Below are 56,747 nucleotides of genomic sequence, written 5' to 3'. Positions count from 1 at the left end.
GGCAGCTAGGGCAGTTGCTGCCGCTGGCCGTGCCGCCGGCCGAGTACCTGGCTTCGCACCAGGCTACCGGCTGGTATGATGCCGTAGCGGCGTACACTTTCCCGAGTCGCTTTCTGCACAAGCCAACCGAGCTGGATTTCGCCGGTGGGCGGGAATATTTCGTAAAGGGCCTCGTGAAATCATTCGGAGCGGATTCGATTGTCTCGACCCAGGAGCAGCTAGCCGGCTTTTGGGCGCGCCAGGACCTGCCGGCTGGTACTCCACTTTTTGTGCGCGACTTTGTGGCGTTGAAACCCGCTTCGGAGCGCCGCTTTTTTGTAGTGCGTGGCCACGCATACGGGGCCAATGGCGCCGCGCTACCCTTGTCGCTGCAAGCTGCGGTGGTAGCGTTGCGGCCCCGGCTTTTTTATTCGCTGGACGTAGCCGAAACGCTCGCCGGCCAGCCAGTGCTGGTTGAAGTCGGCGACGGCCAGGTATCAGACCTGAAAGAGTGGTCGGTTGCCGAGTTTGGCCACCGCGTGCTGCGGGCGCTGGCCACCGCTCAGCCGGCCAGCTGAACTTTTAGTAATTCCGGAGCGGAGTATTGCTCCGTTCGACATCTTTACCCCGCGTCGCCTTCGTCAATCTTACCTCAAGCTGTCTGGCGGCCGTCTTACCCAATCCATGAAAAACCCTAAAGACCCCGCTGCCCCCCGCGCCACCCGCGCGAAGGCAGCCCCCGCCGCCCAGGCAACCCCCGTTTCAAAAGTTGCGGCCGTAGCGGCTGGCATCGATAAGGATACAGTCTACCGCCAGTTTGCCGACAACCCCGGTAAGGTGCTGGCTTATCGCCAGCTTTCGCGCCGGCTAGGTATCACTACCAAAGTGCAGCGCGAAGAATTATTTGCGCACCTCAAAGAATTGAAGCAGGCTGGCAAGCTGGAGTTGCTTCAGAACGACGATTATCGGCTGGCTAGCCCTACCGACCTGCAAGTAGCCGCCAGCGCTGCTAAGGGCCGGAAAACAACTAAAAAAGCCGAGTCAATTGCTGCGCCTTCCCCGGCGCTGGAAGAGGAATTTGGCCAGGACCCCATTGTGCACCGGCGCCGCTCGGCGGGCTTCGACCACCCTGGCGATGGCCCCGACCGGCCCCGGCGCGACAGCAATACCGTCATCGGTACGGTGGCCCTGGCTACGCCGCGCTTTGCCTTCGTAGTGCGCGAGGATGGCGAGGGCGACGATATCCGCGTCTTCACCGACCAGCTGCGCTACGCGCTGGATGGCGACCTGGTGCGGGTGCGCCTGCGCGGCATTCGCGACGGCCGCCTGACGGGCGACGTGGTGGAAGTGCTCAAGCGCCAGCGCCCCGAGGTGGTGGGCCGCCTGCAGGTGCAGGGCTCAATTGGCTTCGTGAAGCCGGACAACCGCAAGGCATATTTCGACGTGATGGTGCCGCCGCAGGAGCTGCACGACTCGCGCAACGGCGACAAGGTGCTGGTGCGCATTACTGAGTTCCCGGACCACGAGGGGCAGGGCCGCAACCCGGTCGGCACCATCATCCGCAACTTCGGGGCGGCCGGCCAGAACGAGGCGGAGATAAACGCCATCATGGCCGAGTTCGGCCTGCCGTTTGAGTTTCCGAGCGCGGTAGAGGAGGAGGCCGACGCCATCCCGACCACCATTACGAAGGAGGAAATTGCCAAGCGCCGCGACTTCCGCGATATCCTCACCTTCACCATCGACCCGGCCGACGCCAAAGATTTCGACGATGCGCTGAGCCTGCGCACGCTGGACAACGGTAACTACGAGGTGGGCGTGCACATCGCCGACGTGACCCACTACGTGCGGCTAGGCACCGAGCTGGAGCGCGAGGGCAAGAGCCGCGCTACCTCGGTGTACCTCGTGGACCGCGTGATTCCGATGCTGCCCGAAAACCTCTCCAACGGCCTCTGCTCGCTGCGGCCCAATGAGGACAAGCTGACCTTCTCGGCCGTGTTTGAGCTGGATGAGAAGGGCAAGCTGGTGGATTCCTGGTTTGGTAAAACCGTCATTCACTCCGACCGCCGCTTCAGCTACGAGGAGGCTCAGGAGCGCATCGAAACCGGCGAGGGCGACCTGGCCGAGGAAATCAATCTGCTGAACCGGCTGGCCAAAAAGCTCTCGGCCGAGCGCTTCCGCAAGGGCGCCATCTCGTTCGAAACGCAGGAGGTGAAGTTCAAGCTAGGAGAGGACGGCAAGCCGCTAGGGGTGTACGTGAAGGAGCGCAAGGACGCGCACAAGCTCATCGAGGAGTTTATGCTGCTGGCCAACCGGCGGGTGGCCGAGTACGTGTTTGGCCTCAAAAAAACAAAGCCGCGCTTCACGATGGTGTACCGCACCCACGACGCGCCCGACCCCGACCGCCTCGAAAACTTCGCCCTCTTCGCCCAGAAATTCGGCCACAAGCTGAACCTGGCCAATCCCAAAAAAGTCAGCACCGAGCTTAATAAGCTCAGCGAAGACGTGGTGGGCAAGCCCGAGCAAAACGTGATTCAGGGGCTAGCCATCCGCTCGATGTCGAAGGCCATTTACAGCACCGAGCCGCTCGGGCATTTCGGCCTGGCGTTCGCGCACTACTCGCACTTCACCTCGCCCATCCGCCGCTACCCCGACATGATGGCCCACCGCCTGCTGGAGCACTACCTGGAGGGCGGCAAGAACGTGCCCGTGGAGCCGGTGGAGGAGGAGTGCAAGCACTCCTCGGCCCGCGAGAAGCTAGCGGCCAACGCCGAGCGCGCCAGCATCAAGTACAAGCAGGTCGAGTACATCGGTGCGCACATCGGCGAGCAGTTTACGGGCGTGGTATCGGGCCTTACCGAGCGCGGCATTTACGTCGAGATTGAGGCCAACAAGTGCGAAGGCATGGTGCGCATCTCCGACATTCCGGGCGACACGTTTGAGCTGGATAAGGACAACTACCGCCTGGTAGGGCGGGGCTCGAAGCGCATCATCCAGTTCGGCGACGAGCTGCAAGTCATCGTGACCTCGGCCAACCTGCTCGACCGCACCATCGACATGGAGCTGGTCGATAACCGGCCCGAGCACATCAAGCAGCGCGAGCGCGCCGAGCGCGAAGCCGGCCGCGCCAGCCGCGGTGGTGGCTACCGCGGCGACAAAGGCGGCAAAGGCGGCAGCCCCCGAAGTGGCAACGGCAGCAGCGGCGGCCGAAACGACAAGGGCGGCAAACGCCGCCGCTAGCCTTGAAATTTCGTTTGTTATTGCGAGCGCAACGAAGGGGAGCGCGGCAGTCTTTCCTAGTCGTTGTGGTACCAACCCAGTGTCAAAGAGAGGTTGCCGCGCTCTCCTTCGTTGCGCTCGCAATGACAATTATCCCCCGACCTTTGCCCCTGTGCAAACTGACCTTTCAACCCTCCTGCAGCAAGCCCTAAAAGAGCTTGACTATGGCCAGCAACCGGCCACTCTCTACGACCCTATTCGCTACATCATGAGCCTTGGCGGCAAGCGCCTGCGGCCTTTGCTGACGCTGCTAGGCGGCCAGCTTTTCACCGATGACCTGGCGCCCCTCGTGAAACCGGCGCTGGCCACCGAGGTCTTTCACAACTTTACCCTGGTGCACGATGACCTGATGGACCAGGCGCCGCTGCGGCGCGGGCAGCCCACCGTGCACGAAAAATGGAATGCCAGCACGGCCATCCTCTCGGGCGATGTGATGCTGGTGCGGGCCTACGAGCTGCTCTTCGAAAACGTGCCCCTGGCCGTGCTGCCGCAAGTGCTGCGCCGCTTCTCCCAAACTGCCGCCGAGGTGTGCGAGGGCCAGCAGTGGGACATGAATTTTGAGACTGAAACCACCGTTACCATCCCGCAGTACCTCGACATGATTCGGCTGAAGACGGCCGTGCTGCTCGGCTTTGCCCTGGAACTGGGCGCCGTGCTGGCCGGCGCCGGCGCCGGCGATGCCGAGCACCTGCGGCAGTTCGGCACCGACATCGGGCTGGCCTTCCAGCTGCGCGACGACCTGCTCGACGTGTACGGCGATGCCGCCACTTTCGGCAAGCGGGTGGGGGGCGACATCATTTCCGATAAGAAAACCTTTCTCCTGCTTACTGCCCAGGCCCAGGCCAACGCCGCTCAGCAAGCGGCCCTGGCGCAGCACATCGGTCAGCCCGTGGCCGATGCTGAGGCTAAGGTGCAGGCTGTACGCAGCGTGTATGATGACCTCACTATTCGCCCCCAAACGGAGGTGCTCATCAACCAGTATTTCGAGGATGCTCTGCTGCACCTCAATCGCATTGAGGTGCCAGCGGCCCGCAAGGAGCCGCTACGGCAGCTAGCCTTGCAACTGCTGGAGCGCGAGTCGTAGCACCGTAGCGCAGGCTTTTAGTCCGCGAGTATTACCGGCTCGCCTTGCTCAATCGCGGGCTGAAAGTCCGCGCTATCCCCTTCCTTATGTTCAATCCCGTCCTGATTCTCATCGGCCTCACGGTCGCCATCTCCGCCTACGCCTGGTCCAACCGCGACCTGCTGGAGGCCTGGATTATGGAGCCCTACGTGATGGCCCGCAACGGGCAGTGGTACCGCCTGCTCACCTCCGGCTTCCTGCACGCCGACTGGAGCCACCTGCTCTTTAACATGTTTGCCTTCTACTCCTTCAGCCCCATTGTGCTGAGCACGCTGGCCCAGGCCTACGAGCCGGGCGCGGGGCTAGGGCTGTTTTTGCTGCTGTACCTGGGGGGCATCGTAGTGTCGGATTTGCCAACTTATTTCCAGCACCGCGATGACCGCGGCTACCGCAGCCTCGGGGCATCGGGCGGGGTAGCGTCGGTGCTGTTTGCCAGCATTCTGCTGTTTCCGGTCAATACCAACGGAGGCGGTATCATCATTTTTCCGCTGCCCGTGCCCATTCAGCCCTTCCTGTTTGGCTTCCTGTACCTGGCTTATTCTTACTACATGGGCCGCCGCCGGGCCGATAACGTCAACCACGACGCCCATTTCTACGGAGCGCTCTACGGGGTTTTGCTCATTATCGCGCTGGTGCCGGGGGTGCTGCCCCACTTCGTGCAGCAAGTATCAGCCTACATTCATAAATAAGCAAATTATTGATTTTTAGAAGCGGAATCCTGACTTTTTTCGCTGATTTGCGTAAAGGCCAGCACACACCATTCTTCCAACTCTTCTTCACAATGACGCGCTTTCTCTCTACCATTGCCGCCCGCCTGTCGCCGGCTATGTTGCTAGGTATCATATCTAGCCTATTATTAACTTCATGCGGCCCAACTCGCACCGTTGATGGTCGGCTAACTACCGCTGGAGTTATCCACCTGATTTTAGCCCTCTACTGCATTGTGAACCTACTTGGGCAGAACTGGTCATTAGGGAAAAAACTAATCTGGGGCCTTATAATCTTCTTCTTCCCTTTTGGTGGCTCTATTCTCTACCTTCTATTCTCAGGTAGAAATTAGTTTTTACTTTGGTTCGCCAATCAAAAAACCCTTAGCCAGAATGGCTAAGGGTTTTTTGATTGGGTAAAGATTGCTGAGATGTCGTTACTTCAGCAGGCGAGCTTTTTCGAGCCTAGCCACGCCCTGTAGCAGCTCGCCGGCGTTGGTAATCTGCTTGGCCTGCCAGTGCCCATCGGGCTGCTTGAGTAGCTTCACTTCCACCACCATTGTAGTATCGTAGCGCGGCTGCGTAAACTCCAGCCCTACCAAGGCCTCGTTGCCCTTGTCGGTAGAGTATTTCACGCCCTTAAACTTGCTGTCGGGGCTAACCACGCGCCCGGCCAGGCCCAGGAAGGACAGGTTGACCAAGCGCTTGGGCGCGGCGGCCTGCGCAGCTTCCAGCGAGCCCGTTTCCACGTAGCGCTGCATTTCGTTGTGGGCAGCTTTGGCCAGCTGGGGCTTAAGCAGCCGCAGGCCACCACGCAGGGCTAGCCCGCCCCCCGGCACCAGGGCCGTGAGGGCACCGCCCTGGCTAGCCACCTCATCTACCAAATGGCCCGTAAGCGCGTCTACATCCACGTAGCGCTCAAAGGTGGCTACGTCGTGGGTTTGGGTAGCTGTGGCCGCTTGCAGCAAGGCATATTCCGGGCCTTTTTTAAGGGAGCTATAGTAGTAATACCCCCCGGCCACCAGGGCCAGGAGCACGATAAACAACAGTAAACGTTTCATCAGAGGGGAGACGACGGGTAAAAAATGAACGGGCAGTAAGGCCTAGTGAAATACAAAGAAAAGCGCCCGCTTGCCTCGCCGCCGCCTACCCGCGTACAACCCCGTATATGCTACCTCTTCCTGATTTATTGCCGCCCGTCCGGCCCGAAGTGCACGGCCACCGTGGCTGCCGGGGGCTCTTTCCCGAAAATACCTTGCCTGCCTTTCTCCATGCCCTGGCGCTGGGAGTTGATGTGCTGGAGCTGGACGTAATCATCTCGGCCGACCAGCAGGTGGTTGTCTCTCACGAGCCCTGGCTAAGTGCGCGGCTCGGGCGCGGCCCCACTGGCGAGCTTATAGCGGCGAGCCAGGAGCGCAGCTACAACCTCTATCAGTTGCCCTACGCTGCCATTCAGCGCTGCGTGGTAGGAGAGTGGCCGCACCCCGATTTCCTGCAGCAGCAGGCCAGCCCTGCCCCGCGGCCCCTGTTGCGCGAGGTGCTGCGTGCCATTGAGGCGGCGTGCCGGCGCCTGGGCCGGTCCCCCGTTGGCTACTCCATCGAGGTGAAAAGCACACCGGAAGGCGATGGTATTTTTCATCCTACGCCTAGCCCTTTTACAGAGTTGGTACTCGCCGAAATTCATTCCGCCGGCGTGCAACAGCGCACTACCTTGCTGAGCTTCGACCTGCGCGTTTTACAAGCGGCCCGGCCGCTGGCCCCTGCCCAGCGGCTGTGTTTGCTTAGCGAAACGGAGGAACCCGCCGCCTCCCTCTTCCAGCAGCTCGGGTTTGTGCCCGATGTGTTCGGCCCCGATTACCACCTGTTGTCTCTGGCAATGGTTAAAACTCTGGCTGCTGCCTACCCCCGCCTACGGCTGGTACCCTGGACCGTGAACAGCCTCGATGACCTGCGCCAGGTAATTAGCTGGGGAGTTGCCGGCATCACTACCGATTACCCTGACCGCCTGCTAGGCCTATTGCCTGCAAGCTAGGTTATATGTGTTGCGTTACAAAAAATACGCCGACAGTGTAAAATCAATACTCTGTAAAAAATCGCGTAGCTGTTTTTTTGTAAAAATTGTTCATTATGTAAACTAACTTGTAACACCTGATAATTCTGTAATTTGTTAACAAGTAATTTGGTTTGTGACACTGTCTTAAACGTATTTGCACGCGTAATCTGTAACATCGGTGCTTCATGGCTCATCAAGGCGAAATACTGCAGGAGGCTATCAAAAGCAGTGGTATCTCTATTACGCGCATTGTGGAGGAACTAGGTATTACACGCCCTACCATTTACCGTAAGTTCAAGGAAGATACACTGGACGCAAATTTTGTAAAGAGCGTGGGACAAATTATTGGTCACGATTTTTCGCAGGATTTTACAACAGCTCAACAATCGACTTTGCCATTTGTAACACCTATTGTCCGTCAAAGTGTTACAAATAATGTTACACCACGTGTAACACCACTCATAAAACCCGATTCTGACGCAGCTAGCCAGCTTTTGGCTCTCCAAACCAAGTACATCGCACTGTTGGAGGCATACAATGAGTTGCTCCTGAAAGTGTATGGACCCAGGTAACAAAAATGTTCCACGTGAAACATTTTTGTAGTACACCGATTTAGATAGGCCTTTTAGTAGGCGCTCAATGTGCAATAGCGCAACCCCGAGCATCGCGGTAGCGGGCATTGCTGCTGCAAGGCTAAAGCAGGTTGTAACTGGCTGATACAACCGCCGACAAGGGTGGCTTGACAGGAGGGTACCACCTCATGCTGCCAGCAAAGCACAGCGTAGTTAGGCTGTCTGCCGGGGCAACTCAGTCGGTACGGCTTATAGGAAAATTACTTCCGTCACCACTTGGGTGCCTAACTCGGCGTTGAGCATTTCCAGTACCCTGGTCTTCGCCATTACCAACTCGTGCTTAAGGGGCGCGGATGTAAGGCGCACGAAAAGCTTGCCTTTGCTCACGTAGACTTCCTTGGTTTTGAGAGCTACCGCTTTGCCCATTACCCGCTCCCAGCTTGCTACTACGGTCACCTCATTGAGCTTGCTACCGAGGCGGTAGGCTCTCACCAAAGCCTCAAGGCCTTCCTTCAAGGGCATAATGTCGGCCCGGCGAGCGGTAGGGGAGAGGCTGGGTTTTTTCACGAAGGAGGGCTGGAAAGCGCGCAAGCAGACCCAGCTGAAAAGGGGTGCGTTGCGGCTCCAAAATTACGCCCGCCGAGCTGATAACCGGCCCCAAAATCAGAGGGGAGCTACTCGGCCGGCTTGTACCCCAAACCGCTGAATAGCGCTGCTAACCCCGGCCAACGCCTGGTCGGTGCGCGCCAGATTGGTGTCGGTCAGAAAGACCTGCCCGAAGGTTTGGTCGGCTACCAGTTCCAGCAGCCGGGCAATGCGCTTATCATCAAGCCGGTCAAAAATATCGTCGAGCAGCAAGAGCGGCTTAGCGGCTGGCTGTCCGGCCGGCTGGGGGCGAGCGGCTAGCAACTCGAACTGCGCAAGCTTGAGTGCGATGGCAAATGATTTTTGCTGGCCCTGCGAAGCGTAGCTTTTGACGGGAAGCCCATCCATAAGAAAAACGAAATCGTCGCGGTGGGGGCCGGTGGTGCTACGCTGCAACACTAAGTCGCGTCGCTCGTTGGCAAGCAGCAAGTGGCGAAAGTTTTGGCCCGGCAGCTGGCTTTTATATTCCAGCAGCACCTCCTCGCGGCCGTCGGCTAGCTGCGCATAGTGCTTCTGAAAAACCGGGACGAACTGCGTAAGAAAGCTGGCGCGTAAGGCGGAGAGGCTCTCACCTAGTGGAGCTAGCTGGTCGTCGAGCGCTTGCAGGTAGAGCGTATCGAAACCGTGGCTGCCGCCACCCTGCTTTAGCGTAGCATTACGCTGGCGCAGCAAGCCATTGTACTGAAGAAGCAGTTCCAGAAACTCGTGGTCGAGCTGCGATTGCAGGCTGTCGAAGTAGCGCCGCCGCTCCTCGCTACCCTGCCGGATAAGGTCCGTATCGTAGGGCGAAATGAGTACGGCGGGGTAGCGGCCAATGTGGTCGGCCAGCCGGTCGTAAGGCTGTTTATTGTGCGTAATAGTCTTTTTCTGCCCTACCCGCAGGCTCACTTGGATAGTTTCGGGCTGGTCGGTTTGGGAGCTGGTAAATTTGCCTTTCACCACGAAAAAGTCAGCACCTTGCTTAATGCTCTGAGTGTCGGCACTGGCAAAAGCGCTCTTGGTAAGTGCCAGATAATAAATGGCATCCAGCAGATTAGTCTTCCCGCTACCATTGTCACCAATGAAGCAGTTGATGCCAGGGCAAAAAGCCAGCGCTGCCTCGTCGTAGTTCTTAAAAAACAGTAGGTGGAGTTGGTCAAGCGTCATTCGGGGCGTGGGGGTGAGAGTACGGTTGGTATTACGTAATTTCGCCCTCCCAACGCGAAATTATATACCCCGAATCATGGCGGAGTCGAAAGTAAAGGATGCGCCGAAAGGTGGCGCAAACGGCAGCAAGAACGGCAACGATGCCAACGGCCAGACGCCGAAGGTAGTTGACGCCGCTACGGGTGTCGAAACAGCAAAGCAGCCGTCGGTGGAGGAATTGCCGGATGCCCATGAAGGCGGCAACCCCGCCAACGAGCCGGTGGCTACTTCGCCCGCTCAGCCCGAGTTCCCGAAAGAAACCTACCTCACCTGGTATGAGCAGATGCAGCTCATGCGCAAATTTGAGGAGAAGGCTGGCCAGCTATACGGCCAGCAAAAAATTAAGGGTTTCTGCCACCTCTACATCGGCCAGGAGGCTTGCGTAGCGGGGGCCGTATCGGCCCTGGAAAAAGGCGACAAATACATCACCGCCTACCGCGACCACGCGCACCCCCTAGCCTTGGGCACTTCGCCCAACGCCATTATGGCCGAGCTGTTTGCTAAAGCTACCGGCTGCTCGAAAGGAAAGGGGGGCTCGATGCACATGTTCGATAAGGAAGTTGGCTTCATGGGCGGGCACGGCATTGTGGGCGGTCAGATTCCGATGGGGGCCGGCATTGCCTTTGCTGAGAAGTATAACAAGACCGGCAAACTCTGCATCTGCTACATGGGCGACGGCGCAGTGCGCCAGGGTGCGCTGCACGAAGCCTTTAATATGGCTATGTTGTGGAAATTGCCCGTTATTTTTGTGGTGGAGAACAACGGCTACGCCATGGGCACGGCGGTCGGCCGCTCGTCTAACGTGACGGAGCTGCACATCATCGCCGAGGGCTACCAGATGCCCAATGAGCCGGTGAATGCCATGAACGTGGAAGACGTGCACCACGCCGTGGCCCGCGCCGCCGAGCGCGCCCGAAACGGCGAAGGCCCGACTTTTCTTGAGTTCAAGACCTACCGCTACAAAGGCCACTCGATGAGCGACCCGGCCAAGTACCGCACCAAGGAAGAAGTAGAAGAGTACCGCCACCGCGATACCATCGAAGCCGTGCGCCACACCATTCTCACGCACAACATAGCGACCGAGGATGAGCTGGCGGCCATTGATGAGCGCATCAAGGCGCAGGTGCAGGAGTCGGTAGATTTTGCCGAGAAATCGCCTTACCCCGATGCGGCCGAGCTTTACCACGACGTGTACGTGCAGAACGACTACCCGTATATTCACGATTAGTTTCACTCTTTAACCCGGCCCCTTGCCTTTGCGGCCGGGTGGCCCCAAGCAGCGCCGCCCACCCAAGAACTGCGCCGCTGAGCTACCTATCCTGATGTCTAAGATTCCTTACACCGGCAAAACGCCGGGTGCCCGCCAGCCCGTTCGCCCCGTCTCGACCGACCCGCTAGCCCCGGCCGAAACGTATGCTACCGAGAACCCGCTTCTCGAAGACCCCGATGCGCTGGCCGCCCGCCTGGCCAATTCGGAGGACTTCGTGCGCCGCAACCGCAACCTGCTGCTAGGGGTGCTGGTGGCGGTGGTGGCGGTGGTGGCCGGCGTGTTTGGCTACAACTACTGGCGCACCGAGCAAAATACGCTGGCGCAAAATGCCATGTACAAGGCTGTCGATTATTGGGAAGCCGACTCGCTGAGCAAGGCTACCAAGGGCGATGGCAAGCACCCTGGCCTGGCCAAGGTGGCTAGCGAGTACAGCGGCACGAAGGCCGGCAACCTGGCCAACTTTTACGCCGGCGTGGCCGCCCTGAAGGAAGGTAAATTTCAGGACGCCTACAACTACCTAGATAAGTTCAGCTCGGACGACTACCTGGTGCAGTCGCGCGCCTACGCCCTCATGGGCGATGCCAAGCTGGAGCTGAACCAACCTAAGGATGCCGCCGAGTTGTATGCCAAGGCGGCCGACCACAATGCCAACGATTTCTTTTCGCCCGGCTACGTGCTCAAGCAGGGAATTGCCCTGGAAGCGGCTAAAGACAACGCGGGCGCCATCAAAGCCTACGACCGCATCCTGAACGACTACGCCGCCTCGCAGGAGGCTAGCGAGGCGCGGCAGCGTAAGGCGGCCATTGCGCAGTAAGCAGGTCACGCAAAACCATTCCGGCCAACGGCGCTTTCCTACCACGGAGAGCGCCGTTGCTTTTTAGTAAGGCATCCGGCATCCTATACCCAATTCCTCACCCCCAGAAGCCAAGTAGCTGATTATAGCGGCCATTACTGGCGGCACTCACATCAGCGAAGTCCGTTTCATCCGTTAAATCTGCGATTCATGGCAACTGCCTTGCAAAACCTCAGCTCCTACGACGGGAGCAGCTTTGTCGACATCAGCGAAAAACGCTTTGGCCTGGTAGTGGCCGAGTGGAACCGCGAACTCACCGATACCCTTAGCACGGGGGCCTACGATACCCTGCTCAAACACGGGGCGAAGGCCGAGAACATTTTCCGCAACACCGTGCCTGGCAGCTTCGAGCTAACGCTAGGGGCCCAGTTTCTGGCCCAGCACGAGGAGATAGATGCCGTCATTTGCCTGGGCGTCGTCATCAAGGGCGATACCAAGCACGACGACTATATCTGCCACGCCGTGGCGCAGGGCATTACTACGGTAGGGCTGAAATATAATAAGCCCGTAATATTTGGCCTGGTTACGACCAATACGCTGGAGCAGGCCTGGGACCGCGCCGGCGGCCGCCACGGCAACAAAGGCGTAGAGGCCGCCGTGGCCGCCATTCAGATGCTCGGATTCTGAAGGAATAAGGAAGGCAGCGAAGCAAAGCCGTGAAAACTAATTACCTTTGCCCCGCGAAACCTAGCCCGGCGCAAAAACCACTAGAGCCCAGCCAGCTGTTTTGCCAAACTTTTTAGTTGGGCAGGGCGTTGGGTTGACCTAGCTGCGCTACTAGGTGGCCTATTCATTATCTTTTACTTGCTTTTCGATGACCGAGGAAAACCTCCGCTATTCGCGGGAAGACTTAGCTGAGTTTGACCAGATTATTCAGGATAAGCTTACGGCCGCCCGTAAGGAGCTATCCTTTATCAAGGAAACGCTGACCCGCAACAACGAGTCGGGCACCGACACCACGGCGGCATCGCTGAAGGTATTGGAGGATGGCGCTGAGACCGCCGAGAAGGAAAGCCTGAACCAGCTGGCTTCGCGCCAGATGAAGTTTATTCAGCAGCTTGAAAACGCGCAGCTGCGCATTAAGAATGGCACGTATGGCGTGTGCATCGGCACGGGCAAGCTCATTCCGAAAGAGCGCCTGCGGGCCGTGCCCCACACCCAGCACTCGATTGAGGCCAAGCTGGCCCGGCGCGACTAAGCGCGGCCACGGCACATGGCCCGGACCCGTACCTGGCGCTTCGGCGGCCGGCATGCGGGTCCGGGCTTTTTTTTACCGACTGCCACCCGGGCAGACACTAGCACTCACCAGCGCCGGCGGCGCGGGACTATAAGCCAGCAATTAGATTAAATTACTTACAGAGATGGGCAAGCAACATTCAGACGACAGGCCGGCGCGGCGCGGCAATGATTCGCGGAGCAACGATTCGCGCGGTAATGACTCGCGGAGCGGCTACCAGCCCCGGAGCGGCAACGGCGGCGGCAGCAACTATAAAGGCAGCCGCCCCGATGGGCGCGGCGAAGGCTACTCGCCGGCCCGCCCCACCTTTGGGCAGGGCGGTGGCAATAAGTTTGGTGGCCGCCCTAGCGGCAACGGTGGCAGCTTCGGCAAGCCGGCCTACGGCGAGAAGCGCAGCTTTGGCGGCGACCGCCCTGAGCGCGGCGGCACTGGCGAAAAACGTAGTTTTGGCGGGGAGCGCAATGCGGGAGCTTTTGGCGAGAAGCGTAGCTTCGGTGGCGAGCGTACGCCGGGTGCCTTTGGCGAAAAGCGCACGCCCGGTGCGTTTGGCGAAAAGCGTAGTTTCGGGGGCGACCGTGGCGGCGCTGGCAAGTTTGGCGGCGACCGAGGCAACTCCAGCTATGGGGAGAAGCGCAGCTACGGTGGCGACCGCCCCGAGCGCGGCAGCTTCGGTGGCGACCGCGAGGCGCGCCCCCGTCGCTTCGAGCAGAATGAAGGCGGCGAGCCCCGCAGCCGTGAGGACCGCGGCGACCGCCCGGCGTATCCGCCCAAGCCCATCTGGCAGGGCCAGCCCGTGCGCTACGAAGGCAAGCCGACCGTACCGCGTGGTACCGCCGGCGAGCGCAACCGCAAATTTATAAAGCGTAACCCCGATGGCACGCCCGTGGAAGACACCAATGCGCGCCCGGCCTACACCGGCCGCGACGAGCGCCGCTCGTTTGAGGAGCGAGGCAGCCGCGACGAGCGCCCCCGCTCCGAGGGCAACCGCGAGGACCGTCCGGCCCGTCGTGAGTTCACGCCGCGCCCGGGTGGCGACGACCGCCGCGGTAGCTTCGGCGACCGCCGCCCGGCTAGCGGCGACGGCGGCGAGCGCCGCACCTACGGCAGCCGCGAGGGCAGCGACCGCCCCGCCGGCCGCGAGCGCACTGAGGGCGCCTTTGGCAAGCCGCGCAGCTACGGCGAGCGCCCTACCAATACCGGCAGCGGCACCTTCCGCGAGCGCCGCGAGGCCATGCGTGCCGCTGAGAGCGGGCCTCGCTCGAGCACAGGCTACGGCCGGGCCGACAAGCCGAAATTTGGGGAAAAGCCGGGCGAAGCACCCGATTACAAAAACCTCAAGCACTACGAAAATGACAAGACGCGCGGCAACAAGCGCCGCGCCAGCGAGGAAGATTTTGGCAATGAAGAGCTGCGCCTGAACCGCTACATCGCCAACGCCGGTATTTGCTCGCGCCGCGAGGCCGATTCGCTGATTGCGGCCGGCGAAATCCGCGTGAATGGTGAGGTAATTACCGAAATGGGCTACAAAGTGCAGCCCACCGACACGGTGCAGTACGGCAAAACCAACCTCAACCGCGAGAAGGTGGTGTACGTGCTGCTCAACAAGCCTAAAGACTTCCTCACGACTACCGACGACCCCGAGGGCCGCAAAACGGTGATGGACCTGGTGAGAACGGCGTCGAAGGAACGCATTTTCCCGGTGGGCCGCCTCGACCGCAATACTACGGGCCTGCTGCTTTTCACCAACGATGGGGAAGTGGCGCAGAAGCTGTCGCACCCCTCGCACAAAAACAAGAAAATCTACCAGGCCGAGCTTGATAAGCCCCTCACGGCCGACCACCTGGCCCAGATTGCCGCCGGCCTGGAGCTGGAAGATGGCAAAGCCGAAGTAGACGATGTGGCCGTAGTAGCCGGCAACCCGCACTTTGTGGGCATTGAGCTGCACGTAGGCCGCAACCGCATTGTGCGTCGCATATTCGAGCACCTCGGCTACGACGTGGTGGCCCTCGACCGCGTGCAGTACGCGGGCCTGACCAAGAAGGACCTGCCGCGCGGCAAATGGCGCTTCTTGAGCGAGCAGGAGGTTATCCGGCTGAAGTATTTCATGTAGCTTTTGCTTTCGATAATAGTAATGTCATGCTGAGCTTGTCGAAGCATCTTGGTCGCACTGCTAGGCTTAACACCCCTGGCGATACTACCAAGATGTCTCGGCAAGCTCAGCATAGTTTTTTAGGGTAACAGGCAAATAAAAAATGACCACCCTAGCTCTTGACCTCGGCAATACGGCGCTGAAGTACGGCGTGTTTGGGACCGCGGGCTTGCGCGAAAGCGGCGTGCTGGCGGCACCCGCCCACCTATCCGAGTTGTGGCAGCGCACGCAGCCCGTGCACGCCATCCTAGCGTCGGTGGCCAATGAGGCGGGCACGCAACCCTGGCTGGCCGCCCTGGCGGCAACTGACGGCTTGCGCCGGATTCTGCCGTTTCGGCCCGGTTTCACGCCCGTGCCGGTGCGCAATGCCTACACCACGCCCCACACCCTGGGCGCCGACCGCCTGGCCGCCGTGGTGGGCGCCGCCAGCCTGCGCCCTGCACAGCACACCCTGGTAATCGACGCTGGCACCGCCTTGAAGCTGGACTTGGTAACGGCCGATGGCACCTACCACGGCGGCAGCATTGCGCCGGGGCTGCGCATGCGCTTGCAGGCGCTGCACACGTTTACGGGCCGGCTGCCGTTGCTGGAGCTGCCGGCCGTGGGCGAGGCGGTGCAACTAATCGGCGACTCCACGGCCTCTTGCCTGCTGAGTGGGGTGCTGCGCGGCACGGCCGCCGAGGTGCGCGGGCTGGTGGCTGAGTATCAGCAACTGTACCCCGGCTTGGGGCTGCTGCTCACGGGCGGCGACGCGCCGTACCTGGCGGCAGCGCTAGGGCCGCTAGCCAGCCGTATCTTTGTGGTGCCAGAACTGGTGCTGCTTGGCCTGGATAAGATTTTACGCTATAATGTTGACAACTAAAAAACTATCCGGGGCCCTGCTGACGGCCGCTGCTACCTTGCTCGCCGGCTCGGCTCTGGGGCAGGGGCTGGGCAATTCACCCTACTCGCGCTACGGCCTGGGCGATACCAACGGCAACTACGGCGGCGTGCGCCAGCTGGGCATGGGCGGCACCGGCCTGGCCGCCCCTAACACGGGCAACGTCAACGAATTAAACCCGGCTTTGCTCGTGTACGCGCCCCGCACCACGTGGGAGGCGGCTTTCACGGCGCAGGCCAAAACCATTCGCAACACCACGGCTTCCAACCGCTCGGGCACCGGCACGCTGGGCTACCTGGCCCTGGCCGTGCCCCTGAACAAGCGCTGGGGCGCCGCCATTGGCCTGAAACCCTACAGCACCGTCGATTACCAGGCTTCCAACGTGGGTTCGGTCAATGGCGACCCCACGGGCATTGCGGCCCGGCGCTACCAGGGCACGGGCGGGCTGTCCGAAGCCTACCTGGCCACCGGCATTCACGTGCTGCGCGACCTCAACATCGGGGGCAGCGCCTCGTATTTGTTCGGCACCATCACGCAGAGCATCGGCACGGCCATCTACCCCTTTGGCACCTACGACCTCCAAACGCGCCTGCCGCTGACCACCAACCGCCAGCAGGTAGTAGATAATGAGCAGCTGCGCTACTCCGACTTCCTGTTTCGGGCCTCGGCGCACTACCGCCACCAGTTCAGCAAGGATTTCAACCTGAACCTGGCCGCCGTGCAAACCTTCGAGGGACGCCTCAAGGCCAACCGCCAGCGCACTACCGAGCAGCAGGATGCCAACGGCGCCGTAATTGCGGGCACCAGCACCGTGCAGCTCTCCGACGACAGCGGTACCATCACGGTGCCGGCCCAAACGCAGGTGGGCCTGAGCTTCGACAATGGCCGCAACTGGAGCTTCAGCGTCGATGGCGGCTACCAGCAGTGGTCGCAGTTCCGCACGTTCAGCATCGTGTCGGCAGAAGGCCTCAGCAACACCTGGCGCGTAGCCACCGGCGGCGAGTTTACGCCCGACCCCGGTTCGGTAGAGCACTACTTTGAGCGCGTAACCTACCGTGCGGGCCTCAGCGTGGCCCAGATGCCGTATGCACCGCTCGGCGGCCGCCTCTACGACCGCGCCGTGCACTGGGGCTTCGCATTTCCGCTGCCCACCGCCACGGCCCTCGAATCGACGGTTATCAGCCTGGCCTTCCTCTACGGGGTGCGCGGCAACACCGACTACCTCTACGGCAGCAGCGGCAGCAGCAACGTGCAGGAAAAATACGTGCGCGTGCAGGTGGGCGCCACCCTCAGCAACCGCTGGTTTATCAAGCGCCGCCTGCAGTAGCCATGCGCGGGCTTCAACACTGGCGGGGGGCTAGCCTCGCGGCGGGCGTGCTGCTGGCCGGGCTGGCCGCCGCCTGCCAACCTAAGCAGCAGGAGGCGCCCCGCGTGATTTACAACGGCCCGCTGATTGAAACCAACAACGTGGTAACGCTGCTCAGCGACTCGGCTAGGCTGCACATCCGCCTCACGGCCCCGCTTGAGCAGCGCTTCGAAAACAGCGATATCCTGTACCCGAAAGGCGTTACGGTCACGTTTTATGATAAGATGGGCAAGCTCATTATCAACACCCTGGTGGCCAGATGGGGCAAGTTCGACAGTGCCAAGCAGCTTTACATTATGCGCGGGGCGGTGAAGGTGGCCAACGTGCCGCAGCAGCAGACGCTCAATACGGAAGAGCTGTTTTACAACCGCAGCCAGCAAAAAATCTACACCGACAGCGCCATGTTTGTGCGCGTGCAAACGCCTACCGAAGTGCTCACCGGCTACGGCCTCACGGCCAACCAGGATTTCTCGCGCTACGGCATTCTGCGGCCCGAAGGCACCTTCAGCATCGACCAGGCCCAGACCCTGGGTAAGTAACTCCCGCTATGAAATTTGACAAGTCGTTGCTGCGCACTGTGCTCTTTTCGCTGGGCGTGGTGGCCTTCGTAATTGGGGTGTACCAGACCATTGTGGAGCAGAACCTGGGCCGCAATTACTGGATATTCATGATTTCGCTGGCCTGCTGGCTGCCCCTCAACTACTGGCGCCAGCAGGAGGCCCGCCGCGCCAAAGAAGCCGAGGTGGCCCAGCAGGTAGCCGCCCTCAACAAGCCGGCCAAGAAAAATAAGAAGCGCCGCTAGGCCCGGCCGGGCCGGTTTGGGCCTAGCCAAGAGGCCAGTGGCTTGAAAGTTCGGGCGATTCGTGGTTATTTTGCGCCTCTTTTGTGTGGATAGTTGATTGTTAATTGCTAGCCTTTGCAAAATCAACAACCAGTAGTCAACTATCAGCAATCAACTTTTGAATTAATGGCTTTAATTAACACGATTCGGGAAAAGTCGGGGGTGGCCGTGGGCGCCGTCGCCGTCGGGATGCTGCTCTTCATAGTGGGCGGCGACTTGGTAGGAGGGAAAAACCGCCTGTTTGGCCGCGATGGCAACGTGGTAGGTGAGGTCAACGGCCAGAAAATCGAGCTACCCGAGTTTAACGCTGCCCTGGAGCAGGCCAAGCAAAACTTTGCCAACCAGCAGGGCCGCCAGCCCGATGAGCAGGCCACCGGCTATCTGCGCGACCAGACCTGGAACCAGCTGCTGTACCGCCGCGCCTTCCAGCCCGAGCTGGATAAGCTGGGCCTGAGCGTGGGCGACGAGGAGGCCGTGGACATGGTACAGGGCGACAACCCCAACCCCGCCATCCGCCAGGCTTTCACCGACCCCAAGACGGGGCAGTTCGACCGGGCCCGCCTCATCGAGTACCTCAAAAACCTCGATAAGCTGCCGCCCGATGCCCAAGCGGCCTTCCGCAACTTCGAAACCAGCCTGCGCGACTTCGACCGGCCGGTGAACAAGTACAATGCCCTGCTCAAAAATTCGGTGTACGTGACCTCGGCCGAGGCCAAAGCCTTTGACCTGGCCCAGAACTCGAAGGTGAATTTCCGCTACCTGTTCGTGCCCTACACCAGCGTGTCGGACTCGGCCTTCAAGCCCACCGACGCGCAGCTGCAAGACTACCTCGACCGCCACAAGGCCCGCTACAAAGTAGAAGACGGCCGCAGCATCGAGTACATTGTGGTGCCCGAAACCGCCACCAAGGAAGACAGCGCCGCCCTGCGCCAAAGCGTGGCCGGGCTAGCCCAGCAATTCCGCACCGCGCCCAACGACTCGCTGTTTGTGCGCGCCAACTCCGACCAGCCCTACAACCACGCCTACCTCTCGCCGGCCGACCTGCCCGAGCAGCTCCGCAAGCAGCTGCCGCTAAAAGTAGGGGAGGTATACGGCCCTTATGTGGAAGGCAATACCCTGGCCATCTATAAGATAACGGGTGCCAAGGCCGGCACCAAGCCCGCCGCCCGGGCCAGCCACATCCTCATCAAGGCCGATGCCCAGATGACGCCGGAGGCCAAAGCCGCCGCCAAAAAGCAGGCCCAGGACATTCTAAACAAAATCAAGGCGGGGGCCGATTTCGCGGCGATGGCCCGGCAGTTTGGCACCGATGGTACCAAGGACCAGGGCGGCGACCTCGGCTGGTTTGAGGAGGGCCGCATGGTGCCGGCCTTCAGCAAGGCCGTGTTTGCAGCTACTAGCCCCGGCCTGCTGCCCAACCTCGTGGAAACCAACTTCGGCTACCACATTATTAAGGTAACGGCCCCCAAAACCAACCAGACTTACCAAGTAGCCGCCGTAGTGAAGGCCGTGCAGCCCAGCGACGCTACCCGCGAAGCTGCCTACACCCGCGCCGAGCAGCTGCAAGCTGATGCCGGCAGCCTCGAAGCGTTCCGCGCCCTGCCTACCAAAGACAAGACCCTGCAAAAGCAGGAAGCCAAATTTGTAGCCCGCGATGCGCAAACGGTGGGCAACCTGCCCGGCTCGCGCGAGATTGTGCGCTGGGCCTTCGGCAACAGCGCCGATGGCGGCGATACCAAAGTGGGCGATGTACGCAAGTTTGACATCGGCGATGTGCACGTGATTGCCGCCGTGACCGGCAGCCGCGACAAGGGCACCGCTACCATCGAGAGCATTCGCCCCGAGCTAACGGCCGCCGTGCGCAACGAATTGAAAGCCAAGCAAATTATGGCCAAGCTGGCCGGTAAAACCGGCTCGCTTGATGACCTGGCCAAGGCTGCCGGCAACGGCGCCGTGGTGCAAACCGCCGAGGGCGTGGCCCAGGCGCAGGGCACCATTCCGAACGTGGGCTTCGAGCCCGAGGCCGTGGGCCGCGCCTTTGCGCTGAAGCCGGGCCAGAAATCGGCTCCCATTCAGGGCGAGCAAGGCGTGCTGGTGGTAGAAGCCACCACGCTCTTCCCGGCCACGCCGAGCGACGTGAAAATGGTGCGCCAGCAGCTTACCCAGCAGCGCCAGCAGCGCCAGGATGGCCTCATCTACGAAGCCATCAAGGGCCAGGCCAAGGTGAAGGACAACCGCTCGAAGTTCTTCTAAGCCGCTAGCCGGTTAAAAGCCAAGGGGCTGTACCTTCGGGTGCAGCCCCTTTTTTGTGCGTAAGTTGGGCAAAGGCCCGGGCCGGGGCGTTGAACAAACCCGGCGCCCATCGGCGTTGCCAGGTTGTGAAATTGGTATCTCGTATGCGCTATTCGTTGTTGCTTTTACCCGCCAGCTGGCTAGCCCTGGCTGCCCCGCTGCACGCCCAGATTATGTCGGGCGGCCCGCCCCGGCCGGGCGCGTGGGCGCCCATCGATGCGCCTACGCTGGCCCGCGAATACGCCCGCCGGGGCGAGTATGAGAAAGCTGCCTTTCTTTTCGATAAACTAAAAAGTGACGAGCAGCTAGCCCCCACTGTGCTGCCCGACTACGTGACCACGCTGCAAGCCCTGAAGCGCTATAAAGACGCCGAAAAGCTGCTGAAAAAGGCCACCAAGCAGCACCCTGAAGAGGGCACCTACGGCGTGATGCTGGGCGCGCTTTACGCCACGGCCGGCGACCCAGCGGCGGCCGACAAGCAGTACCAGCGCGTACTCAGCCAGCTTACGCCGGCGCAGGTGGCCCCGGTGGCCGCCGAGTTTGGCCGGCGCGAGCAGCCGGCTTTGGTTGAGCGCACGTATTTGCGCGGCCGCGAGCTAGCCAGGAACAACACCGAGTACGCGCCGCAGCTCATTCAGCTCTACACCCAAAGCCAGGAGCAGGAAAAACTGCTGGCCGAAACGCTGCACCTCGTGGAGCGCGACGAGCAGCAGCTGCCCTTTGTGCGCAACATGCTCCAGAATGCGCTGCACGACGAAAAAGACTTCGACGCACTGGAGAAAATTCTCCTCACCAAAGTGCAGGCCCAGCCCGACCAAAACAGCTACAGCGAGCTGCTGCTGTGGCTGCAGGTGCAGCGCCACGATTTTGTGGGGGCACTGGTGCAGGCGCGGGCCATCGACCGGCGCACCAATGCCCAGGGTATGCGCGTGCTAATGCTGGCCGGCATTGCCCAGCGCAACCGCGACTACGCTACCGCCATTGCGGCCTGCGACTACGTGGTGCGCGAGTACCGCACCGGCCCCAACTACGGGCTAGCCCGCCAGCTTTTGCTGCAAGCGCGCGAGGCCCAGGTGCGCGATACCTATCCCGTAGACCCCGCCCAGGTGCAGGCCCTGGCCGCCGACTACGAGAAGCTCCTCACTGAGCTGGGCCGCACCCCCGACGCCGCCCCCGTGATGCGCCAGCTCGCCAACCTCTATGCCTTTCAGCTCGATAATAAGCCTAAGGCAATGGCGCTGCTGCAAGAGGTAGTGGCCATGCCCCGCGCCTCGGCTGAGGTAATAGACGAAGCCAAAACCACCCTCGGCGACTTATTTCTGTTGAAAGGTGAGCCTTGGGAAGCCACGCTGCTGTATTCGCAGGTTGAGAAGGCCCACCCCGAGGCGCCGCTGGGCTATGAGGCCAAGCTGCGCAACGCCCGCCTGAGCTACTTCGCCGGCGATTTTAAGCTGGCCCAGAGCCACCTCGATATTCTCAAGGAAGCCACCACCCGCGAAATTGCCAACGATGCCTTGCAGCTTTCGCTGCTCATCCAGGAGAGCACTGTGGAAGACACCCTGGGGCTAGCCCTCAAGGACTACGCCGCCGTGGAGCAGCTGGTATTTCAAAACAAGATTCCGCAGGCCGAGGCGGGCCTCGATGCGCTGCTGCGCAAGTACCCCGGCCACGCTTTGCAGGATGATGCCCTGTTTCTGAAAGCCAAGCTGCAGCGCCGCACCGGCGACTACGCCGCCGCCGTAGCCACCTTGGCCCAAATTACGGGTAATCCCAAATACGACGTGCTCAGCGACGACGCGCTGTTTCTGACGGCCGAGATTCAGGACGAAAACCTGAAGGATAAAGCCCAAGCCCAGGCGCTGTATCAGCAGGTGCTCACCAAATACCCCGGCAGCATCTACGTGGCCGAGGCCCGCAAGCGCTTCCGGCGGCTGCGCGGCGACGCCGTACAGTAGCCGGAAGCGCTTGCTTCGAGGTAGTCCTTTTCCCTAGGCGTAGTTACTTTCACGCATGCTTTCTACCCGTCTTATTGCCTGCCTGGTGGCTCTTGCCCAGGTGGTTGTGGCCAGTTCGGCCGCTTCTGGTTTTGTTGGCGCCCAGCGCCCGGCCCAGGGGCCGCCAGCGAATGCCCTCATCAAAATGGGCCGCTGCGACATGGAGGTGGTATATAACCTGCCCGCCCAGCGCTTCGATGAAACGGCTCGCGCCATTGCCCACGCCACGGGCTGCTACATCCGCTACACCGATAAAAAGCTGGTGAATGTGCCGGTGCAGCCGGTGCGCGGCCGGCTCACGCGGCGCCAGGCCCTGCGCGTGGCCCTGCGTGGCACTTCGCTCCGCATTGTGCGCGAAACCCCTAATCTGATGGAAGTGAAGCTCGCCTCAACCCATTAGGCTCTCCCTGCTGCGCCAACCCGCTTTGGGGCCTCACGCCGGCCGGCGAGCGGGCGGCTGCGCATAAGGCTGTGGTAGAATGCGGGTATTCAGTAACCGCCAGCGACGTAGGCTACCCAAAAAACACAAACATCAGGGCCAGGGCCAGAATGAACACCACGTACATCAGCCCATCGGACAAAATATACTGGCGGTAGCGCTGGTAAAACTCGCGGAGACGGCGCATGGCGGAGGGGAAGGAGGCCCGGCGAAGGTACGGCGGCTAATTTTTGTGTACTTTTGGGGCTATCCTTGTCTGAAATATTTATGGCTGTTATACCCCTAAAGCGCTGGAATATCGCGCCCGAACCGGACCCCGCCACGGTGGCCGGGCTAGGGCAGGCGCTGGGCATCAGCCCGGTGTTGGCCCGCCTGCTGGTGCAGCGTGGCATTACGACCGCCGCCGCCGCCCACGATTTTTTTGAGCCCGACCTGGCCAAGCTGGCCTCGCCCTGGCTGATGTGCGACATGGACCGTGCCGTAGCCCGCCTGCACCGCGCCCTCGAAGGCGGCGAAAAGATACTGGTGCTGGGTGACTATGATGTAGACGGTATCACGTCGGTAGCCTTGATAATCAGCTTTTTACGCCCGCTGGTTGAGAGCCTCGACACGCCCGAGGAGCAGAGCCGCTTTCAGCCCTACATCCCCGACCGGCACCGCGAGGGCTATGGCATCTCGATGCAGGCCGTGGACTACGCGCAGCAGCACGGCTTTAGCCTGATAGTGGCCCTCGACTGCGGCGTGAAAGCCGTGGAGCAGGTGTCGTATGCCAACACGCTAGGCCTCGATTTTATCATTTGTGACCACCACCTGCCCGGTGACGAGCTGCCGCCCGCCGTGGCCGTGCTCGACCCCAAGCGACTCGATTGCAGCTACCCGTATCCTGAGCTATCGGGCTGTGGGGTAGGCTTTAAGCTATTGCAAGCCTACACGGAAAAATACAACCTGCCGCTAGCCCCGCTCTATGCGCAGCTCGACCTCGTGACGGTGAGCATCGCGGCCGATGTAGTACCCATTACGGGCGAAAACCGCGTGCTGGCCGCCCACGGCCTGCGCCGCTTCAACGTGACGCAGGCGGCGGCTTTTGCCGCGCCCCAGCCCTCGGCTCTGGCCTCGGCCGATACCCTGGATGGCCCCGCCCCGCTAGCCCCGGCGCCGGCCGACACGGCCGGTGAGGGCCTGCGCCCCGGCCTGGCCGCGCTGCACGAGCTGGCCACCCCGCGCCAGGGGCCGCTGAGCCTCAGCTCGTTGGTGTTTGGCTTTGCGCCGCGCATCAACGCGGCCGGCCGCATGGGCGATGCCCACCGCGCCGTGAACATGCTGCTGGCCTCGACCCAGCAGGAGGCCCGCTACACCGCCGAGGTGGTCGACCACATGAACCAGGAGCGCCGCCTCTCCGACGCGCGCACCACCCAGGAGGCGCTGGCCCTCATTGCCGAAGACCCCGACGGTGCCACGGCGCCCGCCACGGTGCTCTACCAGCCGCACTGGCCGCAGGGCGTGTTGGGCATTGTAGCCTCGCGCTGCCTCGACCAGTACTACCGGCCCACCGTCATCCTCACCGAGCGCGATGGGCTGGCCACGGGCTCGGCTCGCTCGGTGGCGGGTTTCGACGTGCACGAGGTGCTGGAGGCCTGCGCGCCGCTGCTGCGGCAGTTTGGCGGCCACAAGGCGGCGGCCGGGCTAGCCCTGCCCATCGAGAATGTGCCGGCTTTCAAGGAGCAGTTTATGCGCGAAGTGGCGGCCCGCCTGCCCGTGGGCCAGCTGCCGGTGCGCCCGGTCGAGATTGATGCCGAGCTGGATTTTACGCAGCTTACCGAAGAATTTTTGCTGCAGCTCAACCGCCTGGAGCCGTTTGGGCCGGGCAACCCGGCGCCCATTTTTGCTACCCACCGGGTGCGGGCGGTGCCGGGCTCGGTGCGGCCGGTGGGCCATGCGGGCCACCTCAAAATCAGGCTCATGCAGCCCGGCCAGTCGCCGGGTTTGGTACTTGAGGGCATTGGCTTTGGGCTAGGGCATTATTTACCGCGCCTGCTGGAGATGCCCGATGCCGAATTTAGCGTGTGCTATACGCTGGAAATGAACGAGTTTCGGGGACAGCGCAGCTTGCAGCTGCGCCTGCTCGACCTGCGCTGGGAATAACGAGTAAGGGCCAATAAGAGTAAGGGGAGTGCCGCCGGGCTATCAGCCCGGCGGCACTCCCCTTACTCTTACTACGCATCCCGTGCGCTACGTCTCGCTAGACCTTGAAATGAGCGGCTCCGACCCGCTGCGCCACCAGATACTGGAGCTGGCGGCTGTGGTCGAAGATACCCGCCGCACCGCCACCACGCCGCTGGCCGAGCTGCCGGCCTTCCGCCGTGCCCTGCGCTACCGCGAACTGACGGGCACGCCCGGTGCGCTGGCCCTCAATGCCCGCCTGCTAGTGGAATTGGCCGATAAAAGCAAGGCCAACGCGCCCGACATCTGCCGGCCCGAGGAAGTGCTGGCCCAGCTGCGCGAATTCTTGCTCGCCAACGGCTTCAAACCCGATAAGAAAGACTGCGTGTCCATCACGCTGGCCGGCAAAAACGTGGGTACCTTCGACCTGCTTTTTTTGCGCCAGCTGCCCGGCTGGGGCACCCTGGTGCGGGCCGAGCCCGCCGTGCTCGACCCGGCCGCCTTCTACCTCAACTGGCACAAAGACTCGCGGCTGCCGTCCATGCTCATCTGCCAGGCCCGCGCCGGCGATGCCGAGCCCCACGTAGCCCACGAGGCCCTGGCCGATGCGCTGGAGGTAGTGCGGTTGCTGCGGCCCTTTTACGAGCGGCCATTTTATAAAGAGGTTCTTAGTAAGGAGGAGTAGCAGGCACGTAAAACAAACGTTATCTTAGTGACTACTACGCAGCCCATTAAAAACTTGACCAACCAGCCCGAACGCTCTTATCCGCCAGGTTATAGCCGGCCGTTGTGGTTAAATGGAGGGGTATGGTTAATAATTATAGGATTAGTAGTGCTTGCCGCTCAAAAAAACGAGCGAGAGGGAGCAAGGTACATTATGGCAGCCATTGTTTTGCTAGGGGTCGGCGCGTTGCTGAACTTACTACTGGCCAGTACCGCTAAGCATGGACGGGGTATTTATTTAGTTGCTGCCATACTGTTTGGATTACTACTTATTTCGATTCTTATCAATTGATGAGGCGTAGTCAAATTTTAGCGAGTGGGTTATAGTCGAAGGGCTATTACTCTACTGCTACCAGCTGCCGCTGGCCCCGCCGCCGCCGCTGCTGCCGCCGCCGAAGCCCCCAAAGCCTCCGCCTCCGCCACCGCCGAAGCCCCCGCCTCCGCCGCCAAACACGCCGCGGCCACCCGAAAAGTCGCCGAAGATGATAGGCGGCACGAAGCCGCCGCCGCGCCCGCCCCGGCCGCCGCCCCCGCGCGAGCGCAGGATGAAAATCAGCACCAGCGCGGCAATAATTATCCAGAAGCCCGGCCCCGAGCCCGAGCGGTCGCGGCTGCCCTGGCGGCGCTGTGCGTCGGCGGGGTCAGCCTTGTATTCGCCCTTGGCTAGGGCAATGAGTTGGTCGGTGCCCCGGTCGAGGCCCGCATAATAGTTGTTCTCCTTGAAAGCGGGCACCAGCGTGTTGCTGATGATGCGCTTGGCCAAGGCGTCGGGCACGGCGCCTTCGAGGCCGTAGCCGGTCTGGATGCGCGCCAGGTGCTCCTGCTTGGCCACTAGTACCAGAATGCCGTTGTCCTTGCCCTTGCGGCCAATTCCCCAGGCTTCATACAGCTTCTGGGCATAGTCGGCAATGTCGTTACCATCGAGCGAGGGCACGGTAACCACCGCAATCTGCGACGACGTGCTGTCGTCGTAGGCCACCAGCTTTTGCTCAAGCGCGGCCGTTTCCTGGGGCTGCATCAGCCCGGCCAGGTCGTTGACGAGGCGCGGCGGGTCGGGGCGCGGGGGCACGTTCTGGGCCCGGGCGGCCAGGGCCAGGCCTAGCCACAAGGCCAGCAACCAAGCCCAGCCGGCGGGGCTGCGCAGCCGAAAAGTAAGGGCGTTTTTCATCGGCCAGGGGTAGGGGAGGGGGCGTCGTCGCCGTAAGAAATATCGTCGTCCAGCTCGTTTACATCGGTAGCCGCATTGTAGGGAAAAAGCTGCCGCAGCTGCTCGCCCACCAGCCGGATGCCGCGCTCCAGGCCGGTCACGTACTGCTCCTGCCGAAAGTGATTGACCACGGTTTCCTTCACATCTTCCCAAAAATCGTCGGGCACCGAGGCGTTGATGCCCGCATCGCCCACCACGGCAAACTGCCGCGTTTGCCAGGCCAGGTAAAACAGCACCCCGTTGCGCAGCTTGGTGTGGTGCATTTTAAGCTCGGCAAACACCTGGGCGGCGCGGTCGAGCGGCTCGGGCGTGGGGCATTTTTCTTCGAGGTGCAGCCGGATTTCGCCCGACGTGCGCAGCTCGGCCGCCTTAATGGCGGCCACCAGCGTCTCTTCCTGGGCAGGGGTGAGGGGGTGGGTCATGGGGAAAGGAGGGGGAACAAAACGTCTGTCATTGCGAGGAGGAACGATGAAGCAATCTTTCCTTCCGTTGGTGAACGAATCAGGAAGGGTTGCTTCGTCGTTCCTCCTCGCAATGACAGACGAATTAAGTAATCGGCAGCTAAACGGCTACTTGCTGCCCGCCGGCGTGTTGCCACCCGATGCCGGGGCGCCGCCCATGTCGCCAAAGTCCACCTTCGGCGCCTCCTTGGCCGAGGCGTCGGCTTCAAAGTACCCTTTGGGCGGGAAGCCGAACATGCCGGCAAATAGGTTGTTCGGGAACGAGCGGGTGAAGGTATTGTAGTCGTTCACGGTGCTGTTGAACTTGTTGCGCTCCACGTTGATGCGGTTTTCGGTGCCCTCAATCTGGGCTTGCAGCTCTTGGAAATTGGCGTTGGCTTTCAATTCGGGGTAGTTCTCGCTCACGGCCAGCAGGCGGCCTAGCCCGGAAGAAAGCTGGCTTTGCGCGGCCTGAAATTTCTGAATGTTTTCGGGCGTCAGCTGGTCGGCCGAGAGCTGCACGCTGGTGGCTTTGGCGCGCGCTTCGATAACGCCTTCGAGAGTTGACTTTTCGAAATTAGCCGCACCCTTTACCGTGTTCACAAGATTAGGAATGAGGTCGGAGCGGCGCTGGTAGGCGCTTTGTACGTTGGCCCACTGACCTTTAACGGCCTGGTCGCGCTGCACCATGCCGTTGTAGCCGCACGACGATTGCGAGAGCAGCGTCACCATCGCGGCGAAGTAGAGAAGAAGGCGTTTCATAGGGTGAATGGTTTCTAAGTGCTGGTTTCTAGCTTTGAGGCCCAGCGGTGAGAAAGAAATAATCGAACGGCCGTAACTAGCGCCTAGCGGCGGCGGTTATGGAGCCCGACCGGCGCAAAGTACGCAGTCGCCCCGCAACGGTTGTACGGTTCTGTTTTTCCTGCCTTTGCCCCCTAGTCCATGAAAGCTGTTATTCCCGTTGCCGGCATCGGCTCGCGCCTGCGGCCGCACACCCACACCCAGCCCAAAAGCCTGGTGCCGGTGGCCGGCAATACCATCCTGGGCCACATCGTGGACCGCCTGCGCGGGGCCGGCTTCACCGAGTTTGTGTTCATCATCGGCTACCTCGGCGATAAGATTGAGGAGTACGTGCGCCGCCACTACCCCGAGCTGCAGGTCACGTTCGTGGTGCAGGAGCCGCGCGAGGGCCTGGGCCACGCCCTGTGGCTAGCCCGCGAAACCTTCCGCCACGACCCCGACGGCGTGCTCATCCTGCTCGGCGACACCATCGTGGATGTCGACCTGCCCGCCCTGCTGGCCCAGCCCGGCACGGTGCTCGCCATCAAGGAAGTAAAAACGCCGAGCCTCTTTGGCCTGGTCGAAACCAACGCCGCCGGCGAAGTAAGCCGCGTGGTCGAGAAGCCGCGCATCCCGAAATCGAACTACGCCCTGGTGGGCCTCTACAAAATCGCCAATGCCGAGAAGCTGGCCGAGGCCCTGGAGTGGCTCATCAGCACCGGCCGCCGCACCCACGAGGAGTATCAGCTCACCGATGCCCTCATGCACCTCATCGAGGAAGGCGAGCCCATGCGCACTGCCGCCGTCGATAACTGGTTTGACTGTGGCCGCAAGGAAACGCTGCTCGAAGCCAACGCCCGCCTGCTCGACCAGCCCGAGTTTCGGCAGGTGCGCGCCTACCCCGAGTTTCCGGATACGGTCATCATTCCGCCCGTCAGCATCGGGCAGGGCTGCCGCATCGAGCACGCCATCATCGGGCCCAACGTGGCCATCGGCGACCGTACCATTATCCGCCACACCATCGTCAGCGACAGCATTATCGGCTCGTACTCCGAGCTTAGCTCGGCCGTAATGAGCGACTGCATCGTAGGCTCCGACGCTTCCTTCAAAGGCTTAAATCACAGCCTTAACCTTGGCGATAATACCGAAATCGACTACGGCCAGGCGCGGGGCTAGCCACCTGTCGTTGCGCTCGCAATGACAAACGTAGTGGAGAGGCTATTGCGTCAGTTATTCCACCACCACATTGTCAATCAGCCGCACGCCGCCCAGGTGGGCAGCCACGCACAGCACCACGGCCCGGCCGGCTTCGTAACGGGCTAGCGGCTGCAAAGTCTGCGCATCGGCTACTTCAAAATATTCAGGGGTGAACTGCGGCTCCTGGGCTAGTGTGGCCAGGGCTTGGGCCTGCACTTCGGTGGGCGCCACACCCTGCCGCACCTGGCCGGCCGCCTGGGTCAGCACTTGGTGCAGGAGGGGCGCCGCGGCCCGCGCCTCGGGGCTCAGGCGGCGGTTGCGCGACGACATGGCTAGCCCATCGGCCTCGCGCACCGTGGGCGCCACCACCAGCTCCAGGTCAAATGAAAGGTCGGCAATAAGCTGGCGCACAATGGCTACCTGCTGAAAATCCTTCTGCCCGAAATATGCCCGGTGCGGCCGGGCCATATGAAAGAGCTTGCTCACCACCGTAGCCACGCCGTTGAAGTGGCCGGGCCGGTGGGCGCCTTCCATCACGCGCTCCAGCGGCCCAAAGTCGAAGCGCAGCACGGTGGGCTGCGGGTAAATTTCGGCCACATCGGGCATGAATAGCGTCGTGCAGCCCGCACCGGCCAGCAGGGCCGTATCCTGCTCGGGCAGACGTGGGTAGAGACGTAAATCGTCGGGGTTATTGAACTGGGTGGGGTTGACGAAGATGCTGGCCACCACATCGTCGCAGTCGGCGGCAGCGGCCTGCACCAGGTGCAGGTGGCCGTCGTGCAGGGCGCCCATGGTAGGCACCAGGCCCAGGCGCCGGCCGGCGCGCCGGCTAGCCTCCACAAAGGATTGCAGGTCGGCGGCGGTAGTAAAAACGTGCATTAAGCTAGACAATAAAGCGATAAGGCCAGGTAAATTTTATTGAAAATTCGCGAAAAAATGCGTAATTTTGTGGAGGCAATCTATGCCTCGTTCTCAAATCCTTTAGTTCACTAGCTATGTCGAAGTTGCGCATCCTGTACGCGGCCACCGAAATTGACCCCTTCCTCCAGACTACGAAGGTAGCGGAGCTGCTGCGCCGCCTGCCGGCGGGTATGCAGGAGGCGGGCGCCGAAATCCGGATTTTTGTGCCTCGCTTCGGCATCATCAATGAGCGTAAGAACCGCCTGCACGAAGTGGTGCGCCTCTCGGGCATCAACATTGCGGTGGGCGACGACGAGAAGCCGCTGGTGATTAAGGTGGCTTCCATTCCGACCGCGAAGCTACAGGTTTATTTTATCGACAACGAGGATTACTTCCACCGCAAGTCGGCCCTGGTCGACAAAAACGACAAGTTTTACCTCGACAACGACGAGCGCGCCATCTTCTTCTGCAAGGGCGTGCTCGAAACGGTGAAGAAGCTCGGCTGGTCGCCCGATATCGTGCATTGCAACGACTGGATGACTTCGCTCATCCCGCTGTACCTGAAAACGACCTACAAGAAAGACCCGGTGTTCAAGGATGCCAAGTCGGTATTTACGGTCTACAACAACGAGTTTCTAGACAAATTTGAGGGCAACCTGGTTGATAAGGCCAAGATGCTCGACATCGACGACCAGATGCTGACTTCGCTCAAGTCGGCCGATTTCTCGGGCTTCGTGAAGCTGGGCATGGAGTACGCCGACACGGTGGTGCGCTCGGACGAAGATTTTTCGGACAACCTGAACGGTCTGTTCAAGGAGTACGCCGCCCACAGCCGCCTCAGCCAGGTGGCCGCCGACGAAAATCTGCTCTCCTCGTACCAGGCCCTCTACAACGAGCTGGCTGCCAACTAAGCTCCCGGCCCGCGCCTAGTTGGGAGCTACTTCTTAACTTTGCATTATCCCGTACCGGCCGCTGGCCTCGCTTTGGGCGGAGCCGGCGGCCGGTACTGTTTTAGCTAAGCTCGACAGCTAACGGTTGTTTGGCTAAAAAATTGCTTGTGCCCGGCACCCTGCCCCTAGCTAGGCAGCGGGCTATTATTTAGTTCATCTACTTTTACTCTCCCTGCACATGTGCGGTATCGTTGCTTATCTGGGCCATCGTGAGGCCTGCCCTATCATTCTTAAAGGATTGCACCGCCTCGAATACCGGGGCTACGACTCGGCCGGCGTGGCCCTGCTCAACGGCAGCCTGAGTGTATACAAGAAGAAGGGCAAGGTTGCGGAGCTGGAAAATTTCCTGGCCGATAAGGACACGCACGCTACCATTGGCATGGGCCACACCCGCTGGGCCACCCACGGCGAGCCCAACGACGTGAACGCGCACCCGCACTATTCCACTTCGGAGCGGATTGCCATCATTCACAACGGCATTATCGAGAACTACGCGGCGCTGAAAACGCACTTGCAGAAGCAGGGCCACGTGTTCCACTCCGATACCGACACGGAAGTATTCGTCAACCTCATCGAGGACATTCAAACCAACAACCACTGCACCCTGGAAGAGGCGGTGCGCCTGGCCCTGCACGAAGTAATTGGTGCTTACGCCATTGTGGTGCTGAGCAAGGATGCCCCCAACCAACTCATTGCCGCCCGCAAGGGCTCGCCGCTGGTTATCGGCATCGGCGAAGGCGAGTTTTTTGTAGCTTCCGATGCCACGCCCATTATCGAGTACACCAACGAGGTAGTGTATGTAAACGACTATGAGCTGGCTGTTATCAAGGATGGCCAGCTAGCCATCCGCTCGCGCGAAGACGTGGTGCAGACGCCCTACATCCAGCGCCTGGAGCTGGAGCTTGACAGCATCGAAAAAGGTGGCTACGAGCACTTTATGCTCAAAGAGATTTTCGAGCAGCCGCGTTCCATCCTCGATTCGATGCGCGGCCGCCTCGAGCTAGGGGGCAGCCACCTCAACATGGCCGGCTTCCGGGCCTACGAGCAGAAGTTTGTGAATGCCCAGCGCATTATCATCGTGGCCTGCGGTACCTCGTGGCACGCCGGCCTGGTGGCCGAGTACCTCATCGAGGACCTGGCGCGCATTCCGGTTGAGGTAGAGTACGCTTCGGAGTTCCGCTACCGCAACCCGGTTATTTCGGAGCGCGACATCGTGATTGCCATCTCGCAGAGCGGCGAAACGGCCGATACCCTAGCCGCCCTGGAGCTGGCCAAGAGCAAGGGTGCTACCATTTTCGGCATCTGCAACGTGGTGGGCAGCAGCATTGCCCGCGCCACCGACGCCGGTGCCTACACCCACGCCGGCCCCGAAATCGGCGTAGCCTCGACCAAAGCCTTCACGGCCCAGGTAACGGTGCTGACCTTGCTGGCCATGTGCATGGGCCAGCGCCGCGGCACGCTATCCGATACCAAGCTGCGCGAGCTGACCACCGAGCTGCACAACATTCCGAGCAAGGTGGAGAAGGCTCTGAAGCTCGACGCTGAGATTCAGGTAATTGCCGAGACGTTTAAGGACGTGCCCAACTTCCTGTACCTGGGCCGCGGCTACAACTTCCCGGTGGCCCTGGAAGGAGCGCTCAAGCTCAAGGAAATCAGCTACATCCACGCCGAGGGCTACCCGGCCGCCGAGATGAAGCACGGCCCCATCGCCCTCATCGACGAGAGCATGCCGGTAGTGGTTATTGCCACCAAAGACAGCTCGTATGAGAAGGTGGTAAGCAACATTCAGGAGGTGAAAGCCCGCAAGGGCCGCATTATCGCGGTAGTAACGGAGGGCGACACGACCATCCCGGCTATGGCCGAGTTTGTGATTGAAGTGCCCGCTACCTCGGAGGTGCTGATGCCGCTCGTGTCGGTGATTCCGCTGCAGCTGCTGAGCTACCACATTGCGGTGCTGCGCGGCTGCAACGTGGACCAGCCCCGCAACCTCGCCAAGTCGGTAACGGTGGAGTAAGGCGGACCTTACTAGCCTGAAAACGCGGAAGCCGCCCCTAGCCGGGGCGGCTTCTTTCGTTACTTTGGAGCCTGAAACAACTTCTTTTTCCTTCCTCATGCCCCACCAGATTATCCTGACCGACCAGGCGCCCGCGCCGATTGGGCCTTACAGCCAAGCCATTAAGGCCGGCAACACCGTGTACGTTTCGGGCCAGATACCGCTGAGCGCGGCCGGCCAGCTCGTGGGCGAAGGCGACGTGAGCGCCCAAACCCACCAGGTACTCAAAAACCTGACGGCCGTGCTGGCCGCCGCCGGGCTAGCCCTCACCGACGTGGTGAAGTGCTCCATTTTCGTGAAAGACCTGGGCAACTTCGCCACAATTAACCAGATATACGGCACGTACTTCGACGAAGCCACTGCCCCAGCCCGCGAAACGGTGGAGGTAGCCCGCCTGCCGCGCGACGTGGAAGTGGAGATTTCCTGCATTGCCGTGGGTGCCTAGGCTGCGCGTGTGCAAAAGACCCGCTAGCGGCATCGCAAAGGGGAGGCGCCAACGGGCGTTTCCCCTTTTCTTATGAGAGAGCTTGGACTTGCTATGCTGCTCGTGGGGTTGGTGTCATTGGCCCTGCCGTTCATCAACCCGAACGTTCACTACATTTTTCTGACCTGGATTGATACCTGGGGGCCTGGTGTGGCCTGGGGCATCCGGGGCGGCATTACGCTGGTGGGCTTGTTTTTGTGGCTGCGCTACCGGGGACGCGATTGAGTAGTGCCGTACCTTTGCGGCATTATGAGTAACCGACCTGTCCGGGTGCGTTTTGCACCTTCGCCCACTGGGCCGCTGCACATTGGCGGCGTGCGCACGGCGCTATACAACTACCTGCTGGCCCGCAAACTGGGCGGCACCATGATACTGCGCATCGAGGATACCGACCAGAATCGGTTTGTGCCCGGCGCCGAAGACTACATCCGCGAGAGCCTCGAATGGGTAGGCATTGAGCTGGATGAGAGCCCCTGGAAGGGCGGCCCGCACGCGCCCTACCGCCAGAGCGAGCGCAAGCCCATGTACCGCGAGTATGCCGACCAGCTCATCCGCGATGGCTACGCCTACTACGCCTTCGACACGCCCGAGGAACTTGACGCCATGCGCGAGCGCCTGCAAGCCGCCAAGGTGCCCAATCCGCAGTACAACAGCATTACGCGCGCCCAGATGCGCAACTCGCTCACCCTGCCCGAGGATGAGGTGAAGCAGCTGCTCGACAGCGGTGCGCCCTACGTTATCCGCCTCAAGGTGCCGCGCAAGGAGGAGGTGCGCTTCCAGGACATGATTCGGGGCTGGGTGGTGGTGCATTCGAGCGCCATCGACGACAAGGTGCTGATGAAGTCGGACGGCATGCCGACCTACCACCTCGCCAACATTGTGGACGACCATTTGATGGACATCTCGCACGTTATCCGGGGTGAGGAGTGGCTGCCCTCGGCGCCGCTGCACGTGCTACTCTATCGCTACCTGGGCTGGGAGAAGACCATGCCGCAGTTTGCCCACCTGCCCTTGCTGCTCAAGCCCGATGGCACCGGCAAGCTCAGCAAGCGCGACGGCGACCGCCTGGGCTTCCCGGTATTTGCCCTGGAGTGGCACGGCACCGACGCCGAAACCGGCGAGCCGACCGTGAGCCGTGGCTACCGCGAGGAAGGCTACCTGCCCGAGGCGCTGGTTAATTTCCTGGCCTTTTTGGGCTGGAACCCCGGCACGGCGCAGGAGATTTTCTCGATGCAGGAGCTGATTGAGGCTTTCTCGATTGAGCGCGTGAGCAAGTCGCCCGCCAAGTTCGACCAGAACAAGGTGAAGTGGTTCAACGAGCACTACCTGCGCGCCAAATCGGATGCCGGGCTGGCGCCCTACCTGCTAGGGGCCCTGGCCGAGCACGGCCTGGCCTGCGACCAGGCCAAGGCCGAGCAGATTGTGGCCGTGATGAAGGAGCGCGTGAGCTTCCCGCAGGATTTCTGGCAGGAAGCCCGGTACTTCTTCGAAGCCCCCACTAGCTACGACGAGCAGGTGGTAGCCAAGAAATGGAACCCGCAGGTGAGCGCGGCCCTGGCCGCCTACGCCGACGCCCTGCCCGATAATTCGGAGCCTAGCGCCAACGCGGAGGTGCTGAAAGCGCTCTTTACCCAGACGGTAGAGGCCCAAGGCATGAAGCCCGGCCAGGTATTGCAAGCCCTGCGCGTGGCCGCGACGGGCGCCGCCGCCGGCCCCGACCTGTTTGAAACCCTGGCCATCCTGGGCACGGGCGAGGTAGCCCGGCGCCTGCGCACGGCGGTGGAGCGCTTGGGCTAGCCCTCGCACGCCTAAAAAAGGGCCCCGACCAACCAAGGTCGGGGCCCTTTTTTAGGCCTGGTGCAGTACCGATACTGCCGGTTTTGGAAGTGCTGCGCAACCTGCCCGGCTTTTGGGCGAAGGCTTCGCCAGCCATAAAAAAGCCCCGCCAGTTCTGGCGGGGCTTTTTTTATGGCTGCTGGTAGCCAGCAGCTATTAGTTGCGCAGCAGCGGCAAGGCCTGCCGCACGCCAGCACCTTGCACTAGCACCAGGTAGGCACCCTGGGGCAGGCCGCTCAGGTCGAGGGGCGAGGCCTGGGCACCCACCTGCTGGGCGCGCAGCACGCGGCCCGTGAGGTCGAGCACCTGCACCGAGTAGGTGCCCTGGGCCAGGCCGCTCAGGTCGAGCACAATCTGGCCCTGGCTGGGGTTGGGGTAGAGGCTGGCGGCGGCTTTGGCCGTGGCAAACTGCACGGCGCGCACCGGGCTGTAGGAGGCCGTGCCATCCAAGTCTACCTGCTTCAGGCGGTAGTAAACCGTGGTAGAAGCCAGGCGGCCGGCATTGCTGTCGGTGAACGTGTAGGTGGTGTTTGTTACGCTGTTGCCCTGGCCCCGCACGGTGCCCACGGCCACGAAGCCGCTGCCCGTGAGCGAGCGCTCTATCGTGAAGTGGTCGTTGTTGTGCTCCGAAGCAGTGCTCCACGTCAGCAGGGCATCCTGGCGCACAGCCAGCGCCTCAAAGCGGCTCAGCTCAACCGGCAGGGGGTTCACAATGGTTACGTCTTCCAGCGTGCTGGTAGTCGTGGCATAGTTGCTACCTGGCGCGGTGCCCCCACCGCTTGCAAAGCTGCCGCTAGGGGTAACAGTGCTATTGGCCGCAGTGCGGGTCGGGTCGGTGAATGTTACGTCGCCGCTAGCCTGGTAAACAGTACCGTTTACGGCAGCTTTCGCAATAGTGGCGCGGTAGGAAATTTTAAGCGTAGAGCCGGCCGGGATGGTAATACCGCTGAAGACAGGCGCATTAGTGCCCGCCCCGGCCAGTGTGTAGGCCGAAGCTGCCAACGTAGTCGTGGTGCCATCGGCCGCAGTCAGGCTTACCGTAACCGGCGACGAGCTATCCAGGGTAAAGAGCGGGTCCATCGTCAGCGTGGTGCTGGTATTGGGCGCCGTGCCGCCGGTGTTGGAAATAATAGCCGTGTAAGAAGCCGGGTTGGGCGCGCTGGCCGACGAAGACCGGGTGACGTTAGGCGTAGACGTAGTCAGCTCCACGGCCAGCGTTGGGATGCACGAGCCAGCGCCACCAATGGTGTTAGTAGCCGTTGCCGACGTGCTTAAGTTAGCGGTATTCGTGGCCGAAGTTATAGCCGTGCCGGCAGCTGCGCTGTAAGATTGCGTGCCACCGCCGTTTGACAAATAAGTTACCCCGGCAGCGCCAGCTGCTACGGAAACAGTTTGCGGAGCCACGTTGGCATAAACTACGCCGCCGCTGCCGCCGCCACCCGGGCCATAAGGGCTTCTGTTGTTGCCGGTATTGACGGTGCCGCCACTGCCACCAATTGCGTTGGTGGTTATACCGGCGAGGCTGTTATTGCCGGTAGCAGAGGTAGCCATCACTAAGATAGTGCCCCCTGCCCCGCCGCCGCCGCCGCCCTGGGCAAGTGCCCCGCCAGCAGCGGGCGCAGCTCCACCACTAGCCTGGATTGTTGCTGTGCCCGTTACAGAGCCGGTGCGGAAAATGACGATGCCGCCCCCAATGCCGCCGCTGCTCAGGTAAGCTGTTGCCGCCCCGTTATCAGTCGAGCCGGCGCCGCCGCCGCCGCCCATTATGAGGGTAGAAGCCGAGCCCGTGGTAAAGCCCCGCCCCCCTATACCGAAGCTAGTGCCCGCATTAGCCGAGCCAAAGCCATTGCCGCCCCGGCCACCGGCCACCAGGTTGGCGCCGCCGCCGCCGCCGCTGTTGCCCGCATTGGTTAGGGGAGTGAAATCCTGTGCGCCACCACCAGCATTAGCCGGCGCCCCCCGGTTGTTGTCGCCGGTGGGGTAGCCCGTACCCGTGGTCTTTATCGTGGTAGTGCCGTCGTAGAAGTTTACGGGGGTGCCGGCGATGCCTTCGCCTTTCGACCCGTGGGCCGTTACGCTGGTAGGAGTGGCGTAAAGTGTTTGGTCGTTGATAGTATTACCGCCATAGCTTACGCCACCGCCGCCGGCAAAGCCTTTGGCCGTCATGCTCAGGCCCGCGGTGCCCGAAAATGTGGTGGAGCCGGCAACATCCAGGGCCAGCACGCCCCCTACTTTCGTTTGGCTATTCCAGGCCGTGCCCGTTAAGATGCCGTTGATAGTGAGTGAAGAATACTGAGGAACACGGATAACCTGGAAATTTTGATTGGTGCCGGTGCTGTACGTATTGGTCAGCGCTCTGTTCAGGGTAATAGAGGTAATAGGCGAACCGCTCACGCTGGCTACCACTGCGTACTCATACTGCCCCGCGGTGCTGCTGCTGGCGCTAACGGCTCCGTAAGTGCTGCTGCTCGCGCCGTTATCAATAGTTGCGCCCTGCATCTGCATCACCAGCACCAAGTCGCCGGCTGCTACCGGAGTGGTGCCTACTATCGTGCTCACGCCTATTACCGAAACAGTAGTATTCGCCGCGGTGGTTACAGCAGATACGGAAGTGCCGGAATAGTAGGTGTTAGGCCCGGCAGTGGTTAAGGAGCCAACCCCGTCTTTGCCCGGAGTGGCGCATACCGCCGCCACGGTTACGGGGCCTACCACAACGGTGGTAAGGGAGGCCGTATTATTGGTGATTACCGGGTCGGGCACTGCGAAATTGGTGCCGTAGGTGTAGCCCGCGGTAGTTGCAATACTCGTGGTGCCGGAGCTTGGTACCGCAAACGAGATAGTGTTGCTGACAGCCGCCCCCGACGTAAGCGTCGTCTGGCTGAACGTCACCAGGCCCGACGTTGTATTGTACGTATAGTTGGCCGAAGCCGGGATGGTCAGGTTGGCGGGCAGCTGCAAGGTGGGGCTGATGTTGGTCGCCTGCTCAACCCCAATGTTGGTTGTCGAAACGGTGTAGGTTACCGTCGCGCCGGGGCTAGCCGAAGCCGGGCCGCTCACGCTGGTGGCTACATCGGCCCCGGTTACCCGAATGGTGATGTTGGCCGGGTTCGAGGTCTGCCCCAGAATGTCGTTAACCGTGTAAGGAATAGGCGTTACGAGGCCGGCATAGCCAGTAACGGGCGTAAACGTCACCACGCCTTGCGAGTTAACCGTGAAGGTGCCTTGGTTGGCCACCGTGTAGCTAGACTGGATACCGGGGGTACTAGGGTCCAGGTCTACGGTTGCGGGGTTGATAGTGGCCCCAATGCCCTTATCATTGCTCAGCACGCTGAGGGTAACGGCCGTATTGTACTTCGTTATGGCCGCGTCATCCACCGCATAGGGGTTGTTGAGGATGGCCAGGTTGCGAATTTCGTGGATGTCGGTATAGGCCCCGGTAGAGGCTGCAAACCCGATGCGCAGGTTAGCCGGCGGGGTCGTTATCGGATAAGAATCCGTGGTGGTCGTGACGGTAGTGCCGTGCTGAATCCGCACGGTAACGGTATAGGCCCCGTTTGAGGGAACAACGTAAATATACGCTTTGCGATAATCGGCGGTGCCTGCCTGCGCCCGGGTAGTGGCCACGCTCAGGTCGAAGGGGAGCGTGCCGCTGCTGGTCAGGTACTGGTAGTTGGACGTGCCCGTGCCCGGGCCGCGCAGCGTAACCGACTGCGGCACCAGGGTCGTCGTGTTGGTAGTGCCCGTCGTCGTCGTCGTCGTGTAGCCCCCTACGCGGCCTTCGCTCGACGTGGCAAAGTTGCCGTACTCATCAAGGCCGATACCGAGGTAGCCCTTCGTTACGCCGTTGATATCAGTAGTTACGGAGCCGCTGGCGGCCGTTTTTTGCGCGTAGCCCAGCGAGCCCCCATAGGCGCCGATAACAAACTGCCCGGCTGTTTTAGGGTCAGTGCCGTTCGCATCAATCAAGAATACACTAATACCATCGGCCGGCGCCACGCTCGTGCTGCCGTAAGTGAAAAACTCAAAGGAGATGCTAAAGCCCTGCGGCGAGGCAAAGCTGCCGTTTAGAATAGCGTAGCCAGCTTGGTTAGTGGTATTATCCGTCAGGCGCAGGTAGCCAGGCGTGGTAGTTGTGCCTGTAAGCGTTGCCTTGCCACCTAGGGTAAAGCTTGGGGCCGTAGACCCCGTGAAAGGCTCGTTGATGGGAAACTGCGCCTGGGCCGGTAGCTGGCTCACCAGCGATAAGCCAAAGGCTGCCACCGCCGAAAGACGTCGCCAAGAGTGTTTAGCTCGTTGGTAGCCAGCAAGAAGCTTGCTGCTACGGCCACGATGTAGACTGTTTTTCATAAGCGAGAAAAAGGATAAATTGAAGAAGTAACAGGACAAAATAGTAATGCCGCTGCTTGATTATTAGTCTTAATAATCAAGCAGTTGCAAATGTAATACGGCCACTTTTAACCCTTTTTCCCTTATTGAGAAACAATAACTTTTTCTTACAGAAGTGCAATAAAAGCCCGATTTTTTTGCCTTCTTGAGCAATTCTAAAAAAATGGGGCATACTTCAACACGGGTGTGCTGCTGCGGGTAGCCGGGGGCTATTGCTTGCACAGGGCCGGTAGCCCGCCGCTGCCAGCGCCTGCCCGAAAGCCGGGGCAGACTATGCCCGGGCGCCGCTCGTAGCGAGCCCGCCAGGCGGCCGGCCTCGCCATTTGCCAGCCCGGCCAGCGGAGATGGGCATAGCCCAGGCCCTGCTGCCCAGGCGCTGGCCGGCCCACGCTGGCACAGCAACGTTAAACCCTAGGCTTGGGCCGCGCCGTATGCAGTATGGCGCGGCCTTTTGCTCGTCGGTGCGCGCTCCCGGCGCTGTTATTCTTATCAGTTCGTACTTCTCATGGCTAAAAAACCCACCAAACCCAAGCAAAAAGCTCCCGAACCGGAGAAGAAAGCCCGCGTGCACAAAGAGCTGGAGGGCTTTGAAATCGGCGTGAACCCGCTCGGGGAAATCACGTCCAACTACTCCATCGAAGAAATAAATAAGTTTTTGGGCCGCCACGTGCGCGACAAAAAAATAGTGCACCGCGAGGGCCAGTTTGGCGAAGAGGCGCAGGCCAAGAGCGCGGCCGAAGCCGCCCGGCTAGCCCGCGAAGACGCCGAAAACTTCCCCGTAGCCGATGGCCAGGAGGAAGAGCCCGAAGAAACCGACGAGGACTTTATGAAGCGCACCAGCCGCGAGGCCAAGCGCAAAAAAAGCGTGGGCAACGAGGCCGACGAAGCCGCCGAAACCCGCCGCGAGCTGCCCGAGTAGCCCCGGCGCCCGCCCCGCGGCCGGCGGCAAACAGGGCGGGCGCGGTGCCTGCAAGCCGGTTTCCGGCGGGCCTGTGGGCCGGGCGGGCGTAAAAGGGGCTGGCGCTACATTTGCGCCTCACCCCAGCCCATTTTGCCCGTGCGCTCCCACGACGTTGACTACCGTATTCTCGGCTCCGACATTCAGGTGCTCGAAATAGAACTGGACCCCCAGGAAACCGTGATTGCCGAAGCCGGCGCCATGGTGTACATGGACGAGGCCATTGCGTTTGAAACCAAGATGGGCGACGGCTCTGCGCCCGACCAGAGCATCCTGGGCAAGCTTTTCTCGGCGGGCACGCGCCTGATTACGGGCGAGAGCTTGTTTCTTACGCACTTCACGCACCGGGGCAGCTACGGTAAAAGCCGGGTGGCGTTTTCGGCGCCCTATCCCGGCACCATTATTCCCGTCGATTTGAGCACGCTGCCCCAGGGGCTGATTGTGCAGAAGGATGGCTTTCTGGCCGCCGCCCGGGGCACCCAAATCAGCCTGCACTTCAACCAGAAGCTGGGGGCCGGCCTGTTTGGCGGCGAGGGCTTTATTCTGCAAAAGCTTACCGGCGACGGCAAGGCCTTCGTGCACGCCGGCGGCACCATCATCGAAAAGCGGCTGAATAATGAGCTGCTGCGCGTAGATACCGGCTGCGTGGTGGCTTTTGAGCCGGGCATCGAGTTCAGCGTGGCCCGCGCGGGCGGCCTCAAGTCGATGATATTTGGGGGCGAGGGCCTGCTGCTAGCCACCCTGCGCGGCACCGGCCGCGTCTGGATTCAGTCGATGCCCGTTAAAAAACTCATTCAGGCGCTAGCCCCCTGGGGCGGCAATGCCCGCAAGGAAAGCGGCACCGCCCTCGGCGGCATCTTTGGCAGCCTGCTCGATGAGTAGCAGCCCGGGGCTACTTGCCGCCCCCCACCAGGTGGAAGGCTACCACCCCTAGCGTTACTACCAGCGCCACTACCAATACCCCTATCAAAACCAACGTTCGCCGGGTGGTAGCGCCGGCAGCTTCCAGCTGCTTGGCGCCGTTGAAGGAGGAGCGGCGGTAAGAATGGGAAGAAACGGAAGAGCGGCGGGAGGAGCTAATGTGCGGAGAGGCCATCGTAGCAACGGGGTAAGGCGCAGTAGGAGGGGAAGAGTTATAAAAAAGCAGAGTGAGAAGACAAAAGTACGGAGCCGGCTGCTTTATGGATTAGCAGGGCGGGCTAATTAACTAACTATTCGCTCACTATCGGGTTGAAAACGACGAACTAGGCCTGGCGCATCGCCGAACTAACGAAACACTTTGGCGGGGCCAGTCGTCTGCGTTTAATCTTATTTCTGGCGGCTGTGCCCGCCTGCCCTCGATGGAAATAGCGTTTGCCCCGAACTACTTGCTGGCTTTGCCGCCGGGCCACCGCTTTCCGATGCTGAAGTATGAGCTGCTGCCCGAGCAGCTGCTGCACGAGGGTACAACCACGGCCAGCGACTTCTTTGTTCCCACGCCGCCGCCGCTGGCCGAGGTACTGCGCACGCACGAAGCCGATTACGTGCGCCGCCTGCTGCACGGCCAGCTCACACGGGCCGAGGAGCGGGCCAGCGGCTTTCCGTGGAGCCCCGCCCTGGCCGAGCGCGAAATGACCCTGCTGGGCGGCACCATTGGCTGCGCGCAGCGGGCGCTGGCGAGCGGCGGCGTGGCCCTGAACATTGCCGGGGGCACGCACCACGCGTTTGCCGGCCGGCCCGAGGGCTTTTGCCTGCTCAACGACCAGGCCGTGGCGGCCAACTGGCTGCTGGCCCACGAGGCGGCCCGGGTGCGCCAGGTTCTTATCATCGACCTCGATGTGCACCAGGGCAATGGCACGGCCGCCATTTTCCGAAACGAGCCGCGCGTGTTCACGTTTTCGATGCACGGGGCGCGCAACTTCCCCGGCCGCAAGGAAGTTTCGGACCTCGACCTGGCCCTGCCCGATGGCCTCGGCGATGCCGAGTACCTGGCCCAGCTCGCCGAGGTGCTACCGCCGCTGCTCGACGAGCAGGTGCGCCCCGATTTTGTGTTTTACCTCAGCGGGGTCGATGTGCTGGCTACCGATAAGCTGGGCCACCTGGCCCTGAGCCGCGAAGGCTGCCGCCGCCGCGATGAGCTGGTGCTAGGGGCCTGCCACCAGCGCGGCCTGCCGGTGGTGGTGTGCATGGGCGGCGGCTACTCCGAAAAAATTGCCGACATCGTGGAGGCCCACGCCAACACCTACCGCGTGGCCGCCGGCCTCTGGCCCTAAACGCAAAAAGCCCCGCGCCGGAAGGGGCGCGGGGCGTACACGGCTAGGGCAAAGAAGCCCGCCCTGGCCTTAGTGGTTCTGGTTCGAGGGGCGGTTGGGGTCGTTGTCCGTGCCGCTGAACGTTTTGGAGAACCAGTCTTTGATTTCGTCGATGGCGTGGCCGGTCTTCTGCTGAAGGTTGCCAAACCACTCGTCCTGCTTGCCTTCATCGTAGGTCAGGTCGTCGTCGGTAAGCTGGCCCCACTTCTGCTTGGCAGCACCTTTGATTTCGTTCCAGTTGCCACGGGCGCGCAGCTCCGTGTTGTCGTTTACGCTATTGTTGTTAACGTCCATGATTGAAAAGGTGAAGGTGGGATTGTGGAGCTTATACGGCGGCGGGCAGCGCAGGGTTAGAGGTTGGGGTAGGCTGCCGAATAAAAATGCGTAGCCTTGGCTATCATCTGGTTATCAGGCCTATGATTAGCAGTGCCAGCCCAATTGCGAGCATTATCGAACCGGCTACAATAAAAAACGAGCCGAAAATGGCTCCTATTAAATTAGTGCTGATGCTGATGCCGACGAGCAGGGCCAGCAGCCCGCCCACCATGAGCGTAATGCCCGTGCCCAGCGAGCTGAATGCGCCCATGCCGCCGCCCAAAATGGCCGTATTGCGCGGGGCGCGGGGTGCGGCCGCCAGCTTAGCCAGGCGCTTGGTTGCGATTTTAACGGCCAGGGAGGGCGCCCAGGCCGGCCGGGCGCCGCTTACGCGCCTGGCTGCGGCGGGCCGGAGCCGCCGGGCTGGGCGCCGGGCGGGCGCCTGGGCGGGCTGGCCTTTGGCAGCCGGCAGCGAATCGGGGCCGGCGTCGGCCCGGGGCGCAGCGGGCACGGAGGGCGCCGCCCGCTCGGCGTCCAGGTAGGCGCGGGGGCCGGGGCTGAACACATACGCGGCCCGGCTGCACGACGGCAGCAGCGCCAACACCAGGCCCGCCAGCCACACCGCCCTAACGGCCGGCCCGGCGCTGCCGCAAAAGCAATGACCAAATAATACAGCGAGCCGATGTAGAAAAGGAGCCATGAGCCTAGGGCGTTTGAAAGTAGAAAGGGCCCGAAGCTACCGGCTGCCCCTAGCCCCCAAAAGATGACTTTAGGTTTTAGCAGACCGCAGGCACGGGCGCCGGTATAAGGCAAGTTGCTTTATAGTAATGAGTTAATCGCGCAGGTAAAGGACTTTAGAAAGGCTCTGGTAGTAGATGAAGGCGGGGCCCGTAGCTTTAAGCGCTGAGAACTTGTTTTACGCCCTTTTCATGGACGACCTGCGCCTGACGCTCCAAACCCTGGCCCCCGACGACCGCCGCGACCTCGCCCAGTTTATGCAGTGGCAGCGCCGCCGCGCCACCGGCCGCCAGGATGTGCGCCTGCTCGAGCTACTGCTGCACCCCAAGGAGTACGATTCGGAAGTGCTCATCAAAAAGCTCTACCCTGAGGAAGCTAACCCCGTGGCCTACTATGCGTTGCGCAAGCGCCTGCTGCGGCAGCTTACCGATTTTCTGCTTTTGCGCCAGCGCCAGCACGATGCCACGGCCGCCACGCCGGTGCGCGGCCACCTCACGCTAGCCCAGTATCTGTTCGATGCCGGCGTGCCGCGCCTGGCCTGGAATATGCTGCGCAAAGCCGAAAAGCTAGCCCTCGACAACGAGCAGTACGAGCCCCTGAATGCCGTCTACAACGTGCAGATTCAGTATGCCCACTCGCCCCACGCCGAGCCGCTGGCCGCCATCATCGAGCGCCGCCACCGCAACAAAAAAGCCGCCGACGAAGAGGAGCGCGCCGGCATTGCCGATGCGCTGCTGCGCCAGCGCCTGCGCCAGGCCCGCCTGCACGGCCGCGGCGCCGTGCCGGTCGATGAGCTGGTGCGCAACGTGCTGCAAGAGTACGACTTGCAGGAAGCCTTTGCCCGCTCGCCCTCGCTGCTCACGCGCCTGCTCAGCATTGCGCGCCACGCCATGCTGGTGCGCGGCGACTTTGCCAATTTTGCGCCCTTCATCGAGCGCTGCTACCGCCTCATGGAGCGCCGCCACGGCTTTGCGCCGGCCCACCGCGGCCACCAGCTGCGGCTGCTCTATATGCTGGCCCATGCCCTGTACCGCGCCCGGCGCTTCGCCGAGTCGGTGGCGTACCTGGAGCAGGGGCTGGCCGTGCTGGCCGCCGCGCCGGGCCGGCAGTTTGCCGAGGTGGGGCCGCGCTTCACGTTTTTGCTGGCCGCCAACTACGCGTTTTTGAATCGCAACCGCGACAGCATCAAGCTCTTGGAAGAAGTGTTGGCTGCCAAGCCTGCGCTGCTGCCCGCCGACCAGCTCACGGCGCGCCTGCAGCTCACGTTCCATTATTTTGCCGAAGGCAAGTTTGCCAAGGCTAGCCACACGCTCATCAGCCTCGACCGCACCGACCACTGGCTGGAGCAGAACATGGGCCTGGAGTGGCTGCTGAACCACAACATCGGCGAGCTGCTCATTCAGCTGGAGCTGGGCAACCCTGACGTGGCGCTGGTGCGCCTGCGGGCCATTGAGCGGCGCCTGCACGAGCAGTTTCCGGCCACCGAAGCCACGGCCGACGCGCCCGCCGTGCCGCTGGGTGGCCCCTACCACGCCGTGGTGCGCTACCTCGAACTGGTGCACGAAATCATCAACGACCCGGCCGTGGCTACCACGCCCGCCTTCGCCCAGCGCGTGGCCACCATGCCGGCTTTCCTGAACCAGGAGAAGGAGGACTTGCAGATAATCAGCTTCTTTGCCTGGCTGCGGGCGCGGGTGCTGGGCCGGCCCTACTACGAGGTGCTGCTGCAAGTGGCGCGCTAGGGGTGGGGCTAGCCCGCGGCCAGCGCTACAAGGTCGCGTACTTCCAGCACGGGCTGGGGGGCGCCGCGCCCGGCGGCGTGCAGCATGGCTAGCCCCACCTCGCGCAGGGTGCAGGCTGCGCCCGGAAAAAGCCGGCGCAGACCCGGCGCCAGCCAGCCAAAAAACTTGTAGTAAGGCTTAACGTGCTGCTGCCCCTCAACGGGCTCCATAAACGCGGGCCGAAACATATAGGCCGCCCGAAACGGCAGCGCCAGCAGGTCGTTTTCGGTGCGGCCCTTCACCCGCGCCCACATCAGGCGGCTGTTGGCACTAGTGCCAGCGCCCGACACGTACACGAAGGCCGCCCCCGGGCACACGCGGGCCAGCGTGCGGGCAAAAGCCAGGGTCAGGTCGTGCGTGATGCGGGTGTACTCGGCCTCCTTCATACCCGCCGAAGAGATACCTGCGCAGAAAAAGCAGGCCGTGTAGCCCACTAGCTCTTTTTCTACGGCCGACAGGTCGGCCAGGTCGGGCACCAGCAGCTCGCGCAGCTTGGGGTGCGCGTGCCCGCTAGGCCGCCGGCTAATGGAAAGCACTGCCTCCACCCCGGGCTGGGCCAGGCAGGTGAGGAGTACGCCTTCGCCCACCATGCCGGTAGCGCCGGTGAGGATAATTCGCTGAGCCATAATTGAAAGACAGCTAAAAAATAAAAAAACCGCTGCCCAGCCAGACGGTGAACAGCGGTTTTTATTTTAATGAGGTAGCAGTTGGCTACAACTCCTTGCGGAGCCTGGCCACCGGAATATTGAGCTGCTCGCGGTACTTGGCCACCGTGCGGCGGGCAATGTTGTAGCCGCGGGCATTCAGCATTTTCTCCAGCTTGTCGTCGCTGAGCGGGTGGTCTTTTTTCTCGTTGCCGATGAGGTCGCGCAGAATGCTTTTCACCTCGCGGCTACTGGCGTCCTCGCCCGAGTCGGTGGCGATGCCCTCGGAGAAGAAGAACTTGAGCGGGTAAATGCCGTGCTCGGTCTGGATGCTCTTGGAGTTGGCCACGCGGCTTACCGTCGAGATATCCATGCCGATGGTTTGGGCAATGTCCTTGAGAATCATGGGCCGCAGCTTCGAGTCGTCGCCCGTGAGGAAGAACTCGCGCTGGCGCTCCACGATGGCCGACATCGTGCGCAGCAGCGTGTTCTGGCGCTGCCGGATGGCATCGATAAACCACTTGGCCGAGTCGAGCTTCTGCTTCACAAAGCTCACGGCCTCCTTCATTTTCTGGTCTTTCTTGGCGGCCTTGTCGTAGGTCTGGAGCATCTCGCGGTAGTCGCGGCTCACGCGCAACTCGGGGGCGTTGCGGGCGTTCAGGGTCAGGTTCAGCTCGCCGTTGTCGTTGGTGAGGATGAAATCGGGCATGAGGTACTGGGCGCCCCCGCCGCTGCCCTTGCCGCCGCTCACCGGGCCGCTGCCGCCGGGCTTGGGGTTCAGCCTCAGAATGACGGCCACGGCCTCCTTCAGCTCGTCGTCTTCCAGGTCGAGCTTTTGCTGAATGCGCTGGTAGTGCTTCTTGGTAAACTCGTCAAACGTCTCGGTCAGAATGCGTTCGGCATTTTGGGTAGCCTCGTCCTGGGGGCGGCGCTCTAGCTGCAAAAGCAGGCACTCGGGCAGGTCGCGGGCGGCAATGCCCGGCGGGTCGAACTGCTGCACCACGTGCAGCACGCTTTCGATATCGGCCTCGCTAGCCTCAATGTTCTGGCTGAAAGCCAGGTCGTTGGCAATGGCCGCCAGGTCGCGCCGGATGTACCCGTCGCTGTCAATCGAGCCGATGAGCTGCTCGCCGATGGCCTGGCCCAGCTCGTCGAGCTGCGCAAAGTGCAGCTGGTCGAGCAGCGAATCCTGCAGCGAGCCGCTGGTGTCGGCCAGGGGCATATCGCGCTCCTCCTCATCGCCGGGGCCGTCGCCCTGCATTTTGTAGCCCGCTATCTCGTCGTCGTTGACGTAGTCGCTGATGTCGATGTCGTGGTTGTCGTTGTCGATGCCCAGGGCCTCAACTTCGGCGGCGGGCTCGGGGCGCTCGTCGGCGTCGGCGTAGTCGTCGGGGCCGGCGCTGTCGTCGCTAGCCTCGCTGGGGCCGCTGAAGTCCTCGTCGAGGGTAGTATCGTCGCTGTCGAGCGCGTCGTTGGGGTCGTCGGCCTCGGGCGCGTCGTCGGCCTCGTTGTCGTCGCGGTCGTCGGCATCCTCGCTGTCACCTTCTTCCAGCGCCGGGTTCACCTCCATTTCCTCCTTGATGCGCGTTTCCAGCTCGGCCGTCGGAATCTGGAGCAGCTTGATAAACTGAATCTGCTGGGGCGAGAGGCGTTGCGAAAGAAGCTGTTTTAAATCAAGGCGTTGCATAAGGAAGAGCGGGAATGAAACGCGGAGGTTAGCAGTGAAGAATGAAATACAATACGCAGCCAGCGCGGGCTTGGACGTACCCTAGTACTGGCAATTTCCGGCTGGGGTTAGTCGGGGCTAGCCCGGCAGGGGCTTTACCTTTACGCCTTCAACTGCTTTTGCCCATTGTTTATGCCTGCCGACCAGCTCCGCCGTACCCGCATCCAAGACCTGCTGCAAAGTACCGACCTTAATCGCGAAGTTCTCGTCAAAGGCTGGGTGCGCACCCGCCGGGGCAACAAATACGTGCAGTTTATTGCCCTCAACGACGGCTCGGGACTAGCTACGCTGCAGGTAGTGGCCGATGCCGAAAAGTTTCCCGAAGAAAGCCTGAAGGAAATCACGACCGGCGCCTGCATTGCCGTGCGCGGCCAGCTGGTGGCTAGCCAGGGCAAAGGCCAGGCGGTAGAAGTGCAGGCTACCTCCATCGAGGTGCTCGGCACTTCTGACCCGGAAACGTATCCGATTCAGCGGCGGGGCGCCGACCAAAAGGGCATCTCACTCGAAGCCCTGCGCGAAATTGCCCACCTGCGCCCCCGCACCAACACGTTTGGGGCGGTGCTGCGCATCCGGCACGCGCTGGCGTTTGCCATTCATCAGTATTTCAACGACCACGGCTTCTACTACGTGCACACGCCCATCATCACGGGCTCCGATGCCGAGGGCGCGGGCCAGATGTTTCGGGTAACGACCCTGCCCCCCGAGCACCCGCCCCGCACTGAGGATGGCTCGGTCGATTTCAGCCAGGATTTCTTCGGCAAGCAAACCAACCTCACCGTATCGGGCCAGCTCGAAGGCGAGCTGGCCGCCCTGGCGCTGGGCAGCGTGTACACCTTCGGCCCCACCTTCCGGGCCGAAAACTCGAACACCGCCCGCCACCTAGCCGAGTTCTGGATGATAGAGCCCGAGGTGGCCTTCAACGACCTGGCCGACAACATGGACCTGGCCGAGGACTTCCTCCGGAGCCTGGTGAAGTATGCCCTGGAGCACTGCGCCGCCGACCTGCAATTTCTGAACGATACCTACGACAAGGAGCTGCTGGGCCGCCTCAAGTTTGTGACCGACAACGCATTCCAGCGCCTCACCTACACCGAGGCGGTGGAAATTCTGAAATCGGCCAAGAAGAAATTTGAGTTCCCGGTAGATTGGGGCACCGACTTGCAGAGCGAGCACGAGCGCTACCTCGTGGAGAAGCACTTCCGCAAGCCGGTTATCCTGACTAACTATCCCAAGGAAATCAAGGCCTTCTACATGAAGCTCGACGACGACGGCCGCACCGTGCGCGCCATGGACGTGCTGTTTCCCGGCATCGGCGAAATCATCGGCGGCTCGCAGCGCGAGGAAGACCTGGCGAAGCTACAAGCCCGCATGGCCGAAATGCACGTGCCCGAAGACGAGCTGTGGTGGTACCTCGACACGCGCCGCTTCGGCACAGCGCCGCACGCGGGCTTCGGCCTGGGCTTCGAGCGCCTGGTGCTGTTCGTGACGGGCATGACCAACATCCGCGACGTAATTCCCTTCCCGCGCTTCCCTAAAAACGCGGAGTTTTAGGACTGATTACGAAGTGACTACGGAAAAAAGCGACCTCAACAGGTCGCTTTTTTTGTGGTCCGCCCGCAGTAACTCATTGCCGACACTTGCCGTTCAGTCGGTACCCACACGTGCTTCGCTATGATTTCTGAACTCGACCTCACTGACGCCGCCAGCCTGCCCGAAGGCGCGCTGAAAACCTTTGGTACGCCTGATGACGGCCCGAAGGTATTGCTGACCCGGCAGCACGGGCAGGTGCACGCCTTTGCACCCAACTGCCCGCACTACGGCGCGCCGCTCGAAAAAGGTAAAGTAGTGAATGGCAAGCTTGTATGCCCCTGGCACCACGCCTGCTTCAGGGTCGAAAATGGCCAGCTGTGCGAGCCGCCGGCCCTCGACGACCTGCCCACCTTTGCCGTGCGCGAGGCCGGTGGCCGCATTCTGGTGCAGGTGCCCCCTAGCCCCCCCGCCAGCACCGACGACCCCAATGCCACGCCCACGGCCGAAGTCGGTGGCGAGCCGCCGGCCGCGGCCCACGCGGTAGTCGATACGCGCACGTTTGTGGTGGTGGGTGGCGGGGCCGCCGGTGAGTTTGCGGCCCAAACCCTGCGCCGCGAGGGCTTTACGGGCCGCGTACTACTCGTGTCGGCCGATGCGCACGCGCCCTACGACCGCACCAAACTCAGCAAAGCCTACCTGGCCGGCAAGGCCCAGCCGGCGGCGCTGCCGTTGCGCGAGCCCGACTTTTACGCGCGCCAAAATATTGAGCTGCTGCCTAATACCCGCGCCACGGGCCTCGACCTGGCTAGCCAGCAGCTCCTGCTCGAAGGCCAGCCGCCGCTGCGCTACGACCAGCTGCTGCTAGCCCCCGGCGGCACCCCCAGCCTGCTGCCCAGGCTACCCGGCCACGACTTGGCCGGTGTGCTGCCCCTGCGCACCCAGGCCGACGCCGACCACCTGCTGGCCGCCACACAGGATGCGAAGCAGGTCGTCATTATCGGCAGCAGCTTTATTGGCATGGAAGCCGCCGGCAGCCTTATCGGCGACACGCGCCGGGTGACGGTAATTGCCCAGGAAAAAGAGCCGTTCGCGCGCGTACTAGGCCCGGAAATCGGCGCCATGTTCCGCAAAATGCACGAGGAGAAGGGCGTAAAGTTTGAAACAGAAGCCGAGGCAACGGCTCTGCTAGGCCAGGATGGCCGCGTAACGGGCGTGCAGCTGAAAACCGGCCGGCTGCTGCCCGCCGAGGTGGTGGTGCTGGGCGTGGGCGTGCGCCCGGCCACCGAGTTTCTGCAAGCTGCCTTCCCGCTGGAAAAAGACGGCGGGCTAGCCGTCGACGCCTTTTTGCAGGCCGCTGACAGGGTGTATGCCGCCGGCGACATTGCCCGCTTTCCGCTGGCGGCCACCGGGCAGCCCGCCCGCATCGAGCACTGGCGCGTGGCCCAGCAGCACGGCCAGGTGGCGGCCCGCAACATGCTGGGCCAGCAGGTGAAGTTTGCGGCCGCGCCCTTTTTCTGGACGCAGCAGTATGGCAAAAGCCTGCGCTACGCCGGCCATGCCGAGCGTTGGGATATTATTATCTACCACGGCGATGTGAGCAAGCAGGATTTTCTGGCTTTTTACGTGCTCGATGAGCGCGTTATCGCCGTGGCGGGCATGAACCGCGACGCCGACATGATTTACCTCGCCGAGCTGCTGGGCCAAGGCCGGCTGCCCGCCCCGGCTAACCTCCACGAAGGCCAGAACTGGGCTGGCATGGTGGGTAACGGAGAAGTGTAAGGATATGATTTAGAGAATTTTAAATGATATATGCAAAAAAAGGCGCTGCTCCCGGCCGGGAGCAGCGCCTTTTTGATTTTAAGGAAGTTGGCAGCGCAAGGGCTAGCGGCGGCCCCGGCCACCGCCGTCGCCGCCCCGTTGGCCGCCCCCGCCACCGGGGTTGGTCGGCTGCCCGCCAAAGATGCCCCGGCCGCCGCCAGGGTTAGTTGGCTGGCCGCCCCCACCCGGAAAGCCGCCCCCGGGCCGGCCGCCCCCTCCAGGGTTGCCCCCGCCCGGAAAGCCGCCGCCGGGGTTGCCCGGAGTTGGCATACCGCCACCGGGCCGGCCCCCACCACCGGGGAAGCCCCCGCCGGGGTTACCACCGCCCCCACCGGGGTTGCCGCCCCCGCCACCGGGGTAGCCCCCGCCGGGCCTTCCTCCACCCGGAAAGCCCCCGCCGCCGGGGTTGCCACCACCGGGCCGGCCCCCACCCGGGTAGCCACCGCCCGGCAGGCCGCCACCGGGGCGGCCTCCGCCGGGGTAGCCCGGCGCGCCGGTATAGCCACCACGCCCGCCCCGGTCATGGTCGCGGTCGTAGCCACCCGGGCGGCCACCGTAGCCGCCGCGGTCGTAGCCATACACGCGGCCGGCGCCGTAGTCGTGGCCGTAGTAGCGGCCCCCGCCACCGTAGCCCCCGCCCCGGTACACGGTTACGTACTGTGGGTAGCGCTGGCGATAGGTATTGATGTAGAGCCAGGGCTGCGCGCCCACGTAGCTAACCGGCACCGGATGGAAATAGTACGGGTCGTAGCCGTCGAGGTAAGGCACCTGAATCCACTGCTGGCCATCGAAGACGATGTAGACGCCGTTGTAGATGTCGTAGTAGCCATCAATCTCCGGAATGTAGTAGTACTGTGTGCCTTGTGGCACAACCGGCCCCCAGGGTGGCAGGCCAATGTTGACACCCACACTCACCTGCGCTTGCGCGGCAGTGGGGGCAGCCAGCGCCAAGCCAGAGCCCAGCGCGAAAGCAAGAAAAGGGAGGCGGAATTTCATGATTGACAAGGAAAAGAAAGGAGATTGTCTGGCTAGCCTAAGTGCAAGTAGAGTGCCGGATTTTGGGTTTGGCGACGGAACAGCCCGCTTTACGTGCGAGCCCGGCAAATGTGCCGACCAATGCCCCGGCCGCGAAAAAGCCCCGCCTGCGAGACGGGGCTTCTTGCGCGGCGGCTAGCCGGGTAGGCTAGCGCACGCGCTCTACCACGCGGCCCCGGCGATTGACGCGCTCCACGATTACCGGGCGGCGCATTCTGCGCTCGCGCACCACCACCGGACGGTAGTAGCGGGCGTGGTGGTCGCGGTACTGTAGCCAGGGTTGGCGGCCGCGGTAATCTACCACCACCGGGTGGAAGTTGGCAGTATTGTAGCCCGGCACCGAAGCCATGGGCAGCCAGCGGCCATTGCGCTGCACAATGTAGTTGCGGGCGGCCAGGTCGTAGTAGCCGTCAATTTCGGGCACGTAGTAGTACTGGGCGCCGGCCGGCACCGCCGGGCCCCAGGCCGGGTGGCCAAACTGAGCGTTGATGCTCACTTGCGCATGGGCAGCGGGGCTAGCCAGCGCGGCAAAAGCACCCAATACAAAAGCGAAAAGCTGCGGGCGGTAGTTCATGGTTGAAAAGAGGAAAAGGGTTGAACAGAATACTCTCCCTAAAACAAAACAGGTGCCTGAAAACCGGAGCATTCGATAAGTCCGGCCGTTTTGCAGACTAAAGCCGCAAGTATGCCGACTGGCCCGGCTAGCCCCCGCTACCAAAAAAAGCGCCCTTGCGAGCGCTTTCTGAATGGTTCGGGTTGGCCGGGGGCCTAGTCGCGGTCGTGGCCTTTGCCGTGGCCCCGCCCACGGTCGTGGTCGTCGCGGTCGCGGCCATCGCGGTAGCCATCACGATACATTTTTTTGGCCTGGCCGGGAGGAATGCCGTGGGGGTTGCCGCCGCGGTTATACGTCCAGGGCTCGGCGCCGCGGTAGTCGATATACTGCGGGTGAAAATTGCGCGCGTCGTAGCCTTCCAGGCGCTCGTAGCGGTTCCATTTGCCGTTGCGCTGCACGATGTAGCGGCGGGCCGGCACGTCGTAGTAGGCATTGGCCTCCGGAATGTAGTAGTACTGCGCGTTGGCCGGCGCACCCACTACCACCGGCGGCGCCGTGTTGATGCTGACATTGAGCTGGGCATGGGCCGGGGTAGCGGCAAAGCCTAATACCCCCAGGGTACCCAGCGTGGCCATTTTTTGAAGCAGGTTCATGTGAAAAAGGATAAGGTGAATCTTTCCTTTGGCAAGGACGGTGCCAAGTGCCAGCCGGAACAGGCCAGCTTATACGCAGCTACTTAACTTTTGGCTTTGCGCAATAAGTACCGGGTAGTGGAAACGTTCTTATCCGCGGCCAGCGGGGTGGTGGCTACCTGAATAAGCTCCCAGCCCGCCGCCGATAAGTCGCCCAAGCTTTGGGTAACCACCTCTTCGTTGTGGCGCAGCTGGTCCAGAATAGTAGCCGACGAAAACGCCCCTACTGCGTCGAGCTGAAGCTCGGTGTGGCCATTGAAGGCCGGCGTAAACAGCAGCTTCGCCATGTTTCTGGTCGGAGATTCTATCGCCGTAACCGTTAGAAAATCATAGGCTTGGCCGCGGGTGGAGGCTAGCAGCTGCGCGGCGGCCAGCTGGCTGCTCAGGGCCAGGGCCAGGCTCATGCCCAGCGCACGCCACGAAGGAAGGGAGGGAAGAAGGCGCATAAGCGGAGCTTAAAAGCGAAAAAAGTGAGTAGGCCGGCACGCGGGCCAAACCAGGCTGAGCCCCCGGCAAATACCGTGCAACGGCACCAAACCCGCCGCTTGCTTGTTACTGGCAGTCGCCCCTAGCCAGCCGCCCGGCAGAAAAGTCCGCTTTTTCGCCACCCCCGGCCGGCCATTCCCGTACCTTTGCTCGTTCCTCCGATTTGCCCGCATGGCTAAAAAAACGGCTACCGCTCCCGTTGCTTCCGCTCCGAAACCACCCAAGGCCGCGCCTAAAAAAGCGGCCAAAGCTGCTGCCCCGGCGGCCGAGCTATTGACCGACGCTCCGGCGGCTGCCCTGGCCGAAGTAGCTGAGCAGCAAGCCCCCGACGCGCAGCACAATCTGCCCGTGGGCCGCCAGCCCGCGCCCGCCGGGCTGGCCGTGGCCCAGGCCCACCAAACGCCCGCTAGCCTGCCGCCCCCCGCCGAGGGCCCCCTGCTAGGGGCCGCCGCCGAGGCGCCCTACATTGAGGTGTACGGCGCCCGCGAGCACAACCTCAAAAACGTTAGTGTCAAAATTCCGCGTGGTAAGCTGGTGGTTTTCACCGGCATATCGGGCTCGGGCAAGTCGTCGCTCGCCTTCGATACCATCTATGCCGAGGGGCAGCGGCGGTACATGGAGACGTTTTCGGCCTACGCCCGCTCGTTTATGGGCGGGCTGGAGCGGCCCAACGTGGACAAGATTGAGGGACTGTCGCCGGTAATCTCGATTGAGCAGAAAACCACCTCGCGCAACCCGCGCTCGACGGTGGGCACCATCACCGAGATTTACGACTTCCTGCGCCTGCTGTACGCCCGCACCGCCGAGGCCTACAGCTACGCCACGGGCAAGAAGATGATTCGGCAGAGCGACGACCAGATTATCAACTACATCCTGCGGCACTTCGATGGCAAAAAGCTCATTGTGCTGGCGCCCGTGGTGAAGGGCCGTAAGGGCCACTACCGCGAAGACTTTCAGAAGATTGCCAAGCTGGGTTTCACCAAGGTGCGCGTCGATGGCGAGCTACTCGACATCACGCCCAAGATGCAGGTCGACCGCTACAAGATTCACGATATCGAAATCGTAATTGACCGCCTCGTGGTGAAGGAGGAGGACCGCTTCCGCCTCTCCGGCTCGGTGCAGAATGCCATGACCCACGGCAAAGGCACCCTGCTGGTGCTCGACCCCGACGCCAAGGGCGAGAAAGGCAAGCCGCAGTTTTTCTCGCGCTTCCTCATGGACCCCGAAACGGGCATTGCCTACGACGACCCGGCGCCTAACACGTTCAGCTTCAACTCGCCCTACGGCGCGTGCCCGCACTGCGCCGGCATGGGCGAGGTGCAGCAGATAACCGAAGAAACCGTGATACCCGACCCCAAGCTGACCATCAGCCGCGGGGCCATCGCGCCGCTCGGGGAGTACCGCGACATCTGGATTTTTCAGCAGCTTCAGCTCATTCTCAAAAAGCACAAGGCTAGCCTCAACACGCCCGTCGAGAAGCTGGACCCCGAGCTGCTCAAGCGCCTGCTGCACGGCATCACGCAGGACGACGCCGACGATACCAAAGCCCTTTATACCGAGCCGTTTGAGGGCATTATTCCCTTCCTGCGCCGCCAGATGGAGTCCGATTCGGATTCCATTCGCGACTGGATTCAGCAATACACCCAGGCCCAGACCTGCCCCGTGTGCGAGGGCTACCGCCTCAAAAAGGAAAGCCTGCACTTCAAGCTGGCCGACAAGCACATCGGTGAGCTTTCGGTGATGGATATCAACGAGTTGAGCAATTGGTTTGTGGACGTGGAAGGCCGCCTCAGCGACCGTCAGAACCTCATTGCCCGCGAGTTGCTTAAGGAAATCCGCAAGCGCATCGGCTTCCTGCTCGAAGTAGGCCTCGACTACCTGAGCCTGCACCGCTCGGTGCGCACGCTCAGCGGCGGCGAAAGCCAGCGCATCCGGCTAGCCACCCAGATTGGCACCCAGCTCGTGGGCGTGCTCTACATCATGGACGAGCCGAGTATCGGCCTGCATCAGCGGGATAACGAGCGTCTAATCAAGGCCTTGCAGCACCTGCGCGACATCGGTAACTCGGTGATTGTGGTGGAGCACGACAAGGACATGATTCTGCACGCCGACCACGTGCTCGACATTGGCCCCGGCGCGGGCATCCACGGCGGCCACATCGTGGCCGAGGGCACACCGGAAGCCATTTTCAACTCGGGCTCAC

The 56,747-nt window shown here is 61.9% G+C and carries 51 protein-coding genes (2 of these 51 only partly in view); 34 read left to right on the top strand and 17 right to left on the bottom strand.

The features are described from left to right. From Q5H89_RS05775 to Q5H89_RS05755, 5 genes are all read left to right on the top strand, one after another. Window positions 1–557 carry the 3' portion of an ATP-grasp domain-containing protein gene (locus Q5H89_RS05775; RefSeq protein ID WP_305018352.1) on the top strand. Its footprint begins 205 nt before the window's first position, so 557 of the gene's 762 nt are visible here — the last part of the coding sequence; the start codon falls outside the window, past its left edge; its stop codon occupies window positions 555–557. A gap of 106 nt (window positions 558–663) precedes the next feature. Then, a complete protein-coding gene (gene rnr, locus Q5H89_RS05770; RefSeq protein WP_305018351.1) occupies window positions 664–3,216 on the top strand; it encodes a ribonuclease R in 2,553 nt (850 codons plus the stop codon). A 151-nt stretch (window positions 3,217–3,367) separates the two neighbouring features. Next, window positions 3,368–4,339, top strand: coding sequence for a polyprenyl synthetase family protein (locus Q5H89_RS05765; protein WP_305018350.1), 972 nt, complete (start codon window positions 3,368–3,370; stop codon window positions 4,337–4,339). Window positions 4,340–4,425: 86 nt separating this feature from the next. After that, complete coding sequence (locus Q5H89_RS05760) at window positions 4,426–5,067, top strand: rhomboid family intramembrane serine protease (protein ID WP_305018349.1); 642 nt, start codon at window positions 4,426–4,428, stop codon at window positions 5,065–5,067. 92 nt (window positions 5,068–5,159) lie between these two features. After that, a complete protein-coding gene (locus tag Q5H89_RS05755; RefSeq protein WP_305018348.1) occupies window positions 5,160–5,438 on the top strand; it encodes a PLD nuclease N-terminal domain-containing protein in 279 nt (92 codons plus the stop codon). 84 nt (window positions 5,439–5,522) lie between these two features. Here the strand turns inward: Q5H89_RS05755 and Q5H89_RS05750 are convergent, their stop codons facing one another. Further along, window positions 5,523–6,146 (bottom strand): hypothetical protein, encoded by a 624-nt coding sequence (locus Q5H89_RS05750; protein ID WP_305018347.1) that lies wholly within the window; start codon window positions 6,144–6,146, stop codon window positions 5,523–5,525. Between the two features lie 107 nt (window positions 6,147–6,253). Here Q5H89_RS05750 and Q5H89_RS05745 point away from each other — a divergent pair, with 107 nt between their 5' ends. Both Q5H89_RS05745 and Q5H89_RS05740 read left to right on the top strand, forming a co-directional pair. After that, complete coding sequence (locus Q5H89_RS05745; protein ID WP_305018346.1) at window positions 6,254–7,117, top strand: glycerophosphodiester phosphodiesterase family protein; 864 nt, start codon at window positions 6,254–6,256, stop codon at window positions 7,115–7,117. 206 nt (window positions 7,118–7,323) lie between these two features. Continuing rightward, window positions 7,324–7,710 (top strand): helix-turn-helix domain-containing protein, encoded by a 387-nt coding sequence (locus Q5H89_RS05740; protein WP_305018345.1) that lies wholly within the window; start codon window positions 7,324–7,326, stop codon window positions 7,708–7,710. Window positions 7,711–7,959: 249 nt separating this feature from the next. On the opposite strand, the gene Q5H89_RS05735 is transcribed toward Q5H89_RS05740, so the two are convergent. Both Q5H89_RS05735 and recF read right to left on the bottom strand, forming a co-directional pair. Next, the gene (locus tag Q5H89_RS05735) at window positions 7,960–8,277 is read right to left on the bottom strand and encodes a DUF721 domain-containing protein (RefSeq protein ID WP_305018344.1); all 318 of its coding nucleotides are present in this window, start codon (window positions 8,275–8,277) and stop codon (window positions 7,960–7,962) included. Between the two features lie 96 nt (window positions 8,278–8,373). After that, window positions 8,374–9,501 (bottom strand): DNA replication/repair protein RecF, encoded by a 1,128-nt coding sequence (recF, locus tag Q5H89_RS05730; protein ID WP_305018343.1) that lies wholly within the window; start codon window positions 9,499–9,501, stop codon window positions 8,374–8,376. A 76-nt stretch (window positions 9,502–9,577) separates the two neighbouring features. On the opposite strand from recF, the gene pdhA reads away from it, so the two are divergent. The 14 genes from pdhA to Q5H89_RS05660 all read left to right on the top strand — a co-directional run bounded on the left by pdhA (window position 9,578) and on the right by Q5H89_RS05660 (window position 25,706). Then, complete coding sequence (pdhA, locus tag Q5H89_RS05725; RefSeq protein ID WP_305018342.1) at window positions 9,578–10,768, top strand: pyruvate dehydrogenase (acetyl-transferring) E1 component subunit alpha; 1,191 nt, start codon at window positions 9,578–9,580, stop codon at window positions 10,766–10,768. A gap of 94 nt (window positions 10,769–10,862) precedes the next feature. Then, window positions 10,863–11,624, top strand: coding sequence for a tetratricopeptide repeat protein (locus Q5H89_RS05720; protein WP_305018341.1), 762 nt, complete (start codon window positions 10,863–10,865; stop codon window positions 11,622–11,624). 189 nt (window positions 11,625–11,813) lie between these two features. Then, window positions 11,814–12,290, top strand: a complete 477-nt coding sequence (gene ribH / locus Q5H89_RS05715; RefSeq protein ID WP_305018340.1) for a 6,7-dimethyl-8-ribityllumazine synthase — start codon at window positions 11,814–11,816, stop codon at window positions 12,288–12,290. A 187-nt stretch (window positions 12,291–12,477) separates the two neighbouring features. Then, window positions 12,478–12,861: a TraR/DksA family transcriptional regulator gene (locus Q5H89_RS05710; RefSeq protein ID WP_157563949.1), complete on the top strand. Its 384-nt coding sequence runs from the start codon at window positions 12,478–12,480 to the stop codon at window positions 12,859–12,861. Between the two features lie 163 nt (window positions 12,862–13,024). Next, a complete protein-coding gene (locus Q5H89_RS05705; RefSeq protein ID WP_305018339.1) occupies window positions 13,025–15,010 on the top strand; it encodes a pseudouridine synthase in 1,986 nt (661 codons plus the stop codon). Between the two features lie 142 nt (window positions 15,011–15,152). Beyond that, a complete protein-coding gene (locus Q5H89_RS05700; protein WP_305018338.1) occupies window positions 15,153–15,911 on the top strand; it encodes a type III pantothenate kinase in 759 nt (252 codons plus the stop codon). Then, window positions 15,901–17,256 carry a hypothetical protein gene (locus Q5H89_RS05695; RefSeq protein WP_305018337.1) on the top strand — a complete coding sequence of 452 codons (1,356 nt, stop codon included), beginning with the start codon at window positions 15,901–15,903 and terminating at the stop codon, window positions 17,254–17,256. The genes Q5H89_RS05700 and Q5H89_RS05695 overlap by 11 nt, the downstream gene beginning before the upstream one ends. Before the next feature lie 2 nt (window positions 17,257–17,258). Further along, on the top strand, window positions 17,259–17,834 hold the full coding sequence (lptC, locus tag Q5H89_RS05690; RefSeq protein ID WP_305018336.1) for an LPS export ABC transporter periplasmic protein LptC: 576 nt from the start codon (window positions 17,259–17,261) through the stop codon (window positions 17,832–17,834). 8 nt (window positions 17,835–17,842) lie between these two features. Further along, window positions 17,843–18,097, top strand: coding sequence for a hypothetical protein (locus tag Q5H89_RS05685; protein ID WP_305018335.1), 255 nt, complete (start codon window positions 17,843–17,845; stop codon window positions 18,095–18,097). Window positions 18,098–18,262: 165 nt separating this feature from the next. Further along, window positions 18,263–20,389: a peptidylprolyl isomerase gene (locus Q5H89_RS05680; protein WP_305018334.1), complete on the top strand. Its 2,127-nt coding sequence runs from the start codon at window positions 18,263–18,265 to the stop codon at window positions 20,387–20,389. Between the two features lie 143 nt (window positions 20,390–20,532). Next, entirely contained in the window at window positions 20,533–22,383 is a 1,851-nt protein-coding gene (locus Q5H89_RS05675; protein ID WP_305018333.1) for a tetratricopeptide repeat protein, read from the top strand. A gap of 55 nt (window positions 22,384–22,438) precedes the next feature. Further along, on the top strand, window positions 22,439–22,822 hold the full coding sequence (locus tag Q5H89_RS05670) for an STN domain-containing protein (RefSeq protein ID WP_305018331.1): 384 nt from the start codon (window positions 22,439–22,441) through the stop codon (window positions 22,820–22,822). Window positions 22,823–23,128: 306 nt separating this feature from the next. Beyond that, window positions 23,129–25,003 carry a single-stranded-DNA-specific exonuclease RecJ gene (gene recJ / locus Q5H89_RS05665; RefSeq protein WP_305018330.1) on the top strand — a complete coding sequence of 625 codons (1,875 nt, stop codon included), beginning with the start codon at window positions 23,129–23,131 and terminating at the stop codon, window positions 25,001–25,003. 82 nt (window positions 25,004–25,085) lie between these two features. Next, window positions 25,086–25,706, top strand: a complete 621-nt coding sequence (locus Q5H89_RS05660; protein ID WP_305018329.1) for a hypothetical protein — start codon at window positions 25,086–25,088, stop codon at window positions 25,704–25,706. A gap of 387 nt (window positions 25,707–26,093) precedes the next feature. Here the strand turns inward: Q5H89_RS05660 and Q5H89_RS05655 are convergent, their stop codons facing one another. From Q5H89_RS05655 to Q5H89_RS05645, 3 genes are all read right to left on the bottom strand, one after another. Next, on the bottom strand, window positions 26,094–26,912 hold the full coding sequence (locus Q5H89_RS05655) for a TPM domain-containing protein (RefSeq protein WP_305018328.1): 819 nt from the start codon (window positions 26,910–26,912) through the stop codon (window positions 26,094–26,096). Continuing rightward, on the bottom strand, window positions 26,909–27,373 hold the full coding sequence (locus Q5H89_RS05650) for a TPM domain-containing protein (RefSeq protein ID WP_305018327.1): 465 nt from the start codon (window positions 27,371–27,373) through the stop codon (window positions 26,909–26,911). The genes Q5H89_RS05655 and Q5H89_RS05650 overlap by 4 nt, the downstream gene beginning before the upstream one ends. Before the next feature lie 147 nt (window positions 27,374–27,520). After that, on the bottom strand, window positions 27,521–28,153 hold the full coding sequence (locus tag Q5H89_RS05645; protein ID WP_369810639.1) for a LemA family protein: 633 nt from the start codon (window positions 28,151–28,153) through the stop codon (window positions 27,521–27,523). 180 nt (window positions 28,154–28,333) lie between these two features. Here Q5H89_RS05645 and Q5H89_RS05640 point away from each other — a divergent pair, with 180 nt between their 5' ends. After that, entirely contained in the window at window positions 28,334–29,347 is a 1,014-nt protein-coding gene (locus tag Q5H89_RS05640) for a sugar phosphate nucleotidyltransferase (RefSeq protein ID WP_305018326.1), read from the top strand. Between the two features lie 54 nt (window positions 29,348–29,401). Here Q5H89_RS05640 and panC read toward each other — a convergent pair whose 3' ends face one another. After that, window positions 29,402–30,247 (bottom strand): pantoate--beta-alanine ligase, encoded by an 846-nt coding sequence (gene panC, locus Q5H89_RS05635; RefSeq protein WP_305018325.1) that lies wholly within the window; start codon window positions 30,245–30,247, stop codon window positions 29,402–29,404. Window positions 30,248–30,363: 116 nt separating this feature from the next. Between panC and Q5H89_RS05630 the strand changes: the two genes are divergently transcribed. From Q5H89_RS05630 to gltX, 5 genes are all read left to right on the top strand, one after another. Then, window positions 30,364–31,179, top strand: a complete 816-nt coding sequence (locus Q5H89_RS05630; protein WP_305018324.1) for a glycogen/starch synthase — start codon at window positions 30,364–30,366, stop codon at window positions 31,177–31,179. A 217-nt stretch (window positions 31,180–31,396) separates the two neighbouring features. After that, entirely contained in the window at window positions 31,397–33,232 is a 1,836-nt protein-coding gene (gene glmS / locus Q5H89_RS05625) for a glutamine--fructose-6-phosphate transaminase (isomerizing) (RefSeq protein WP_305018323.1), read from the top strand. Window positions 33,233–33,329: 97 nt separating this feature from the next. Beyond that, the gene (locus Q5H89_RS05620; RefSeq protein WP_305018322.1) at window positions 33,330–33,716 is read left to right on the top strand and encodes a Rid family detoxifying hydrolase; all 387 of its coding nucleotides are present in this window, start codon (window positions 33,330–33,332) and stop codon (window positions 33,714–33,716) included. A gap of 72 nt (window positions 33,717–33,788) precedes the next feature. Further along, window positions 33,789–33,980, top strand: coding sequence for a hypothetical protein (locus tag Q5H89_RS05615; RefSeq protein ID WP_305018321.1), 192 nt, complete (start codon window positions 33,789–33,791; stop codon window positions 33,978–33,980). Between the two features lie 24 nt (window positions 33,981–34,004). Beyond that, window positions 34,005–35,552, top strand: coding sequence for a glutamate--tRNA ligase (gene gltX, locus Q5H89_RS05610; protein WP_305018320.1), 1,548 nt, complete (start codon window positions 34,005–34,007; stop codon window positions 35,550–35,552). A 195-nt stretch (window positions 35,553–35,747) separates the two neighbouring features. On the opposite strand, the gene Q5H89_RS05605 is transcribed toward gltX, so the two are convergent. After that, entirely contained in the window at window positions 35,748–39,827 is a 4,080-nt protein-coding gene (locus Q5H89_RS05605; protein WP_305018319.1) for a T9SS type A sorting domain-containing protein, read from the bottom strand. Between the two features lie 655 nt (window positions 39,828–40,482). Here Q5H89_RS05605 and Q5H89_RS05600 point away from each other — a divergent pair. Then, window positions 40,483–40,896: a hypothetical protein gene (locus tag Q5H89_RS05600; RefSeq protein WP_305018318.1), complete on the top strand. Its 414-nt coding sequence runs from the start codon at window positions 40,483–40,485 to the stop codon at window positions 40,894–40,896. Window positions 40,897–41,034: 138 nt separating this feature from the next. Further along, window positions 41,035–41,817, top strand: coding sequence for a TIGR00266 family protein (locus Q5H89_RS05595; RefSeq protein ID WP_305018317.1), 783 nt, complete (start codon window positions 41,035–41,037; stop codon window positions 41,815–41,817). A gap of 10 nt (window positions 41,818–41,827) precedes the next feature. On the opposite strand, the gene Q5H89_RS05590 is transcribed toward Q5H89_RS05595, so the two are convergent. Further along, entirely contained in the window at window positions 41,828–42,031 is a 204-nt protein-coding gene (locus tag Q5H89_RS05590; protein ID WP_305018316.1) for a hypothetical protein, read from the bottom strand. A gap of 244 nt (window positions 42,032–42,275) precedes the next feature. Between Q5H89_RS05590 and Q5H89_RS05585 the strand changes: the two genes are divergently transcribed. Next, complete coding sequence (locus Q5H89_RS05585; protein ID WP_305018315.1) at window positions 42,276–43,187, top strand: histone deacetylase family protein; 912 nt, start codon at window positions 42,276–42,278, stop codon at window positions 43,185–43,187. Window positions 43,188–43,256: 69 nt separating this feature from the next. Here the strand turns inward: Q5H89_RS05585 and Q5H89_RS05580 are convergent, their stop codons facing one another. Both Q5H89_RS05580 and Q5H89_RS05575 read right to left on the bottom strand, forming a co-directional pair. Next, window positions 43,257–43,520 carry a CsbD family protein gene (locus tag Q5H89_RS05580; protein WP_305018314.1) on the bottom strand — a complete coding sequence of 88 codons (264 nt, stop codon included), beginning with the start codon at window positions 43,518–43,520 and terminating at the stop codon, window positions 43,257–43,259. Between the two features lie 103 nt (window positions 43,521–43,623). Further along, a complete protein-coding gene (locus Q5H89_RS05575) occupies window positions 43,624–44,241 on the bottom strand; it encodes a hypothetical protein (protein ID WP_305018313.1) in 618 nt (205 codons plus the stop codon). Between the two features lie 229 nt (window positions 44,242–44,470). On the opposite strand from Q5H89_RS05575, the gene Q5H89_RS05570 reads away from it, so the two are divergent. Further along, the gene (locus Q5H89_RS05570) at window positions 44,471–46,021 is read left to right on the top strand and encodes a hypothetical protein (RefSeq protein WP_305018312.1); all 1,551 of its coding nucleotides are present in this window, start codon (window positions 44,471–44,473) and stop codon (window positions 46,019–46,021) included. An 8-nt stretch (window positions 46,022–46,029) separates the two neighbouring features. On the opposite strand, the gene Q5H89_RS05565 is transcribed toward Q5H89_RS05570, so the two are convergent. Both Q5H89_RS05565 and rpoN read right to left on the bottom strand, forming a co-directional pair. Continuing rightward, complete coding sequence (locus tag Q5H89_RS05565) at window positions 46,030–46,686, bottom strand: NAD-dependent epimerase/dehydratase family protein (protein WP_305018311.1); 657 nt, start codon at window positions 46,684–46,686, stop codon at window positions 46,030–46,032. An 85-nt stretch (window positions 46,687–46,771) separates the two neighbouring features. Continuing rightward, the gene (gene rpoN, locus Q5H89_RS05560; protein ID WP_305018310.1) at window positions 46,772–48,391 is read right to left on the bottom strand and encodes an RNA polymerase factor sigma-54; all 1,620 of its coding nucleotides are present in this window, start codon (window positions 48,389–48,391) and stop codon (window positions 46,772–46,774) included. A gap of 171 nt (window positions 48,392–48,562) precedes the next feature. On the opposite strand from rpoN, the gene asnS reads away from it, so the two are divergent. Together asnS and Q5H89_RS05550 are read left to right on the top strand one after the other, a co-directional pair. Next, a complete protein-coding gene (asnS, locus tag Q5H89_RS05555; RefSeq protein ID WP_305018309.1) occupies window positions 48,563–49,981 on the top strand; it encodes an asparagine--tRNA ligase in 1,419 nt (472 codons plus the stop codon). Window positions 49,982–50,101: 120 nt separating this feature from the next. Then, complete coding sequence (locus tag Q5H89_RS05550; protein ID WP_305018308.1) at window positions 50,102–51,739, top strand: FAD-dependent oxidoreductase; 1,638 nt, start codon at window positions 50,102–50,104, stop codon at window positions 51,737–51,739. 102 nt (window positions 51,740–51,841) lie between these two features. On the opposite strand, the gene Q5H89_RS05545 is transcribed toward Q5H89_RS05550, so the two are convergent. From Q5H89_RS05545 to Q5H89_RS05530, 4 genes are all read right to left on the bottom strand, one after another. Continuing rightward, a complete protein-coding gene (locus Q5H89_RS05545) occupies window positions 51,842–52,774 on the bottom strand; it encodes a hypothetical protein (RefSeq protein ID WP_305018307.1) in 933 nt (310 codons plus the stop codon). A gap of 187 nt (window positions 52,775–52,961) precedes the next feature. Continuing rightward, on the bottom strand, window positions 52,962–53,387 hold the full coding sequence (locus Q5H89_RS05540) for a hypothetical protein (RefSeq protein ID WP_305018306.1): 426 nt from the start codon (window positions 53,385–53,387) through the stop codon (window positions 52,962–52,964). A 194-nt stretch (window positions 53,388–53,581) separates the two neighbouring features. After that, window positions 53,582–54,019, bottom strand: a complete 438-nt coding sequence (locus Q5H89_RS05535; RefSeq protein WP_305018305.1) for a hypothetical protein — start codon at window positions 54,017–54,019, stop codon at window positions 53,582–53,584. Between the two features lie 83 nt (window positions 54,020–54,102). Further along, window positions 54,103–54,504 (bottom strand): hypothetical protein, encoded by a 402-nt coding sequence (locus Q5H89_RS05530; protein WP_305018304.1) that lies wholly within the window; start codon window positions 54,502–54,504, stop codon window positions 54,103–54,105. Window positions 54,505–54,715: 211 nt separating this feature from the next. Between Q5H89_RS05530 and uvrA the strand changes: the two genes are divergently transcribed. Beyond that, window positions 54,716–56,747 carry the 5' portion of an excinuclease ABC subunit UvrA gene (gene uvrA, locus Q5H89_RS05525; protein WP_305018303.1) on the top strand. Its footprint extends 1,076 nt past the window's final position, so the window shows 2,032 of its 3,108 coding nt (coding positions 1–2,032); it begins with the start codon at window positions 54,716–54,718; its stop codon lies off the right edge, out of view.

Source organism: Hymenobacter cheonanensis (assembly GCF_030581075.1).
In the GTDB taxonomy this organism is placed as follows: Bacteria; Bacteroidota; Bacteroidia; order Cytophagales; family Hymenobacteraceae; genus Hymenobacter.
The sequence above is the reverse complement of the archived record's forward strand: the minus strand, read 5'-3'. Positions and strand labels throughout refer to the sequence as shown.

Excerpts from the sequence above, each read along its gene's own strand:
- rnr (WP_305018351.1), top strand. The coding sequence starts at position 664 with ATGAAAAACCCTAAAGACCCCGCTGCCCCCCGCGCCACCCGCGCGAAG.
- Q5H89_RS05760 (WP_305018349.1), top strand. The coding sequence starts at position 4,426 with ATGTTCAATCCCGTCCTGATTCTCATCGGCCTCACGGTCGCCATCTCC.
- Q5H89_RS05755 (WP_305018348.1), top strand. The coding sequence starts at position 5,160 with ATGACGCGCTTTCTCTCTACCATTGCCGCCCGCCTGTCGCCGGCTATG.
- Q5H89_RS05750 (WP_305018347.1), bottom strand. The coding sequence starts at position 6,146 with ATGAAACGTTTACTGTTGTTTATCGTGCTCCTGGCCCTGGTGGCCGGG.
- Q5H89_RS05745 (WP_305018346.1), top strand. The coding sequence starts at position 6,254 with ATGCTACCTCTTCCTGATTTATTGCCGCCCGTCCGGCCCGAAGTGCAC.
- Q5H89_RS05740 (WP_305018345.1), top strand. The coding sequence starts at position 7,324 with ATGGCTCATCAAGGCGAAATACTGCAGGAGGCTATCAAAAGCAGTGGT.
- recF (WP_305018343.1), bottom strand. The coding sequence starts at position 9,501 with ATGACGCTTGACCAACTCCACCTACTGTTTTTTAAGAACTACGACGAG.
- pdhA (WP_305018342.1), top strand. The coding sequence starts at position 9,578 with ATGGCGGAGTCGAAAGTAAAGGATGCGCCGAAAGGTGGCGCAAACGGC.
- Q5H89_RS05720 (WP_305018341.1), top strand. The coding sequence starts at position 10,863 with ATGTCTAAGATTCCTTACACCGGCAAAACGCCGGGTGCCCGCCAGCCC.
- ribH (WP_305018340.1), top strand. The coding sequence starts at position 11,814 with ATGGCAACTGCCTTGCAAAACCTCAGCTCCTACGACGGGAGCAGCTTT.
- Q5H89_RS05710 (WP_157563949.1), top strand. The coding sequence starts at position 12,478 with ATGACCGAGGAAAACCTCCGCTATTCGCGGGAAGACTTAGCTGAGTTT.
- Q5H89_RS05705 (WP_305018339.1), top strand. The coding sequence starts at position 13,025 with ATGGGCAAGCAACATTCAGACGACAGGCCGGCGCGGCGCGGCAATGAT.
- Q5H89_RS05700 (WP_305018338.1), top strand. The coding sequence starts at position 15,153 with ATGACCACCCTAGCTCTTGACCTCGGCAATACGGCGCTGAAGTACGGC.
- lptC (WP_305018336.1), top strand. The coding sequence starts at position 17,259 with ATGCGCGGGCTTCAACACTGGCGGGGGGCTAGCCTCGCGGCGGGCGTG.
- Q5H89_RS05685 (WP_305018335.1), top strand. The coding sequence starts at position 17,843 with ATGAAATTTGACAAGTCGTTGCTGCGCACTGTGCTCTTTTCGCTGGGC.
- Q5H89_RS05680 (WP_305018334.1), top strand. The coding sequence starts at position 18,263 with ATGGCTTTAATTAACACGATTCGGGAAAAGTCGGGGGTGGCCGTGGGC.
- Q5H89_RS05675 (WP_305018333.1), top strand. The coding sequence starts at position 20,533 with ATGCGCTATTCGTTGTTGCTTTTACCCGCCAGCTGGCTAGCCCTGGCT.
- Q5H89_RS05670 (WP_305018331.1), top strand. The coding sequence starts at position 22,439 with ATGCTTTCTACCCGTCTTATTGCCTGCCTGGTGGCTCTTGCCCAGGTG.
- recJ (WP_305018330.1), top strand. The coding sequence starts at position 23,129 with ATGGCTGTTATACCCCTAAAGCGCTGGAATATCGCGCCCGAACCGGAC.
- Q5H89_RS05655 (WP_305018328.1), bottom strand. The coding sequence starts at position 26,912 with ATGAAAAACGCCCTTACTTTTCGGCTGCGCAGCCCCGCCGGCTGGGCT.
- Q5H89_RS05650 (WP_305018327.1), bottom strand. The coding sequence starts at position 27,373 with ATGACCCACCCCCTCACCCCTGCCCAGGAAGAGACGCTGGTGGCCGCC.
- Q5H89_RS05645 (WP_369810639.1), bottom strand. The coding sequence starts at position 28,153 with ATGAAACGCCTTCTTCTCTACTTCGCCGCGATGGTGACGCTGCTCTCG.
- Q5H89_RS05640 (WP_305018326.1), top strand. The coding sequence starts at position 28,334 with ATGAAAGCTGTTATTCCCGTTGCCGGCATCGGCTCGCGCCTGCGGCCG.
- panC (WP_305018325.1), bottom strand. The coding sequence starts at position 30,247 with ATGCACGTTTTTACTACCGCCGCCGACCTGCAATCCTTTGTGGAGGCT.
- Q5H89_RS05630 (WP_305018324.1), top strand. The coding sequence starts at position 30,364 with ATGTCGAAGTTGCGCATCCTGTACGCGGCCACCGAAATTGACCCCTTC.
- glmS (WP_305018323.1), top strand. The coding sequence starts at position 31,397 with ATGTGCGGTATCGTTGCTTATCTGGGCCATCGTGAGGCCTGCCCTATC.
- Q5H89_RS05620 (WP_305018322.1), top strand. The coding sequence starts at position 33,330 with ATGCCCCACCAGATTATCCTGACCGACCAGGCGCCCGCGCCGATTGGG.
- Q5H89_RS05615 (WP_305018321.1), top strand. The coding sequence starts at position 33,789 with ATGAGAGAGCTTGGACTTGCTATGCTGCTCGTGGGGTTGGTGTCATTG.
- gltX (WP_305018320.1), top strand. The coding sequence starts at position 34,005 with ATGAGTAACCGACCTGTCCGGGTGCGTTTTGCACCTTCGCCCACTGGG.
- Q5H89_RS05600 (WP_305018318.1), top strand. The coding sequence starts at position 40,483 with ATGGCTAAAAAACCCACCAAACCCAAGCAAAAAGCTCCCGAACCGGAG.
- Q5H89_RS05590 (WP_305018316.1), bottom strand. The coding sequence starts at position 42,031 with ATGGCCTCTCCGCACATTAGCTCCTCCCGCCGCTCTTCCGTTTCTTCC.
- Q5H89_RS05585 (WP_305018315.1), top strand. The coding sequence starts at position 42,276 with ATGGAAATAGCGTTTGCCCCGAACTACTTGCTGGCTTTGCCGCCGGGC.
- Q5H89_RS05580 (WP_305018314.1), bottom strand. The coding sequence starts at position 43,520 with ATGGACGTTAACAACAATAGCGTAAACGACAACACGGAGCTGCGCGCC.
- Q5H89_RS05575 (WP_305018313.1), bottom strand. The coding sequence starts at position 44,241 with ATGGCTCCTTTTCTACATCGGCTCGCTGTATTATTTGGTCATTGCTTT.
- Q5H89_RS05570 (WP_305018312.1), top strand. The coding sequence starts at position 44,471 with ATGGACGACCTGCGCCTGACGCTCCAAACCCTGGCCCCCGACGACCGC.
- Q5H89_RS05565 (WP_305018311.1), bottom strand. The coding sequence starts at position 46,686 with ATGGCTCAGCGAATTATCCTCACCGGCGCTACCGGCATGGTGGGCGAA.
- rpoN (WP_305018310.1), bottom strand. The coding sequence starts at position 48,391 with ATGCAACGCCTTGATTTAAAACAGCTTCTTTCGCAACGCCTCTCGCCC.
- asnS (WP_305018309.1), top strand. The coding sequence starts at position 48,563 with ATGCCTGCCGACCAGCTCCGCCGTACCCGCATCCAAGACCTGCTGCAA.
- Q5H89_RS05550 (WP_305018308.1), top strand. The coding sequence starts at position 50,102 with ATGATTTCTGAACTCGACCTCACTGACGCCGCCAGCCTGCCCGAAGGC.
- Q5H89_RS05545 (WP_305018307.1), bottom strand. The coding sequence starts at position 52,774 with ATGAAATTCCGCCTCCCTTTTCTTGCTTTCGCGCTGGGCTCTGGCTTG.
- Q5H89_RS05540 (WP_305018306.1), bottom strand. The coding sequence starts at position 53,387 with ATGAACTACCGCCCGCAGCTTTTCGCTTTTGTATTGGGTGCTTTTGCC.
- Q5H89_RS05535 (WP_305018305.1), bottom strand. The coding sequence starts at position 54,019 with ATGAACCTGCTTCAAAAAATGGCCACGCTGGGTACCCTGGGGGTATTA.
- Q5H89_RS05530 (WP_305018304.1), bottom strand. The coding sequence starts at position 54,504 with ATGCGCCTTCTTCCCTCCCTTCCTTCGTGGCGTGCGCTGGGCATGAGC.